The organism is Brevibacterium luteolum (assembly GCF_013004595.1).
GTDB lineage: Bacteria > Actinomycetota > Actinomycetes > Actinomycetales > Brevibacteriaceae > Brevibacterium > Brevibacterium luteolum.
The window spans coordinates 687029-744699 of sequence record NZ_JABEMC010000001.1; the positions used below are offsets into that span (position 1 = coordinate 687029).

Annotated in this window: 52 protein-coding genes and 1 pseudogene (2 of these 53 running past the window's edge); 46 read left to right on the plus strand and 7 right to left on the minus strand. The window is 67.6% G+C overall.

Annotation, left to right across the window (positions count from 1 at the left end):
- The 7 genes from HLA91_RS03190 to HLA91_RS03220 all read left to right on the plus strand — a co-directional run.
- A protein-coding gene (locus HLA91_RS03190; protein ID WP_338076722.1) for an Ldh family oxidoreductase crosses the window boundary here: on the plus strand, positions 1 to 847 show its 3' portion. The gene continues 266 nt to the left of window position 1, outside the view; the window shows 847 of its 1113 coding nt (coding positions 267-1113); its start codon lies off the left edge, out of view; its stop codon occupies positions 845 to 847.
- A gap of 34 nt (positions 848 to 881) precedes the next feature.
- Positions 882 to 1490: a CDP-diacylglycerol--glycerol-3-phosphate 3-phosphatidyltransferase gene (gene pgsA, locus HLA91_RS03195; protein WP_170273455.1), complete on the plus strand. Its 609-nt coding sequence runs from the start codon at positions 882 to 884 to the stop codon at positions 1488 to 1490.
- Complete coding sequence (locus HLA91_RS03200) at positions 1487 to 1972, plus strand: nicotinamide-nucleotide amidohydrolase family protein (RefSeq protein ID WP_170273456.1); 486 nt, start codon at positions 1487 to 1489, stop codon at positions 1970 to 1972. Before pgsA ends, HLA91_RS03200 begins: the two co-directional genes overlap by 4 nt.
- Before the next feature lie 114 nt (positions 1973 to 2086).
- Positions 2087 to 2401 (plus strand): helix-turn-helix domain-containing protein, encoded by a 315-nt coding sequence (locus HLA91_RS03205; protein WP_102162627.1) that lies wholly within the window; start codon positions 2087 to 2089, stop codon positions 2399 to 2401.
- Positions 2401 to 2631 (plus strand): DUF3046 domain-containing protein, encoded by a 231-nt coding sequence (locus HLA91_RS03210; protein ID WP_170273457.1) that lies wholly within the window; start codon positions 2401 to 2403, stop codon positions 2629 to 2631. The genes HLA91_RS03205 and HLA91_RS03210 overlap by 1 nt, the downstream gene beginning before the upstream one ends.
- A gap of 287 nt (positions 2632 to 2918) precedes the next feature.
- The gene (gene recA, locus HLA91_RS03215) at positions 2919 to 4025 is read left to right on the plus strand and encodes a recombinase RecA (protein WP_170273458.1); all 1107 of its coding nucleotides are present in this window, start codon (positions 2919 to 2921) and stop codon (positions 4023 to 4025) included.
- The gene (locus tag HLA91_RS03220) at positions 4012 to 4647 is read left to right on the plus strand and encodes a regulatory protein RecX (RefSeq protein WP_170273459.1); all 636 of its coding nucleotides are present in this window, start codon (positions 4012 to 4014) and stop codon (positions 4645 to 4647) included. Before recA ends, HLA91_RS03220 begins: the two co-directional genes overlap by 14 nt.
- Before the next feature lie 21 nt (positions 4648 to 4668).
- On the opposite strand, the gene HLA91_RS03225 is transcribed toward HLA91_RS03220, so the two are convergent.
- Positions 4669 to 5016, minus strand: a complete 348-nt coding sequence (locus HLA91_RS03225) for an SdpI family protein (protein WP_170273460.1) — start codon at positions 5014 to 5016, stop codon at positions 4669 to 4671.
- A 161-nt stretch (positions 5017 to 5177) separates the two neighbouring features.
- On the opposite strand from HLA91_RS03225, the gene miaB reads away from it, so the two are divergent.
- The 3 genes from miaB to dapF are packed head-to-tail and all read left to right on the plus strand — an operon-like array spanning position 5178 to position 8615.
- Positions 5178 to 6680, plus strand: coding sequence for a tRNA (N6-isopentenyl adenosine(37)-C2)-methylthiotransferase MiaB (miaB, locus tag HLA91_RS03230; protein ID WP_170273461.1), 1503 nt, complete (start codon positions 5178 to 5180; stop codon positions 6678 to 6680).
- Position 6681: 1 nt separating this feature from the next.
- Positions 6682 to 7662 carry a tRNA (adenosine(37)-N6)-dimethylallyltransferase MiaA gene (gene miaA / locus HLA91_RS03235; protein ID WP_170273462.1) on the plus strand — a complete coding sequence of 327 codons (981 nt, stop codon included), beginning with the start codon at positions 6682 to 6684 and terminating at the stop codon, positions 7660 to 7662.
- Positions 7659 to 8615: a diaminopimelate epimerase gene (gene dapF, locus HLA91_RS03240; protein ID WP_170273463.1), complete on the plus strand. Its 957-nt coding sequence runs from the start codon at positions 7659 to 7661 to the stop codon at positions 8613 to 8615. Before miaA ends, dapF begins: the two co-directional genes overlap by 4 nt.
- A gap of 36 nt (positions 8616 to 8651) precedes the next feature.
- On the opposite strand, the gene HLA91_RS03245 is transcribed toward dapF, so the two are convergent.
- The gene (locus HLA91_RS03245) at positions 8652 to 9272 is read right to left on the minus strand and encodes a class I SAM-dependent methyltransferase (RefSeq protein ID WP_170273464.1); all 621 of its coding nucleotides are present in this window, start codon (positions 9270 to 9272) and stop codon (positions 8652 to 8654) included.
- 84 nt (positions 9273 to 9356) lie between these two features.
- Here HLA91_RS03245 and hflX point away from each other — a divergent pair, with 84 nt between their 5' ends.
- The gene (gene hflX / locus HLA91_RS03250; protein WP_420867884.1) at positions 9357 to 10997 is read left to right on the plus strand and encodes a GTPase HflX; all 1641 of its coding nucleotides are present in this window, start codon (positions 9357 to 9359) and stop codon (positions 10995 to 10997) included.
- Positions 10994 to 12967, plus strand: a complete 1974-nt coding sequence (locus HLA91_RS03255) for an ATP-dependent DNA helicase (RefSeq protein WP_170273465.1) — start codon at positions 10994 to 10996, stop codon at positions 12965 to 12967. The genes hflX and HLA91_RS03255 overlap by 4 nt, the downstream gene beginning before the upstream one ends.
- 122 nt (positions 12968 to 13089) lie before the next feature.
- Here the strand turns inward: HLA91_RS03255 and lexA are convergent, their stop codons facing one another.
- A complete protein-coding gene (lexA, locus tag HLA91_RS03260) occupies positions 13090 to 13740 on the minus strand; it encodes a transcriptional repressor LexA (protein ID WP_225210908.1) in 651 nt (216 codons plus the stop codon).
- A 366-nt stretch (positions 13741 to 14106) separates the two neighbouring features.
- Here lexA and HLA91_RS03265 point away from each other — a divergent pair, with 366 nt between their 5' ends.
- The 8 genes from HLA91_RS03265 (at position 14107) to udk (ending at position 19713) form a co-directional block, all read left to right on the plus strand.
- Positions 14107 to 14469 carry a LysM peptidoglycan-binding domain-containing protein gene (locus HLA91_RS03265; protein WP_170273467.1) on the plus strand — a complete coding sequence of 121 codons (363 nt, stop codon included), beginning with the start codon at positions 14107 to 14109 and terminating at the stop codon, positions 14467 to 14469.
- A gap of 9 nt (positions 14470 to 14478) precedes the next feature.
- Positions 14479 to 15624: a histidinol-phosphate transaminase gene (locus HLA91_RS03270; RefSeq protein ID WP_170273468.1), complete on the plus strand. Its 1146-nt coding sequence runs from the start codon at positions 14479 to 14481 to the stop codon at positions 15622 to 15624.
- Positions 15621 to 16223 (plus strand): imidazoleglycerol-phosphate dehydratase HisB, encoded by a 603-nt coding sequence (gene hisB / locus HLA91_RS03275; protein WP_170273469.1) that lies wholly within the window; start codon positions 15621 to 15623, stop codon positions 16221 to 16223. The genes HLA91_RS03270 and hisB overlap by 4 nt, the downstream gene beginning before the upstream one ends.
- Positions 16220 to 16819: a hypothetical protein gene (locus HLA91_RS03280; protein WP_170273470.1), complete on the plus strand. Its 600-nt coding sequence runs from the start codon at positions 16220 to 16222 to the stop codon at positions 16817 to 16819. Before hisB ends, HLA91_RS03280 begins: the two co-directional genes overlap by 4 nt.
- Positions 16816 to 17439, plus strand: coding sequence for an imidazole glycerol phosphate synthase subunit HisH (hisH, locus tag HLA91_RS03285; protein WP_170273471.1), 624 nt, complete (start codon positions 16816 to 16818; stop codon positions 17437 to 17439). Before HLA91_RS03280 ends, hisH begins: the two co-directional genes overlap by 4 nt.
- A gap of 11 nt (positions 17440 to 17450) precedes the next feature.
- Positions 17451 to 18194, plus strand: a complete 744-nt coding sequence (priA, locus tag HLA91_RS03290) for a bifunctional 1-(5-phosphoribosyl)-5-((5-phosphoribosylamino)methylideneamino)imidazole-4-carboxamide isomerase/phosphoribosylanthranilate isomerase PriA (RefSeq protein WP_170273472.1) — start codon at positions 17451 to 17453, stop codon at positions 18192 to 18194.
- Positions 18194 to 19006, plus strand: coding sequence for an SseB family protein (locus HLA91_RS03295; RefSeq protein ID WP_170273473.1), 813 nt, complete (start codon positions 18194 to 18196; stop codon positions 19004 to 19006). The genes priA and HLA91_RS03295 overlap by 1 nt, the downstream gene beginning before the upstream one ends.
- Before the next feature lie 74 nt (positions 19007 to 19080).
- Positions 19081 to 19713, plus strand: coding sequence for a uridine kinase (gene udk, locus HLA91_RS03300; RefSeq protein WP_170273474.1), 633 nt, complete (start codon positions 19081 to 19083; stop codon positions 19711 to 19713).
- 106 nt (positions 19714 to 19819) lie between these two features.
- Here the strand turns inward: udk and HLA91_RS03305 are convergent, their stop codons facing one another.
- Positions 19820 to 21343, minus strand: a complete 1524-nt coding sequence (locus tag HLA91_RS03305) for a catalase (RefSeq protein ID WP_170273475.1) — start codon at positions 21341 to 21343, stop codon at positions 19820 to 19822.
- A 76-nt stretch (positions 21344 to 21419) separates the two neighbouring features.
- Complete coding sequence (locus tag HLA91_RS03310) at positions 21420 to 21899, minus strand: Fur family transcriptional regulator (protein WP_170273476.1); 480 nt, start codon at positions 21897 to 21899, stop codon at positions 21420 to 21422.
- Between the two features lie 234 nt (positions 21900 to 22133).
- Here HLA91_RS03310 and HLA91_RS03315 point away from each other — a divergent pair, with 234 nt between their 5' ends.
- The gene (locus tag HLA91_RS03315) at positions 22134 to 23714 is read left to right on the plus strand and encodes an AbgT family transporter (RefSeq protein ID WP_170273477.1); all 1581 of its coding nucleotides are present in this window, start codon (positions 22134 to 22136) and stop codon (positions 23712 to 23714) included.
- A 132-nt stretch (positions 23715 to 23846) separates the two neighbouring features.
- Positions 23847 to 25199, plus strand: a complete 1353-nt coding sequence (locus HLA91_RS03320) for a M20 family metallopeptidase (RefSeq protein ID WP_170273478.1) — start codon at positions 23847 to 23849, stop codon at positions 25197 to 25199.
- A gap of 39 nt (positions 25200 to 25238) precedes the next feature.
- Here HLA91_RS03320 and HLA91_RS03325 read toward each other — a convergent pair whose 3' ends face one another.
- Positions 25239 to 25622, minus strand: a complete 384-nt coding sequence (locus HLA91_RS03325) for a DUF1844 domain-containing protein (RefSeq protein WP_170273479.1) — start codon at positions 25620 to 25622, stop codon at positions 25239 to 25241.
- 452 nt (positions 25623 to 26074) lie between these two features.
- On the opposite strand from HLA91_RS03325, the gene infC reads away from it, so the two are divergent.
- From infC to HLA91_RS03440, 23 genes and pseudogenes are all read left to right on the plus strand, one after another.
- The gene (infC, locus tag HLA91_RS03330) at positions 26075 to 26686 is read left to right on the plus strand and encodes a translation initiation factor IF-3 (RefSeq protein ID WP_259845812.1); all 612 of its coding nucleotides are present in this window, start codon (positions 26075 to 26077) and stop codon (positions 26684 to 26686) included.
- 99 nt (positions 26687 to 26785) lie between these two features.
- Complete coding sequence (gene rpmI, locus HLA91_RS03335) at positions 26786 to 26983, plus strand: 50S ribosomal protein L35 (protein WP_102162652.1); 198 nt, start codon at positions 26786 to 26788, stop codon at positions 26981 to 26983.
- A gap of 62 nt (positions 26984 to 27045) precedes the next feature.
- Positions 27046 to 27435 (plus strand): 50S ribosomal protein L20, encoded by a 390-nt coding sequence (gene rplT / locus HLA91_RS03340; RefSeq protein ID WP_102162653.1) that lies wholly within the window; start codon positions 27046 to 27048, stop codon positions 27433 to 27435.
- A gap of 108 nt (positions 27436 to 27543) precedes the next feature.
- Complete coding sequence (locus HLA91_RS03345) at positions 27544 to 28419, plus strand: TrmH family RNA methyltransferase (protein WP_170273480.1); 876 nt, start codon at positions 27544 to 27546, stop codon at positions 28417 to 28419.
- A 6-nt stretch (positions 28420 to 28425) separates the two neighbouring features.
- Complete coding sequence (locus HLA91_RS03350; RefSeq protein ID WP_170273481.1) at positions 28426 to 29031, plus strand: class I SAM-dependent methyltransferase; 606 nt, start codon at positions 28426 to 28428, stop codon at positions 29029 to 29031.
- A 16-nt stretch (positions 29032 to 29047) separates the two neighbouring features.
- Positions 29048 to 29948 (plus strand): annotated as a pseudogene (gene panB, locus HLA91_RS03355) (3-methyl-2-oxobutanoate hydroxymethyltransferase); the annotation flags it as partial.
- Between the two features lie 330 nt (positions 29949 to 30278).
- A complete protein-coding gene (gene pheS, locus HLA91_RS03360; protein ID WP_170273482.1) occupies positions 30279 to 31322 on the plus strand; it encodes a phenylalanine--tRNA ligase subunit alpha in 1044 nt (347 codons plus the stop codon).
- Entirely contained in the window at positions 31322 to 33841 is a 2520-nt protein-coding gene (pheT, locus tag HLA91_RS03365; RefSeq protein WP_170273483.1) for a phenylalanine--tRNA ligase subunit beta, read from the plus strand. Before pheS ends, pheT begins: the two co-directional genes overlap by 1 nt.
- Position 33842: 1 nt before the next feature.
- Entirely contained in the window at positions 33843 to 34676 is an 834-nt protein-coding gene (locus HLA91_RS03370) for an SDR family NAD(P)-dependent oxidoreductase (RefSeq protein ID WP_170273484.1), read from the plus strand.
- A 31-nt stretch (positions 34677 to 34707) separates the two neighbouring features.
- Positions 34708 to 36717: an ABC1 kinase family protein gene (locus tag HLA91_RS03375; protein ID WP_170273485.1), complete on the plus strand. Its 2010-nt coding sequence runs from the start codon at positions 34708 to 34710 to the stop codon at positions 36715 to 36717.
- 260 nt (positions 36718 to 36977) lie between these two features.
- On the plus strand, positions 36978 to 39542 hold the full coding sequence (locus tag HLA91_RS03380; RefSeq protein WP_170273486.1) for an AAA family ATPase: 2565 nt from the start codon (positions 36978 to 36980) through the stop codon (positions 39540 to 39542).
- Between the two features lie 196 nt (positions 39543 to 39738).
- Complete coding sequence (locus HLA91_RS03385; protein WP_170273487.1) at positions 39739 to 42093, plus strand: helix-turn-helix transcriptional regulator; 2355 nt, start codon at positions 39739 to 39741, stop codon at positions 42091 to 42093.
- 373 nt (positions 42094 to 42466) lie between these two features.
- A complete protein-coding gene (locus HLA91_RS03390) occupies positions 42467 to 43831 on the plus strand; it encodes an exopolysaccharide biosynthesis polyprenyl glycosylphosphotransferase (RefSeq protein ID WP_170273488.1) in 1365 nt (454 codons plus the stop codon).
- Positions 43831 to 44883: a glycosyltransferase family 4 protein gene (locus HLA91_RS03395; protein WP_170273489.1), complete on the plus strand. Its 1053-nt coding sequence runs from the start codon at positions 43831 to 43833 to the stop codon at positions 44881 to 44883. The genes HLA91_RS03390 and HLA91_RS03395 overlap by 1 nt, the downstream gene beginning before the upstream one ends.
- Positions 44880 to 46025, plus strand: a complete 1146-nt coding sequence (locus tag HLA91_RS03400; protein WP_170273490.1) for a hypothetical protein — start codon at positions 44880 to 44882, stop codon at positions 46023 to 46025. Before HLA91_RS03395 ends, HLA91_RS03400 begins: the two co-directional genes overlap by 4 nt.
- A complete protein-coding gene (locus tag HLA91_RS03405) occupies positions 46022 to 47158 on the plus strand; it encodes a glycosyltransferase (RefSeq protein ID WP_170273491.1) in 1137 nt (378 codons plus the stop codon). The genes HLA91_RS03400 and HLA91_RS03405 overlap by 4 nt, the downstream gene beginning before the upstream one ends.
- Positions 47155 to 48570, plus strand: coding sequence for a YveK family protein (locus tag HLA91_RS03410; protein ID WP_170273492.1), 1416 nt, complete (start codon positions 47155 to 47157; stop codon positions 48568 to 48570). The genes HLA91_RS03405 and HLA91_RS03410 overlap by 4 nt, the downstream gene beginning before the upstream one ends.
- A complete protein-coding gene (locus HLA91_RS03415) occupies positions 48567 to 50534 on the plus strand; it encodes a polysaccharide biosynthesis protein (protein WP_338076723.1) in 1968 nt (655 codons plus the stop codon). Before HLA91_RS03410 ends, HLA91_RS03415 begins: the two co-directional genes overlap by 4 nt.
- The gene (locus HLA91_RS03420; protein WP_170273493.1) at positions 50531 to 51718 is read left to right on the plus strand and encodes a DegT/DnrJ/EryC1/StrS family aminotransferase; all 1188 of its coding nucleotides are present in this window, start codon (positions 50531 to 50533) and stop codon (positions 51716 to 51718) included. The genes HLA91_RS03415 and HLA91_RS03420 overlap by 4 nt, the downstream gene beginning before the upstream one ends.
- Positions 51715 to 52410 carry a PIG-L family deacetylase gene (locus HLA91_RS03425; RefSeq protein ID WP_170273494.1) on the plus strand — a complete coding sequence of 232 codons (696 nt, stop codon included), beginning with the start codon at positions 51715 to 51717 and terminating at the stop codon, positions 52408 to 52410. The genes HLA91_RS03420 and HLA91_RS03425 overlap by 4 nt, the downstream gene beginning before the upstream one ends.
- On the plus strand, positions 52407 to 53753 hold the full coding sequence (locus tag HLA91_RS03430) for a lipopolysaccharide biosynthesis protein (RefSeq protein ID WP_170273495.1): 1347 nt from the start codon (positions 52407 to 52409) through the stop codon (positions 53751 to 53753). Before HLA91_RS03425 ends, HLA91_RS03430 begins: the two co-directional genes overlap by 4 nt.
- Positions 53711 to 54688, plus strand: a complete 978-nt coding sequence (locus HLA91_RS03435; RefSeq protein ID WP_170273496.1) for a glycosyltransferase — start codon at positions 53711 to 53713, stop codon at positions 54686 to 54688. The genes HLA91_RS03430 and HLA91_RS03435 overlap by 43 nt, the downstream gene beginning before the upstream one ends.
- Positions 54685 to 55728, plus strand: a complete 1044-nt coding sequence (locus HLA91_RS03440) for a glycosyl hydrolase (protein ID WP_170273497.1) — start codon at positions 54685 to 54687, stop codon at positions 55726 to 55728. The genes HLA91_RS03435 and HLA91_RS03440 overlap by 4 nt, the downstream gene beginning before the upstream one ends.
- Positions 55729 to 55759: 31 nt before the next feature.
- Here HLA91_RS03440 and HLA91_RS03445 read toward each other — a convergent pair whose 3' ends face one another.
- A complete protein-coding gene (locus HLA91_RS03445) occupies positions 55760 to 56734 on the minus strand; it encodes a quinone oxidoreductase family protein (RefSeq protein WP_165882641.1) in 975 nt (324 codons plus the stop codon).
- 44 nt (positions 56735 to 56778) lie between these two features.
- Here HLA91_RS03445 and argC point away from each other — a divergent pair, with 44 nt between their 5' ends.
- On the plus strand, positions 56779 to 57671 hold the 5' portion of the coding sequence (gene argC / locus HLA91_RS03450) for an N-acetyl-gamma-glutamyl-phosphate reductase (protein WP_239557028.1). The gene runs 187 nt beyond the window's last position; the window shows 893 of its 1080 coding nt (coding positions 1-893); the start codon lies at positions 56779 to 56781; the stop codon falls past the right edge of the window.

A 57671-nucleotide genomic window follows, 5' to 3' on the forward strand; every position in this document is an offset into this window, starting at 1 on the left:
CGCCCGCGCTGGATTCGGGCACCTGGCCGGGCACGCGGGGATGCGCCAGGCGATGGCGAAGGCCCGGGAATACGGCATCGGGCTGGCCACCGTGCACCGCGCCAACCACTACGGCGCCGCCGGCTACTACGCGATCATGGCCGCCCGCGAGGGCCTCATCGGCCTGTCGATGTGCTCGACCCGCGGCGCGCTGCAGACCCCGACGGGCGCAAAACACCCGTTCATGGGCACCAACCCGATCGGCTTCGCCGCCCCGGCCGGTGACGACGAACCCGTCGTCCTCGACATGGCCACCACGACCGTGCCGCTGAACAAGGTGAAGGTCCACGAGCTCACCGGCCGCCAGCTCGGCCCCGACTGGGTCACAGACACCACCGGCACACCGGTCCGGAACGCTGCAACCGCCTATGCCGGGCTGACCGACGAATCCGGCCGCTACGGCCTCAGCCCGCTCGGCGGACCCGGCCCGCAGGCCGCCGGGCACAAAGGCTACGGCCTGGCGACCATGGTGCAGATCCTGTCTGCAGCACTCGGCGGAGCTGACCAGCCGGGCAATAAGGACGGCTTCCACGACGTCGGTTACACCTTCATCGCCATCGACCCCGGTCTCGTCAACCCCGCCAACCCGGCAGCCGGCTACACCGCGCAGCTGCGGGAGGACCTGAGGGCAGCCGCATCGCTGGACCCGGCCGTGCCCGTCCAGGTCGCAGGAGACCCGCAGATCGCCCACCGCGCCGACCGCTCAGCCCACGGCATCCCACTGGCCGCACGGCTGACCGAGCAGCTCGCAGCACTGTGCGCCGACCTCGGCTGCCGATACCTGCTGGAGACCCAGCCACCGGCCTGAACAGGGGGTGAGTGAGCGGCTAGACTGGCCGGTGATGACTTCACACGATGCGGCTGCCCAGAAGCCGAGCAACTTCAACGTCCCGAACGTTCTCACAACGGTGCGGATCCTGCTCGTCCCCGTCTTCCTCTTCGTGCTGCTCGCCCACGACGGCCTCGACCCGGTGTGGCGGCTGTGGGCGCTCATCATCTTCCTGCTCGCGATGATCACCGACAAGATCGACGGCGACATCGCCCGCCGCTACAACCTCATCACCGACTTCGGCAAGATCGCCGACCCGATCGCCGACAAGGCTCTCATGTCCGCAGCCCTGCTGGGCCTGTGGTGGATCGAGGTGCTGCCGATTTGGATCCCGGTCATCATCCTCATCCGCGAGTTCGGCATCACCATCCTCAGGCTCCTCATCGTCAAGCGCATCGTGCTGCCGGCCTCGAAGGGCGGCAAGCTCAAGACCGTGCTGCAGACCGTCGCGCTGGCGCTGTTCATCGCCATCGCCCCGCTGCACGCCGTGCTGCCGGCCATCGTGACGTTCTGGCTCGTCATCTTCGCCTGGGTCGTGCTCACCGCCGCGGTCATCGTCACGATCGTCACCGGCGTGGACTACCTCGTCCAGATCTACAAGCGGCTCAAGGTCACCCCGTGACCGTCGCCGAGATCATCCGCCGCCTCACCACCGCCGGGCTGACCGTGGCCACCTGCGAATCGCTGACCGCCGGGAAGCTCGCGGCCACGATCGCCGACGTGCCCGGTGCCTCGGCCGTGCTGCGCGGGGGACTGGTCACCTATGCCACCGACCTCAAAACCGAACTGGCCGGCGTCGACGCCGACCTGCTTACCGCCTCGGGAGCGGTCCACCCGCAGGTCGCCGCCCAGATGGCCACGGGCGCGGCCCGCGCCTGCCAGGCCGATATCGCATTGGCCTGCACCGGGGTCGCCGGACCGGACCCGCAGGACGGCCAGCCGGTCGGCCGGGTCTTCACCGCCCTGCTCGCCCCGCAGATGGCCGAACCCGAGGTGGTGGGCCACGACTTCTCCGGTGACCGCGCCCAGATCCGGCAGGCGACCGTCGAGGCCTGCCTGTCCCAGCTGGCCGCCTGGGTGCAGGATCGCTGGGCATTGTCTTAAACAGCGGCCCTGAGGCGGCGCCGGATTGACGGAAACGGTAGATTGGATGGAACAAACCACAGCACCGCGGTGTTGAAGGTTTCACATGAACCCTGTCGCTGAGAAAGGACGCACATGACTCTTCTGCGGACCGAGATCGGTGACACGCTGAGGACCGCACGTCGCCGGCAGAACCGAACCCTGCGCGACGTCTCCACCGGGGCCAGCGTGTCCCTGGGCTACCTGAGTGAGATCGAACGCGGCCAGAAGGAGGCCTCCTCCGAGCTGCTCGCCGCCATCTGCGAAGCCCTCGATATGCCGGTCTCCCTGCTGCTGCGCGAGGTCAGCGACCGCTTCGCGATCAGCGAAGGCGTCGACATTCCCGACACCGTTCCCGCCGAGCTGTCCGAGCGCGTGCTCGCAGACGAAGCGCTGGCCGGACAGGCCTGATGCGCCACACCGCCTACTGGGAGCTCATGAACGACGAGTTCGGCTCCATCCGCGCAGCCTCCCTGCACACCGACCTGGCGCTCTCAGCGTTGGGCTCACGCACCCCGGCCGAGGCATTCGAAGCCGGATTCGAGGCGCGTGAGATCTGGTTGGCTGTCTGCGCTGCCGCAGGAGTTCCCGAAGAGCGCTGGCTCGGTCAGGACAGGAAGCCGCGGGCCAACCCGTTCTGAGCAGGTGCGGGGACGCGGGCGTCGAGCGAAGGCGCTGCGTCACGCATGCGGAGGCGAACTTCGACCAGAGGCGAACATCGAGCAGAGGGCAACATCGACGACACGCCGCACATTTCGAACTGATGTTCGCATGAGCCGCTATAGTGGTGCCCAGATACGCCGCCCGGCTGTGACCACAGGTGCGCAGCGCGCGGGTTGTCCACAGCTTCACATCGTGAATCGAGTCGATGTCAGTGCCGGAGCCTAAAGTTGCTGGCAGATCGATGAACCACCTCAAGGAGGAACCCATGGCAGCGAAGAACACGCGCGGCGCCGCACCGGCCGCCGGCAACCGGGAGAAGGCGCTCGAAGCGACCGTCTCGCAGATCGACCGCCAGTTCGGCAAGGGTGCTGTCATGCGCCTGGGCGAAGAGACCCGCCAGCCCATCGCGGCGATCCCGACCGGATCGATCGCCCTCGACATCGCCCTCGGCGTCGGCGGCATCCCACGCGGCCGCATCGTCGAGGTCTACGGCCCGGAATCCTCGGGTAAGACGACCGTGGCCCTGCACGCGGTGGCCAATGCGCAGAAGAACGGGGGCATCGCCGCCTTCATCGATGCTGAGCACGCGCTCGACCCTGAATACGCCAAGGCCCTCGGCGTCGACACCGACCAGCTGCTCGTCTCGCAGCCGGACACCGGTGAGCAGGCGCTTGAGATCGCCGACATGCTCATCCGCTCCGGGGCACTCGATGTCATCGTCATCGACTCGGTCGCCGCGCTCGTGCCCAAGGCCGAGATCGAAGGCGAGATGGGCGACTCGCACGTCGGCCTGCAGGCCCGCCTCATGTCCCAGGCGCTGCGCAAGCTCACCGGCGCCCTGGCCAACTCCGGCACAACCGCGATCTTCATCAACCAGCTGCGTGAGAAGGTCGGCGTGTTCTTCGGCTCCCCGGAGACCACCTCGGGCGGCAAGGCACTGAAGTTCTACTCCTCGGTGCGCATGGACGTCCGCCGCATCGAAACGCTCAAGGAAGCCGGCAACGCCGTGGGCAACCGCACCCGCGTCAAGGTCGTGAAGAACAAGGTCGCCCCGCCGTTCAAGCAGGCCGAGTTCGACATCATCTACGGCCAGGGCATCTCGCGAGAGGGCAGCCTCATCGACATGGGTGTCGACAACGGCATCATCCGCAAGTCCGGCTCCTGGTTCACCTACGACGGCGACCAGCTCGGGCAGGGCAAGGAGAATGTGCGGAGCTTCCTGCGCGACAACCCCGGTCTGGCCGAGGAGATCGAACTGAAGATCAAGCACAAGATGGGCCTCATCAAGGTCGAGGAAGACGCAGCAGAGGCCGAAGGCGGCACGGTTGCTCCAGCTGAGGCGCCTGACTCACTGGACAATGTCCCCGGCTGATCAGCCGGCAGGCGGCCAGGACGCGCGCAGCAATGCGGATGTCCTGGCCGCTTTGCAGCAGGCAATCGACTCCGTCGGTACCGACGGGCAGATCCAGGGTGCAGACGCGACTGCCAGGCTGCATGACACCGCCGCGGACGAACAGCCGGACCCGATCGCTGAGGATCCTGAGTACAAGCGGGCGAAGAAGCGGGCACTGAATATGCTCGCCGCGCGCGACCACTCTTCAGCCGAGCTGCGGGATAAGCTGCTTGGCCGCGAGCACCCTGAGGACATCGTCGACACCCTCATCGAACGGCTGCAGGGATCGAAGCTGCTCGATGATGCGAACTTCGCCCACAGCTTCGTGCGAGCCAAGCGCGAACAGCGCAAACTTTCACAATCAGCGCTGCGCCGCGAGCTGAAGAAGAAGGGCATCGACGGGCCCATTGCCGATGACGCCCTCGGCGAGATCGATGACGAATGGGACCTCGCCTACGCCGTCGCCGAGAAGAAGGCAGCCTCGACCCGGACACTTCCGTATGAGACACGCCAGCGCCGCATCCTCAGCATGCTCGCCCGCCGCGGCTTCCCCTCCGGCCTGTCGTTCGCTGTGACCCGGCAGGTGCTCGAAACCGACTGACAGCTGCAGGCCCAGCTGAATCTAACTGCGTTCTGCTGCCCTGACGGCAACGCGCGCGGCGATGAAGACCCACGCTAAGACCCACGCGCACCCGGCGAGTGCGACGACCGCGACAGCCGCCTCAGTGAGGAACACGATCGCCACAGCACTGACGATCAGCCCGGCTCCGGCAATGCACAGATGACGTGCGGCAGCCCGATGACCGGCGACCCATGCGTCGTCCGATTCCATCAGGGCCGCTGGCCGCAGCCCCACCCACAGATTGCGCGGCAGCGTGCCCCGATGCCCGCGGTATGCCACAGCTGCGAGCATCACCCCAGCGATGCCCAGAGACACAGCCGTGGTGAGCGAGACGATGAGATCAGTCATCGCCGCTCCTGGTCCGGTGCGCCGGAGACACTGATGGAATCGAGAACGGCGGGGCGTGACATGAAGGTCACTCCTTTAAGATCGGGGATGAATCGGCAGATTGTCTGCCACCGCCAGCGTGTGGGGTCGTGGCGGGGGAGCACACGCTAGAATGTCTGCCGATGACTGACGCAATCGCACTGACTGAACCGGAAGCGGGCAACCGCACGCGCACCTATGAGGTCAAGACCTATGGGTGCCAGATGAACGTGCACGATTCCGAACGGCTCTCCGGGCTCCTCGACGACGCCGGCTACGTCCGCGCAGACGCCGGCGACCAGGCCGACATCGTCGTGTTCAACACCTGCGCGGTGCGTGAGAACGCCGACAACCGCCTCTACGGAAACCTCGGCCGGCTCGCCCAGGTCAAGGAACAGCGCCCGGATCTGCAGATCGCCGTCGGCGGCTGCATGGCCCAGAAGGACCGCGACACGATCGTCAAGCGCGCCCCCTGGGTCGACGTCGTCTTCGGCACCCACAACATGGGTTCCCTGCCGGCCCTGCTCGACCGGGCCCGCCATAACAGGGAAGCACAGGTCGAGATCCTGGAAAGCCTCGACGTCTTCCCCTCGACCCTGCCGACAACCCGCGAATCGACGCATTCGGGCTGGGTGTCGATCTCGGTCGGCTGCAACAACACCTGCACCTTCTGCATCGTCCCGGCCCTGCGCGGCAAGGAGAAGGACCGCCGGCCCGGCGACATCCTCGCCGAAGTCGAAGCGCTCGCAGCAGACGGCATCACTGAGGTGACGCTGCTGGGCCAGAACGTCAACTCCTACGGCGTCGAGTTCCGCGACCGTGGAGCGTTTGCCAAGCTGCTGCGCGCCGTCGGCGCCGTCGACGGCATCGAACGGGTCCGCTTCACCAGCCCCCATCCGGCAGCGTTCTCCGATGACGTCATCGCCGCGATGGCCGAGACCCCGGCCGTCATGCCGCAGCTGCACATGCCGCTGCAGTCCGGCTCTGACCGCATCCTCAAGGCGATGCGCCGGTCGTATCGCACCAGCCGGTTCCTCAACATCCTCGACAAGGTCCGCGACGCGATTCCGCATGCAGCCATCACCACCGACATCATCGTCGGCTTCCCCGGAGAGACCGAAGAGGACTTCCAGGCCACGATGGACGTCGTGCGCCGGGCCCGCTTCAGCCAGGCCTTCACCTTCCAGTACTCGATCCGGCCGGGCACCCCGGCCGCGACGATGGACGACCAGGTTCCCAAGGAGGTCGTGCAGGAGCGCTTCGAACGCCTCGTCGCCCTCCAGGACGAAATCGCCTGGGAGGAGAACCGCAAGCTCATCGGCACCGACGTCAACGTGCTGGTCACCAAGACCGGAGATGCCGAACACGGCCGGATGACCGGCCGGGCCGAAGACAACCGGCTCGTCCACGTACGCATCGACTCCGCCGCCGAGGCGGTCCGCCCCGGCGACGTCGTCTCGACGACCGTGACCGAGGCCAAGCCGTACTTCCTCATCGCCGATGCCGCATACACCGTCCGCCGCACCCGCTCCGGAGACGCCTGGGACCGCAGTCAGGCTGACAGCTGCGGCGCCCCTGCGAGCCCGGCAGCAGGGCCGGCCGGACCGACATCGCTGGGCATGCCGACGATCCGCACCCGCAGCTGAGATGAATCCAGAGGACCGCACGACCCAGCGCGTCACGCCGGTCATCAACATCGTCGGCGCCACCGCCACCGGCAAATCCGACCTCGCCGTCGCACTGGCACAGCGCCTGCACGGCGAGATCATCAACGCCGATGCGATGCAGTTCTACCGCGGCATGGACATCGGCACAGCCAAGCTGCCCGTTGACGAACGCGGCGGCATCGAACACCACCTCATCGACATCCTCGACGTCGCCGAAGACGCCTCGGTCGCAGACTTTCAGACGCGTGCCCGGGCGATCATCAGCGATCTGCAGACCCGCCGCCTGGTGCCGATCCTCGTCGGCGGCTCCGGACTGTACGTGCGTGCGGCCACCGATGTCATGACCTTCCCCGGCACCGACCCATCCATTCGCACCCGGCTCGAAGACGAAGTCGCCGAGCACGGCCCCGGCAGTCTGCACGACAGGCTCGTCGCATTCGACCCGGCCGCCGCAGCGAAGATCACCACCGGTGACACCCGGCGGATCGTCCGCGCCCTAGAGGTCATCGAACTGACTGGCCAGCCCTTCACCGCCCACCTGCCCCGCTACGCGTACGCCATGCCGACCGTGCAGATCGGCCTGGCCGATGACCGGTCAGTGCTCAACGAGCGCATCGCCGCCCGCGTGGAGAGGATGTGGGAAGCCGGATGGGTCGACGAGGTCACCCGCCTGCTCGGTGAGGGGTTGCGGGAGGGCCGCACCGCCTCTCAGGCGATCGGCTACGCCCAGATCATCGACTATCTCGACGGCAAGACCACCGCCGAGGCGGCGATCGAGTCGACGATCATACGCACCCGTCAGTTCGCCAAACGGCAGCTGACCTGGTTCCGCCGCGACGAGCGCATCGAGTGGCTCGACGCCACCGACCCCGAGCTGGTGGAGAAGGCCGAAGTGCTGTACCGGCAGTGCTATGCTCACGGTGCCGAGACGCCGACGGCTGAAAGGGAGCCACGCCGATGACCGACGCCCACGCCGCAGACCACACCGCCGCACCGCCGGCGCTGTCGACCGGGCACGGCACCGCCAACGACTTCGTGTTCCTCTACGACCCCGCCGGCGAACAGGACCTCAACGCCGACCAGGTGGCACTCCTGTGCAACCGGCACAGCGGCATCGGCGCAGACGGCCTCATCCGCGTCATCCGCTGTGCTGCAGCCGGCATTCCCGAAGCGGTCACGGCCGCTGAAGCCGGAGCCGAATGGTTCATGGACTACCGCAATGCCGACGGCTCGATTGCTGAGATGTGCGGCAACGGCGTGCGCGCCTTCGCCCACTACCTGCGCAGCTACGACCTCGCCGCCGACCCCCAGACACTGCCGGTCGGCACCCGCGCCGGCGTCAAGACCGTGACGATCGAACCGGATCCGACAGGCGAATCCGAGGTCTGGTACCGCGTCGACATGGGCCGGTGGCAGCTGCCTGGCTCCGGCGACGGCGGCGCGGACACGCTCGTGCTCACCCGCGGCATCGACGTCGCCCGGCCGGGCCTCGACGTCGATATGGGCAACCCGCACACCGTCGTCGCGCTCGCCTCAGCCGACGAGCTCGCCGCAGCTGAACTCACCTCTGCCCCGCAGCTCAACCCCGACCCGCCGGCCGGGGCCAACATCGAATACATCGTCATCGAACCCGACGGCGACGGCGACCCGACGACCGGCAGCCTGCGCATGCGCGTGTTCGAACGCGGCGTCGGCGAAACCCAGGCCTGCGGCACCGGAGCTTGCGCAGCCGCCCTGGCAGCCCACCACTGGGCCGGAGCCCACGGCCCGATCCAATGGCTGGTCGACCAGCCCGGTGGCACGGTGCGCATCGACATCAACGGCCACCAGGTCAGCCTGAGTGGCCCAGCCGAACTCACCGCCGCGATCGAACTGTCCGAACAGCTCAAGGCGCGCCTGCGCCGGCTGCTCTGAACCGCCTCGGGAACGGCCAGGCGGCCAGCCAGCCGCTCAGTCGGCCAGACGCTCGATGCGCAGGATCCGGAAGCCCTTCGATGTCATCGTTCGCTCCACGGCGTATGTCTCGCCGAGCTCGCTGCGCAGCCAGGTGAGCAGCGAATCAGCACCGAGCTTCTTGGCCACCACCAGCCACGCCGTACCGCCGGGCGCAAGGCGGGGCAGCCATGTGAGCAGCAGCTCGTGCAGTACGGCCTTGCCCACTCGGATCGGCGGGTTCGAATAGATCGCAGCGAACCGCACCTGAGGCGGGATGTCTGCTGCGGTCACCGCATGAATCGAGCCCAGCCCCAGGTCGGCGGCATTGCGGCGGACCAGATCGAGGGCGCGCTCATTGACATCAAGGGCCCAGATACGCGGGTGCGTGCCGGCATCAGCGCCGGTGAGGGCGGTGTGCATGGCGACCGGCCCCCAGCCGCAGCCCAGGTCGAGCACATCACCGGCAGGCGGGTGGGGGATCTCGTCGAGCAGCACACGCGTGCCGGTGTCGAGATGACCGGGGGAGAAGACCCCGGCAGCCGTCGAGACGCTGAGCTCGCGGCCTGCCAGGCGCACATCGATGGTGCGCAGCTGCGCGTCGCTGGCCGGCTGGGCGGAGAAGTAGTGCTCGTTCATCGCCACCATCCTACGGTGCGCGCAGGGCGCAGACGCCGGTGCCGTGTGGGACAATAGAAGACCGCCAGAGAAGAAATGAGGACGATGCCAAGCGATTCCCATCGCCGTCACCGTGCAGACGAGACCACCCCAGCCGCCGAAGCCGGCCGGCCAGCAGAGGAAGCCGGCCAGCCAGCAGAGACCGAGCGCAGCCGCGACGACGCGATGATCGACCGGATCCTCTCCCGCGGCGGCTCCGCACTCACCGACGAGGATCGCGTCCACCAGGACGACAGCCAGTTCGATGCGCTCGAGCGCGAGGCGCTGCGCCGGGTCTCTGGACTCTCAACCGAACTCGAAGACGTCACCGAGGTCGAATACCGGCAGCTGCGCCTGGAGAAGGTCGTGCTCGCCGGCATCTGGACGCGCGGGACCGCTGCCGAGGCCGAGGAATCGCTGCGTGAGCTCGCCTCCCTTGCCGAGACAGCCGGCTCGACCGTGCTCGACGGTGTGCTGCAGCGCCGCGACCACCCGGACCCCGGCACGTATCTGGGACGCGGCAAGGCACAGGAGCTGGCCGAGATCGTCGCCGCCGTCGGCGCTGACACCGTCATCGTCGACACAGAGCTGGCACCCAGCCAGCGCCGCGGCCTGGAGGACGTCATCAAGGTCAAGGTCATCGACCGGGTCGCACTCATCCTCGACATCTTCGCCCAGCACGCCAAGAGCCGCGAGGGCAAAGCCCAGGTCGAACTCGCCCAGCTCGAATACCTGCTGCCGCGCCTGCGCGGCTGGGGTGAGTCGATGTCCCGGCAGGCCGGCGGCCGAGTCGCCGGTGGTGAGGGAATCGGCTCGCGCGGCCCCGGTGAGACGAAGATCGAACTCGACCGCCGCCGCATCCGCACCCGGATGGCCAAGCTGCGCCGCCAGATCGCTGATATGACACCGGCACGGGAGACCAAGCGCGCCAACCGGCAGCGCCACCAGGTGCCCGCTGTGGCGATCGTCGGTTACACCAATGCCGGGAAGTCCTCCCTGCTCAACCGGCTCACCGACGCCGATGTCATGGTCCGCAACGAGCTCTTCGCCACCCTGGATCCCACTGTGCGGCAGGCGACGACCGAGGACGGCCGCGCCTTCACGTTCACCGACACCGTCGGGTTCGTGCGCAACTTGCCGCATCAGCTCGTCGAGGCCTTCCGCTCCACACTGGAGGAGGCAACGTTCGCTGATGTGCTCTTGCACGTCGTCGACGCCGCTCACCCCGACCCGCACGGGCAGCTGGCAGCCGTGCGCGAGGTGCTCGCCGAGGCCGACACCGATGACATCGCCGAGCTCATCGTGTTCAACAAGTCCGATCTGGCCGACCCGGATGTGCTCACCGGCCTGCTCGCCCGCTATCCGGAGGCCGTCGCCGTCTCCGCAGCGACCGGCGACGGCATCGATGAGCTGCGTGAGAGGCTGGCCGGCCTGCTGCCGACACCCGATCACGAGGTGACGGTGCTGCTGCCCTATGACCGCGGCGACCTCGTCTCCCGCATCCATGACGAGGGCACCGTGCTTGTTGAGAAGCACCTGCCGGAAGGCACAGCCGTGCAGGCGAAGGTCGACGCCGACCTGCTCGCAGCCCTGGAGGAGTTCCGCAAGCCGGACATGTTCGCAGGCCAGGAGCACCTCCCGGCAGACGCGAACACCGGAGCTGAGTCCGAAGCCGGGGCGCAAGCTGCCGCCGGCCACCGCACATGAGCCGGATTCCGCCGCTGCTGGAGACTGCGGTCTCGGCACTGGGCGGATCACCGCGCCGGGGACAGCAGGACATGGCCGAGGCGGTCGGGGCGGCACTCGACAACGGCTCCCACCTCCTCGTCCAGGCCGGAACCGGCACCGGAAAGTCCCTGGCCTACCTCGTCCCGGCCGTCGAATACGCCGTGCGCACCGGTGAGCGCGTCATCGTCTCCACCGCCACCCTGGCGCTGCAGGCCCAGATCATCGACCGCGACCTGCCGCGCATGGTCAAGGCGATCAAGGGCGAACTCGACGCACGGCCGCGCGCAGCCGTGCTCAAGGGGCGGCGCAACTATCTGTGCAAACACAAGCTCGACGGCGGCTACCCCGACGACGGCGACACCACCCTCTTCGACCTCGGCGCCGACGGCGCTGCCCACCGCGGCGGCTCGGTAATCACCGCGCTGGGGGAGGAGATCCAGCGCATCCGCTCCTGGGAGCGCACCACCGACACCGGCGACCGCGACGACCTCACCCCCGGTGTCTCCGACCGTGCCTGGGCGCAGGTCTCGGTCAATTCCTTCGACTGCCTGGGCAGCAGATGCCCGATGTTCGAGGAGTGCTTCGCCGAACGCGCCAAGATCCGGGCAGCCGAAGCCGACGTCGTGGTGACCAACCATGCGCTGCTGGCCATCGACTCCTTCGGCGAGGCCAACGTCCTGCCCGAACACGGCGCCGTCATCGTCGACGAAGCCCACGAGCTGCGCGACCGGGTGACGAACGCACTGACCGGATCGCTCACCGTCACGATGCTCAACGCGGCGGCCTCCTCGGCACGCAAGCACACCTCGGCGCAGGAATCGAGCATCGAGAATCTCACGACCGCCGCCAGCGCACTCGAACGCGCACTCGAACACGCCAGCGAGGGGCTCATCGTGCGCTGGCCCGAGGACCTCGCCGCGGCGGTGCGCCAGATCCGGGATGCCGCCAGCCGGCTGCTGTCGGATACCAACGGAAACGAAGCCAAGGACGCTGACGCCGGCCGGCAGATGGCCCGCGCCCGCGTCCAGGAGGTCTTCGACCTCGCCGAACGGATGGCCGAACCGGACAGCAACGACGTCTCCTGGGTCAGCCGCAGCACCTTCCGCGAGAACACCACCACCTCGCTCGTCGTCGCCCCGCTCAGCGTCGCCGGCACCATGCGCAACGGTCTCTTCGCCGAAGCCACCGTCATCGCCACCTCGGCGACGCTGGCTCTGGGCGGGAAGTTCGAACCGGTCGCCGCCTCGCTCGGTCTCGCCGGGCCCGAAGCGCCGGCCTACGATGCGATCGACGTCGGCTCCCCGTTCTCCTACGACAAGCAGGGGATCCTCTACGTCGCTGGACACCTGCCCAAGCCGGGCAGGGGAGGGCTGAGCGAGGAGACCCTGGAGGAGCTGCGCGAACTCGTGACAGCCTCCGGCGGCGGCACCCTCGGGCTGTTCTCGTCGAAGAGCGCTGCCGAACAGGCGGCCACTGTGCTGCGCGAGCACCTGCCGATGCCGATTCTGCTGCAGGGCGAGGACACCCTCTCAGCACTCGTCAGCCGGTTCGCCGCCGAACCCGACACCTGCCTGTTCGGCACCATGTCGCTGTGGCAGGGCGTCGACGTGCCCGGGCGGACCTGCCGGCTCGTCGTCATCGACCGGATTCCTTTCCCACGCCCCGACGACCCGCTCGCACTCGCCCGCACCCATGCTGCAGCCCAGCGCGGTGCCAACGGGTTCATGACCGTCAGCGCCACCCATGCCGCACTGCGCCTGGCGCAGGGGGCCGGGCGGCTCATCCGCTCCGTGCAGGATCAGGGCGTCGTCGCCGTGCTCGACTCCCGGCTGCGCACCGCCGGCTATGCGGGGTTCCTGCTCGCCTCGCTGCCGCCGATGTGGCGGACTGACAATCCGGCCCTCGTGCGCGATGCGCTCACCCGGCTGGCACCCAGCGGCGAAGACTGACCCACACAGGGAACGGACGCGGCATAGACGAAGACTGATCCGCACAGCGAACTGACTCTGCACAGACAGCTGCGGCGCCCGGTCCCAAGACCAGGCGCCGCAGTGCTGTGTTCCAGGCGTGCTCAGACGCGGCGGATGACCGCGACGACGATGCCCATGATCGTGGCATAGGTGCCGTCGATGGGATCGTAGTCCTTGTTCTCCGGCAGCAGCCACTGCACACCGTCACGGCGCTGCAGCCGCTTGACGGTCGCCTCATCGTCGAGGAGGGCCGCGACGATCTCACCGTTCTCAGCCGTCGGCTGCTTGCGCACCACGACCCAGTCGCCGTCGCAGATCGCAGCTTCGATCATCGAGTCGCCGACCACGTTGAGCAGGAACAGCTCACCGCTGCCGACCACCTGACGCGGCAGCGAGAAGACGTCCTCGACGGATTCCTCGGCCAGCACCGGTCCGCCGGCTGCGATCCGGCCGAGCACCGGCACCTGGGCCAGATTCGACGATTCGATGAACGCCTCCTCGACTGCCTTGGCAGCCTCATCGGCGGGATTGACGATCTCGATGGCGCGCGGCCGGCGCGGATCCCGGCGCAGATAGCCGAGGCGCTCGAGCTGGGCGAGCTGGTGCGCCACGCTGGACAGCGAGGCCAGCCCGGCGGCCTTGCCGATCTCGCGCATGCTCGGCGGGTAGCCGTTGTCGATGACCGCCTGCTCGATGGTCTGCAGGACGATCTTCTGACGGGGAGTCAGACGCCGGTCGTCGGCACCGACCATGTTGAGCGAGTCCTCGGTGTCGATTCCCCGACGAGCGCGGAACTCCTCGATCTCGGAGATGATGTCCTCGTTGCGGGGACGTCCCCGCCCTCTCTTCTTCTGTTCGGCCATTGCTTCCCCCGTGTGCAGTCGAGCGTCGTTCCTGGTCAGCGAGCGATGTCAGTGCCTGGTGACAGTCTTTCCATCAGACCCGCGAACTTCCGTTCGAATCCATTTTCGCACAGATGTTCGCAGGGACTGGACATTTCTTCGAATATGTCCTTAAATAGTACATGTGTTCGAGTCTCCGGTCTGACGGAGGGAAGCCGGCAGGCCGGGACTCAGCGCAACAGCCTGCTAGGGAAGACAGGATCTGAGGAGGACACCATGAGCACAGCAGCGATGAACGCGTGGAGCCGCGCCGGTGCGCCGCACCGCACGTGGCGGCTGACCCCGCGGGGCAAGCAGGGTCTGCGTCTGCTGCGCACCATCGCGATGGCAGCCGTCATCGCCGGTGCAGCAGCACTGCTGGTGCTCATGGTGCGTCCTCAGCAGGCCATCGGCAGCGCCGAGCCGGTCGTCCCGGCCGAGACCGTCATCGTCGAGCAGGGCCAGTCGCTGTGGACCATCGCCGCTGAGGCAACCGGCAGCGGTGACCCGCGCGATACGATGCAGGCGATCATCGAGATGAATGGTCTGGAATCCTCAGTCGTCCACCCCGGGCAGGAACTCGAAGTCCCCGCTCGATAGACTGGTGCGGTGCTAACGCTCAGTGATCTTCCGCTAAGAGACGACCTGCGCGGCAGAGAGCCCTACGGGGCGCCGCAACTGGCCGTCGACGTCGCTCTCAACGTCAACGAGAACTCCCATCCGGTGCCGCCGACCGTCGTCGATGCAGTGCGCCGTGCCGTTGATGCGCAGCTGCGCGGGCTCAACCGCTACCCCGACCGGGAATTCACCCGCCTGCGTGAGCTGCTCCTGACCTACGTGCAGGATTTCTCCTCTCGTCAGTCGGGTGACGGATCGACGCCAGCTGGCTTCCTCACCGCCGAATGGCTGTGGGCAGCCAACGGCTCGAACGAGGTCCTGTCCCACATCCTGCAGGCGTTCGGCGGTCCCGGACGCACCGCACTCGGCTTCGTGCCCAGCTACTCGATGCACCCGCTCATCACGCAGTCGACCGGGGCCCGCTGGATCGCCGTCGACCGGGGTGAGGACTTCAGCCTCAGCGCCGAGACCGCGGCTGCGGCCGTACGCGAGCATCAGCCCGATGTCGTGTTCCTGTGCACGCCGAACAACCCCACCGGCGGGGGACTGCCCGCCGAGGTCATCGAAGCGGTGCTGCACGCCAGCACCGGCATCGTCATCGTCGACGAGGCCTACGCGGAATTCGCCCGGCCCGGATACACCACCGCCGTGCACCTGCTGCGCGAGAACCCGCGCCTGGTCGTCTCACGCACGATGAGCAAGGCCTTCGCCTTCGCCGGCGTGCGCCTCGGATACGCCATCGCCCACCCGGCCGTGACCGACGCGCTGCGCCTTGTGCGTCTGCCGTACCACCTCTCGGCCCTGACCCAGGCCGCAGCCTGCGCCGCACTGGAGCACACCCCGGTGCTGCTCGACAACGTCGAAGCGCTCATCGCCGAGCGCGACCGCATGGTCGCCGCGCTGACAGAGCTCGGCTTCGACGTCGCGGAGACCGATGCGAACTTCGTGCTCTTCGGCGGCGTGTCCGACACAAGACTGCTGTGGCAGCGCCTGCTCGACGCCGGCGTGCTCATCCGCGATATCGGCATTCCCGGACACCTGCGCGTCAACGCGGGCACCACCGAGGAGACCACCGCTTTCATCGAGGCCATCAGCGCCATCGTCGCCGCCCACCCTGAGACCCTGGAGAACCTATGACAGGCCGCACCGCCACCTCCACCCGCCGCACAAGCGAATCGAATGTCGAGGTCACCATCAACCTCGACGGCTCCGGTCAGGCTGACATCTCGACGACCGTGCCGTTCTTCGACCACATGCTCACCGCACTGGCCAAGCACTCGCTGTGCGACCTGACCGTCAAAGCCTCCGGTGACACCCACATCGACGTTCACCACACCGTCGAGGACACCGCCATCGTCATCGGCGACGCCATGCGCGAGGCGCTGGGGGACAAGGCCGGCATCCGCCGCTACGGCGATGCCGCTGTGCCGCTGGACGAAGCCCTGGCGCACTGCGTCATCGACATCTCCGGCCGCCCCTACTTCGTCCACACCGGCGAACCCGAAGGTCAGCAGTACCACCTCATCGGCGGGCACTTCACCGGCTCGATGGTCGGACATGCCCTCGAATCGCTGTCGGTCCACGCCGGTATCACCGCCCACCTGCGGCTGCTGGCGGGCCGGGACCCGCACCACATCGCCGAGGCCCAGTTCAAGGCCTTCGCACGCGCGCTGCGAACCGCGCTTGAAGACGACCCCCGCACCACCGCTGTGCCGAGCACGAAGGGAGCCCTGTGAGCCGCACCGTCATCGTCACCCCGTTCGGCCGTGCCGAACAGCTTGCCGCCGCATGCACCCTGTCCGACATCCGCTGTGATGTCGTGCCGGTCGGCAGCTTCTCAGCCATCGTGCTCGACGACACGAGCATCGCTGAGGGCAATGACGTGGCTGCGACGATCTCGAAGCTCTCCGGCAAGCACGAAGTCCTCATGCTCGCCCGCAACGACGAGCAGATCGATGCCGGGCACTTCCGCAGCGGCAGCCGCGAAGCCGACGTGCCGGCAGGACTGGCGCTGACGAACCTTCCAGCCGAGGTCGAGAAGCTGCTGTTGGAGACCATCGCACCGCGCGACATCGACGGCCATCTCGACACCTCGAAGATGTCCAAGCTCGAAGCCAGCAAAGCCACGATGACCCCGGCCCGTGAGGCGCTCGCCCGCACCGCGCTGCTGTGGATGGTGGTCGCCTTCCTCGCCCTCGTCGGCATCGTCGCCAGCTTCATCGGCGTCTTCAACGGCAGCATGGTCGCCTGGGCCGGCGTCGTCATCGCCGCCATCGCCCTGGGAGTCTCCATCCAGCGCATCAGCAGAGTGCTCGGAGCCGCACGCGCATGAGCGCCGACATCGTCGTCCTCGACTACGGCGCAGGCAACGTCCATTCCGCCCTGCGCGCCGTCGAACGCGCTGGAGCCACCGCGCAGCTCACCGACGACCTCGACCGTGCCGCGACCGCGGACGGGTTGCTCGTCCCCGGCGTCGGCGCCTTCGCCGCCGTCATGGACGCACTCGAATCCGCCGGTGCCGTCGAGGTCATCCGCACCCGGCACCGCGAACAGCGCCCGATGCTCGGGATCTGCGTCGGCATGCAGGTGCTCTACACCTCGGGTACCGAACACGGTCTCACCACTGCAGGCATCGGGCTGTGGGAGGGCAACGTCACCCGCCTCGATGCCCCCGTGCTGCCGCACATGGGCTGGAACACGGTCGCTGCGGCCCCAGGCAGCCAGATGTTCGCCGGCATCGCCGGCGAACGGTTCTACTTCGTCCACACCTACGCAGCCACCGAAGCCTCGGCCGAAGCCGCCGTCGCCACGTGCACGCTTGACAGCCCGTTCATCGCCGCCGTCGAAGACGGCACCACCTGGGCCACACAGTTCCACCCCGAGAAGTCCGGTCACGCAGGCACGACCCTGTTGGCCAACTGGATTCAGGCGCTGAGCGCAGCGCAGAAATGAAAGAAGAGGACATGTCACAGCTCGCAAGTGAACCCGCCCTGACACTGCTGCCGGCAGTCGACGTCTCCAACGGCACCGCCGTGCGCCTGGTCAAGGGAGAAGCCGGCACCGAAACCGACTACGGCAACCCCGTCGAAGTCGCCCAGCAGTTCGAGGACGGCGGAGCCGAATGGATCCACCTCGTCGATCTCGATGCCGCGTTCGGCCGCGGCACCAACTACCCGCTGCTCAAGCAGGTGACGAAGGCCGTCTCGATCAAGGTTGAGCTCTCCGGCGGCATCCGCGACACCGAAACGCTCGAGCGTGCCCTCGACACCGGCGCCGAACGCGTCAACATCGGCACCGCAGCGCTGGAGAACCCCAGCTGGACGGCCGAGGTCATCGCCGCCTACGGCGACCGGATCGCCATCGGCCTCGACGTGCGCGGCACGACCCTGGCCGCCCGCGGCTGGACCAAGGAGGGCGGCGACCTCTACGAGATCCTCGCCCAGCTCGAGGAAGCCGGCTGCAGCCGCTACGTCGTCACCGACGTCAACAAGGACGGAACACTGCAGGGACCGAACACCGAACTGCTGCGCGACATCGCCTCGCGCACCGACAAGCCGATCGTCGCCTCCGGAGGCGTCTCCAGCCTCGATGACCTGCGCGCCATCCGCGAACTCGTGCCCCTCGGCGTGGACTCAGCCATCGTCGGCAAGGCCCTCTACGCCGGCAAGTTCACCCTCCAGGAAGCTCTCGAAGTCGCAGGACGCTGATGACCGATCCGCAGCCGGGCAGCCGTCCGCTGCCACCGCACATCGCAGCAGGCGGCGCCGACTCAGCAGGCATCCCATGGGAGGGCCGCGACCTCAAGCCCAATCCCTTCTCCGGTGACACAGGAGAAGCCGATGAGGGCCTGCTGAGCGCGCTCCAGGCGGTGGCAGCCGCGCCCTTGGACCCGCAGCGCCACCGCGATGTCCTCGCGGCGCTTGCACAGGTGCGCATCTACGCACCCGTCGTGCCGGCAGCTGTCGAGCACACTGTCGACGAGCGCGGGCTCGTCCACGACAACAAGTCGGAGATGGCGATGGTGCGCCTGGCTGCCGAAGACGGCCGGGAGTGCACCCCGGCATTCACCGACATCCCCACCCTGACCCGGTGGGCCGATGAGGCCCGCCCAGTGCCGATCGAAAGCGAACGGCTGTGTGTCGCCGCGATCGAAGAGGACTCCCAGCTCGTGGTCATCGACCCCGGCAGCCCGCACGCCTTCCTGCTGCGCCGCACCGCCCTGTGGTCCTTCGTCCAAGGACACAACTGGCATCCGGCGTGGGCCGATCAGCGAGTGGCCAAAGCCGCAGGAGCGGCAGCCGCCGGCAGCGACTTCATCTCGGCTATCGGCGTGCAGCCCGGCAGCGGCAGCGTCCATGTCTCCGGCCCGGAGATCCGGCTCGTCCTCAAAGTCAGCCGACGACCCGAGCAGGCGGAGCTGGCGGCCTTCCAGCAGAAGCTGAGCGCACACGAGGAGTTCGTCAGCCTCGTCGACTCGCTGGCGATCACACTCACCGAAGCCGAACCCAGCCGGAACTGAGCCGACCGGCACACAAGCGCACACACCCAGCAGCCTATAGGCTGGGACGGATCATCAGACGGGGGAGAAGAATCGTGAGCCGATCATTCACCATCGGTATTGCCGGCGGCACCGGCAGCGGAAAGACGACGCTGACACGCGCGCTCATCGAGCGCTTCGCCGGACAGACCTCCGTGATCTATCACGACAACTACTACAAGCAGCATGACGGGCTCAGCTATGACGAGCGGGCCGCGCTGAACTTCGACTCTCCCGACGCGTTCGACACCGCCCTCATGATCGAGCAGCTGCGCACTCTCATCAGCGGGCAGGCCGTCGACTGCCCTGTCTACGACTTCGCCGACCACAACCGCTCGTCAGAGACCATCCGCATCGAACCGGCACCGGTCCTCATCGTCGAAGGCATCCTCATCTTCTCCGAACCGGAGCTGGCTGACCTGCTCGACATCAAGCTGTTCGTCGACACCGATGCCGATGTGCGGATCCTGCGCCGGATCAAACGCGATGTCATCGAACGCGGACGCACCCTCGAATCGGTCGAACAGCAGTACCTCAAGACGGTCAAGCCGATGCACGAGCTCTATGTCGAGCCAGCCAAGCGCCGTGCCGACCTCATCGTGCCCGAAGGCGGGCACAACCTCGTGGCCCTCGACATGCTCATCCGGCACATCGACAGCAGCATCGGATCGTCAGCGGCAACCGGCTGAGGCGGTTGCCGGGAGACACGAAGCGGGGCCGGTGCCAGGATCTCTCCTGGACACCGGCCCCGCCGTCATTCACCGCAGGCAGCCAGCCGCCTGCACCGTGAGCCGATCAGCTCGGCTTGTTGATGGTGCCGTCGGTGCCGGCGTTCTCCTTCTGCGCGGCACGCACGACGTTCTCGACACGAGCACCGAGATCAGCGTCGACGTTCTTCCAGTACTGGAAGGCACGCACGAGGATCTCTTCGCTCACTCCGTTGAGCAGGTGACCGGAGATGTTGCCGACCATACGGTCGCGCGCGGCATCGTCCATCACCTCGCGCACGAGGGCGCCTGCCTGCGAGAAGTCGTCGTCATCCTCGCGCAGCGTCGGGGCCGAGCGCATCACGTCGCCATCGACATCGAGAAGGTTGTTCTCGGTGGTGCGGGAGGCGTCGGCGTGCGGGCCGCCGTAGGAGTTCGGCGCGTAGACCGGCTGGTCCTTCGGGTAGTTCTCGTAGGACATGCTGCCGTCCTTCGAGTAGCTGTGCTTGACAGCGGCCTTCGGACGGTTGACCGGCAGCTGTGCGTAGTTCGCACCGATGCGGTAGCGGTGGATATCGGCGTAGGCGAAGATGCGTCCCATGAGCATCTTGTCCGGGCTCAGGCCGGTACCGGGAACCAGGTTCGACGGTGCGAAGGCAGCCTGCTCGATCTCGGAGAAGAAGTCCTCCGGGTTGCGGTTGAGCTCCATCACGCCGACCTCGGTCAGCGGGTAGTCCTCATGCGGCCAGATCTTCGTGACGTCGAACGGGTTGAAGCGGTAGGTCTTCGCATCCTCGTACGGCATGATCTGGACCATCAGACGCCACGACGGGAAGTTGCCGGCCTTGATGGCCTCGAACAGGTCGCGACGGTGGAAGTCGGCGTCGATGCCGGCCATCTCATCAGCCTCTTCGGCCGAGAAGCCCTCGTGACCGTACTTCTCGATGAACTCGTCCTTCTGGTTGGACTTGAAGTGGTACTTCACCCAGTAGCGCTCGCCTTCGGCGTTGACCCACTGGAAGGTGTGGGAGCCGTAGCCGTTCTGCTCACGCCACGACCGCGGGATGCCGCGATCGCCCATGAGGTAGGTGACCTGGTGGGCCGAGGCCGGAACCTGGGTCCAGAAGTCCCACTGCATGTTGTGATCGCGCAGACCCGAATCGCTCATCCGCTTCTGCGAATGGATGAAGTCCGGGAACTGGATGGCATCGCGGATGAAGAAGATCGGGGTGTTGTTGCCCACGATGTCGAGGTTGCCCTCGGTGGTGTAGAACTTCACGGCGAAACCACGCGGATCGCGCCAGGTGTCAGGCGAGCCCTGCTCACCGGCGACGGTCGAGAAGCGGGTGAGCACCTCGGTCTCGGTGCCCGGCTGGAACACAGCAGCGCGGGTGTACTTCGAGACGTCGTTGGTCACGGTGAACTTACCGAAGGCACCGCCGCCCTTAGCGTGCACCACGCGTTCCGGGACGCGCTCGCGGTTGAAATGGGCGAGCTTCTCGATGAGGTAGTGATCCTGCAGCAGGATCGGGCCGTTCGGACCGACGGTCAGCGAGTGCTCATCGCTGCCGACCGGGATGCCGAAGTCATTGGTCGTGAATTTCTCAGTCACACGTCCTCCTGAAGTGAAGTGCCTGGCGCGTGTGCACGCCGACGCACATGGGGTTGCGGTGGAGTGGTTGCTTGTTCTAGCCAGCCGACTGCTCGACGGACGCCGTCGCTGCGGGCTGATCAGCTCCTGCAGCAGCGGCCTGGCACCGATCGCACAGCCCCCAGTAGACAACTTCGGCCAGCTCCACAGAGAAGCCGAAGTGCTCAGCAGGGTGCATGCACGGCACACCTTCGGTCCGGCACGGCACATCCTGGATGTGATGGCACGACCGGCACACGAGGTGATGGTGATTGTCGTGACGCTGCAGCTCATAGCGGGCAGCGACCGACCCAGCAGGATCGATGCAGCGCACCAGATCGGCGCGCTCGAAAGCTGAGAGCACGTCGTAAACGGTCTGGTGGGAGACCTTTCCGATGCGCGCCCGGGTGTTCGTCGTGATCTGTTCGACGTCAGGATGATCAGTCCGTTCGGCGAGCACTTCGAAGACCGCCTGGCGCGGTGCGGTCACCCGCAGGCCAGCCGCCCGGATCGTCTCAGCAGGTGTCGGTGAAGACATGCCCTCAGTCTAACAGTAATTTGGAATGACTCAAGAAATGGTTCGCTGAACTCCGCATGTTGCAGTCATGAAATCCCCCTGGTCGCCCGGGTTCCTCTCACGGTGTGAGATACGCCGGGTGGTTTTGGCCGGCAGGCCCGGAATGTGCCGCCTCGGGCATGTCTTCGCAGATGATCTCGTTTAGTGTGTCTGGGGACACATCCGCGACGCACATGCTCACCCCCAGGAGTCCCCATGTCGACATCCGCCCAGGCGCCAGAGAAGCCGGGCATCGGCCAGCGCTTCCTCGACACCGTCGAGCGCATCGGCAACAAGCTGCCTGAACCCTTCACCCTGTTTCTCGGCCTCTTCGTCATCACCGGCATCATCTCGACCTTCATGGCGCTCTCCGGCGTCAAGGTCTCCCTGCCCGGCAGCGACGAGGAAGTCGTCATCAAGGGCCTGTTCACCGGTGAGGGCATGGCGTGGTTCACCGCCAACATCGGCGCCAACTACGTCGGCTTCCCGCCGCTGGCCACCGTGCTGCCCCTGCTGCTGGCCGTCGGCGTGGCCGAGAAGACCGGCATGCTCGCCGCGCTCGTGCGCATTACCTTCGGCTCCGCCCCGCGCTGGATGCTGCCCTACGCAGTCGCCTTCGTCGGCGTGAGCTTCTCCGTCATGGGCGACTCAGCCTTCATCATCATCCCCCCGCTGGCCGCCCTCGTCTTCAAAGCCGCCGGCCGTCACCCGGTCGCCGGCCTGCTCGGCGGCTTCGCCGCCACCGGCGCCGGCTACTCGACCTCCATCTTCCCGACCTCACTCGACGCGCTGTTCGCCGGCATCACCACCGCGGTGATGGAATCCCTGCCCGGCCAGGACTACGCGGCAGTCAACCCGGTCTCGAACTACTTCTTCAACGTCTGCTCGGCCATCGTGCTCTCGCTCATCGCTGGCTTCATCATCGACAAGATCCTCGAACCCCAGCTCGAGCGCACCAAGACCCCGCGAGAGGAGACCGAGATCGACGAGGACGGCAGCGTCCACTCCCGCGACGACGAGCTCTCGCCCTACCTCGACGCCGGCGAGAAGAAGGCGCTCATCGCCTCCGGCATCGCCACCGTGCTGCTGGCAGCCCTGCTGCTCTTCGCCTTCCTCATTCCGAACTCGCCGTGGCGCAATGAGGAAGGCGGCTTCCTGCCGACCTCACCGCTGCTCGACTCGATCGTGTTCATCGTGTTCATCGTCTTCTTCACCAACGGCGTCGTCTACGGCATCGTGTCGAAGGCGATCACGAAGATGAACGACATCGTCACGATGATGGGCCAGGCGCTTAAGGACATGATGTCCTTCCTCGTGCTGGCGTTCATCCTCGGGCAGTTCATCGCCCTGTTCAACTGGACCGGCATCGGCTCCTGGACCGCCGTCAAGGGCGCTGCGGCACTCGAGGCGATGGAGCTGACCGGCTTCGTGGCGATCATCGGCTTCGTCGCGCTCGCCTCCTGCCTCAACCTGCTCATCATCTCCGGGTCCTCGCTGTGGACGCTCATGGCCGCCGTCTTCGTCCCGATGTTCGCCCTCATCGGCTACGAACCGGCCTTCACCCAGGCGGCCTTCCGCGTCGGCGACTCCGCCACCCAGATCATCACCCCGCTCAACCCGTACATGATCGTGCTGCTGGGACTCATGCGCCGCTACCAGCCCGACGCCGGCATCGGCACCCTGATGTCGCGCATGCTGCCCTTCGTCATCCCGTTCTGGCTCGCCTGGCTCGGCATGCTCGCCCTGTGGTTCTTCCTCGACCTGCCGCTGGGGCCGGGCAACCCGATCCAGCTCTGATCCCCGCTGCCGAGGCGGAGGTGCCGGTGACGTCGCCGCCGCACCATGGCCTCGGTAGCCTGGGAAGACACGCGCCTGCCCGACCCGCTGCCGCCGGCGATCCCGGTGGCACGAAGAGGAGAAGCACAGCCCATGTCCGACCCGCACCCCGCACCCGGCAGTCAGCCGACGGTCCCCGACCCCACCTACCTCAACCTGCTCAAGGCCGAGATGGCCGCTCGCGCCGCTGCCGCCGACCCGCCGGGCAGCGCCTTCACCGGCGCCCCGGCCGAGGCGACGGCTGATGTGCGTGCGGCCGTCGACGCGCTCGCTCCGCAGCTGCTGAGCCTCGCAGGTGACATCTACGGCTATGCCGAGCTCGCCTTTGAGGAGCACCGCTCCGCTGGCCGCATCGCCGCCCAGATCAAGGCCGCCGGCATCGAGGTCGAGCGCGGCGCCTACGGCCTCGACACCGCCCTGTGCGCCCGCTTCGGGCCGAGCGGCCGGCGCACGATCGGCATCTGCGCCGAATACGATGCCCTGCCCGATATCGGCCACGCCTGCGGGCACAACGTCATCGCCGCCACCGGTGTCGGTGCGTTCCTCGCCATCGCGCGCGCCTATGCCGGGCGTGAGGACGAGCTTCCCGGCCAGGTCGTGCTGCTCGGCACCCCGGCCGAGGAGGGGCATACCGGCAAGGAGTACATGGCCCAGGCGGGGGCCTTCGAGGACCTCGATGCCGCGATCATGCTGCATCCGGCCGGATACGACGCCGCTGACGTGCTGTGGATCGGCCGGCGCCTCCTCGACGTCGAGTTCACCGGTGTCGCCGCCCACGCCTCCGCCCAGCCCTTCATGGGCCGCAATGCCCTTGACGCCGCCTCGCTGCTGTACCAGGGAATCGGGCTCCTGCGGCAGCAGATGCTGCCCATCGACCGGGTGCACGCCGCGGTCCCCGAGGGAGGGGATCGGCCGTCGATCATCACCGAATCGGCGCGTGTGAGCATCTATGTCCGCTCCGCAGAGCCTGAGACCCTGATGGATCTCTCCCAGCGGGTCGAGGACATCGCCCGCGGGGCGGCGCTCATGACCGGCTGCGGGGTCGAGGTGCGGTGGGACAAGCACCCGCCGAGCATGCCGGTGCGTGCCAATCAGGCGCTCACCGGCCGCTGGTCGATCCGCCAGCAGGAGCGCGGCCGGGCACCCCTGCCGCGCGGGGTCGTGAGCGACAGCCTGGCGGCGTCGACGGACTTCGGCAATGTCAGCTACCTCGTTCCCGGCATCCACCCGATGCTGCGGATCGCAGACGCGGAGACCGCTCTGCACACCCGCGGCTTCGCCGAGGCGGCCGCGTCCGAGTCCGCCGAGACCGGGGTCCTCGACGGCGCCTACGGGCTCGCCGGAGTTGCGCTCGACTTCCTATTCGACGATGCGCTCGCCGAGGCAGTCAGGCAGGAGTTCGAGGACGCCGGGGGAGTGCTGCGGGTCTCAGAGATGTTCGGCTGAGGCCTCTGGGGGCAACTGGGAACCTCGGGGCCCGCGGTCTCAGGAGACCGGGCCGGTGAACTTCTCGCCGGGCCCCTGGCCGGGAGCATCGGGGATCGCCGAGGCCTCACGGAAGGCCAGCTGCAGGCTGCGCAGCCCGTCGCGCAGCGGGCGGGCGTGGTGGTTGCCGATCTCCGGGGCGGCAGCGGTGACGAGCCCGGCCAGCGAGGTGATGAGCTTGCGCGCCTCGTCGAGGTCGATGAGGTCGGCGGCCTTCTGCGTCTCGGTGTCCTCGCTCAGCCCGCACTTGATCGCTGCAGCGCTCATGAGGTGCAGTGCGGCAGAGGATATGATCTCCAGCGCCGGCACCTCGGCGATGTCGCGGGCAGCCTGCTCATGGGCAGAATCGGGCTGGAACTCAGAATGCGAAGATGCGTCGGTCATGCCCACCAGCTTCCCACACGGGTGCGGGCCGGCCAATATGAACCCTCCCACAGGCCAGGTGCGTCCGCTGAGCCCTCCCTCAGGCCAGGTGCGTCCGCTCAGACCACGTCCGCGCGTGGTCAGGCACACCCGCGCGCGTGCGCTTCGCACGTTTGCGCGAGTGAATCGGCCGTCTGACATGCTGTATCCACAACCCGATGTGCACTTCGCTGCATCGGGTAGTACACTGAACTTCGTGCAAAGTGGAGCTCAGCTCCCACCTGGATCATCACTGGTGATCGGGTTCGAATGACGGCCGGCACTGCGCTGGCCGATGCGGCGTTGTATCCGCAGTTCGTTCGTCTGGGCTCCCTTCGCATGCGCTGAAGGGGGCCTTTTCCCGTTCAGCGGTCGTGATCATCATCTGCTGAAGAAGGAGCGAGCACATCAGCGAGCCGCGTATCAATGATCGGATTCGGGTCCCCGAGGTCCGTCTCGTCGGACCCAACGGGGAACAGGTCGGAATCGTCGCCATCCGCAAGGCGCTCGACCTCGCCCGCGAAGCCGATCTCGACCTTGTAGAGGTTGCACCCCAGGCCAAGCCGCCTGTGGTCAAGCTCATGGACTACGGCAAGTTCAAGTACGAATCGGCGCAGAAGGCACGCGAGGCCCGGAAGAACCAGGCCAACACGGCTCTCAAGGAGATCCGGTTCCGACTGAAGATCGATGAGCACGACTACGAGACCAAGAAGGGCCATGTCTCCCGCTTCCTCAACGGCGGCGACAAGGTCAAGGTCATGATCATGTTCCGCGGACGTGAGCAGTCCCGCCCCGAGATGGGCATCAAGCTGCTCAACCGGCTGGCTGAGGATGTTTCCGATCTCGGCACAGTCGAATCCGCCCCCCGGGTGGACGGCCGCAACATGGTGATGGTCATCGCGCCCGTGCGCTCCAAGGCAGATGCCAAGGCGGAATCCCGCAAGGCATCCCGCGGAGCCAAGGGCGCCAGCGCCGAGGTGAAGTCCCGCCGCGAGCGCGAAGCACAGGCCAAGGCAGAGAAGCGCGACGCCGAGGCCGACGCGTAAGTTTGGTGCCTGCCGGCCCCACGGCCGGGAAGCACACCGTGCAGCGCCAGCCCCCACCTCGGGCCCGGCTGCGCTGGAGAACGATAAGGAGACGGCACTATGCCGAAGCAGAAGACCCACAGCGGTGCCAAGAAGCGCATGCGCATCACCGGCAGCGGCAAGGTCATGCGTGAGCGCGTGAACAAGCGCCACCTGGCCGAGCACAAGTCCTCGCGGCGCAAGCGCCGCCTGTCCGTCGACCAGGTCATGACCGGCGGCGACGCAGCCAAGGCTCGCAAGCTTCTGGGCAAGGCCTGACGACACCGGGCTCGCTGCCCGAGCGCACCGCTGTGCGCGCACCGATTTCATAAGGAGTACACGTGGCACGTGTGAAAAGGGCGATCAACGCCAAGAAGAAGCGCAAGGTCATTCTCGACCGTGCGTCCGGCTACCGCGGTCAGCGCTCGCGCCTGTACCGCAAGGCCAAAGAACAGGTCATCCACTCGCTGGTCTACAGCTACCGTGACCGCCGAGCCCGCAAGGGCGACTTCCGTCGCCTGTGGATCCAGCGCATCAACGCTGGTGCCCGCGCCAACGGCATGACCTACAACCGCTTCATCCAGGGCCTCAAGGCCGCTGGAGTCGAGGTCGACCGCCGCATGCTCGCCGAGCTCGCGGTCAACGACGCAGCGACCTTCGCCTCGCTCGTCAAGGTCGCCAAGGAGGCCCTGCCCTCCGACGTCAACGCCGCCAAGACCTCGGCAGCCTGACGCAGCTGAACTCCGCGGCCGGGCGACGGCCGCAGCGGTGACAGACCGCACCCACTCAGCCCCGGGAATCCCCCGGGGCTGAGTGCTGTCTGCAGGTAGGGTGGTGCCATGGCCCCCACACGCCCTGGCTCCCCGCAGCCTGCCGATCTGCCCGTCCATCCCGGCCTCACCGGCCCCGTGCTCACCTCCCCGCAGTCCAAGCGGATCAAAGAGGCCGGCAAGCTGCTCAAACGCCCATGGCGGAACAAGACCGGCCACTTCCTCGTCGAAGGACCCCAGGCAGTCCGCGAGGCACTGGCCCAGGACGCGCCGATCGTCGACGCCTTCATGACCGCTGAGTCCGCCGAGCGCCACCCCGACCTGCTCGAACTCGCGGCCCAGCGGCGGGTGCGCCTGCGCCAGATCGCCGACGAGCTGCTGCCGCTCATCTCCGACACCGTCGCCAGCCAGGGCGTCGTGCTCAGCTGCGAACAGCGCACCCCCGAACTGACATCGGTGGTGACCGCGAAGGCCCGGCTGCTCGTCGTGCTCTCCCAGGTCCGCGACCCCGGCAACGCCGGCACCGTCATCCGCGTCGCCGATGCCGCCGGCGCTGACGGGATCATCATCACCTCCAACAGCGTCGATGCCTTCAATCCGAAGGTCGTCCGCTCGACTGCCGGATCGATCTTCCACCTGCCGATCGTCACCGGTGTCGGATTGTCCGAGGTGACCGAGCTCGCCCGCGCCCGCGGCCAGCAGGTGCTCGCCGCTGACGCCCATCCGCCGGCACATGACCTGCACGTGCCCTGGGACACCGGCCTCGACCTCAGCCGCCCGACCCTGTGGGTGTTCGGCAGCGAAGCCCACGGCCTGCCCGAATCCGACCGGGCGCTGTGCGATTCGGCTGTGCAGATCCCGCTCTACGGCCGGGCTGAGAGCCTCAACCTCGCCACTGCCGCAAGCATCTGCATCTACGAATCCGCCCGCAGCCAGCTGCTGTGAGCCGGCATGAGCGCAGGCAGCTGGAACCACAACGTCCACTACCACCGGCGGATCCTCGCATCCCTGCCGTCAGAGGCGCAGACGGTGCTCGACGCCGGTGCCGGAGCCGGACAGCTCGCACGGACGCTGGTCGCCGCCGGATATGACGTCACCGCCATCGACCGTGCCGCTGACCTGGCTGCGAACCCGCGCGTGCCGGGATTGACATGGATCACCGGTGACGTGCTCACCTACGACTTCGGCACCGCTTTCGATGCTGTCATCAGCGCGGCCGTCCTGCACCATCTGCCCGATCTCACCGCTGCGCTCAGACGGCTGGCCCGCCTCACCGCTGACGGCGGGACGCTCATCGTCATCGGCCTGGCCCGGCCGACCCGGCCGAGCGATCACCTCATCCACGCCGCCGGTGCTGTCGTGCACCGCTTCCAGGTGGTCCGCCACGGCTGGCAGACGGACCCGGCACCCACCTGCTGGCCGCCACCGCACACGTATGCCCAGGTGCGCCGTACGGCAGCCCGGCTGCTGCCGGGTGCAGAGTTCCGCCGGCTGCCGCTGTGGCGCTACGAGCTCAGATGGAGGGAGCCGCCTGCCGGTGCTCGTCTGAGTCCGTAGACGGAACCGGACGCCCATCGAGCCGAGGAGCACCGTGACCGAGCAGCCATCACCCTACGGATCCGGCAGCGGAACCGGCACACGCCAGGGCTCCGCCCAGCCGCAGACGCCTGCCAGCCCGCAACCGGCCGGGCGCGTGCGCATCCGTCACCTGCAGGAGTACAAGCAGCAGGGCTCCAAGTGGGCGATGCTGACCTCCTATGATCAGCTGAGCGCCGGGCTCTTCGACGAAGCCGGCATCCCGGTCCTGCTCGTCGGATGCGGCGGCCAACAACGTCTACGGCTACGAGATCACGCTGCCGGTCACCGTCGACGAGCTCATCCCGCTCGTGCGGGCCGTGACCGGCAGCACCCGGCGCGCGCTTGTCGTCGCCGACCTGCCCTTCGGCTCCTACCAGGAATCACCTGAGCAGTGCTTCGCCACGTCCGCCCGCTTCATGAAGGAGGCCGGCGCCCACGCCGTCAAGCTCGAAGGCGGCACTGAGATGGTGCCGCAGATCGAGAAGCTCGCCGTCGGCGGCATCCCCGTCATGGCACACATCGGCTTCACTCCGCAGGCCGAGCATCAGCTCGGCGGCTACCGCGTGCAGGGCCGCGGAGACGCCGCCCAGGAGCTCCTCGCCACTGTTCGCGCTGTTGAGGCCGCCGGTGCTTTCGCCGTCGTCCTCGAGATGGTCCCCGGTCAGGCGGCGGCAGCGATCACCGAGACGCTGTCGATTCCCACGATCGGGATCGGCGCCGGAGCCGACTGCGATGCGCAGGTGCTCGTGTGGCAGGACATGGCCGGACTGCGCGGCGGGCGGATGCCGCGCTTCGTCAAACAGCACGCCGACCTGCGCTCCACGCTGCTCGATGCCGCCCGCGCCTACGCCTCCGACGTCGAATCCGGGGCATTTCCCGCAGCCGAGCACACCTTCTCAGCCGCTCCCGGCACCGTCACGAGCCAGCGTGTCGGGGATCGCCTGCGGATCGTCGATGAGCGCCTGGATGCCATAGCCGGACGCCGCGTGCAGCACGGCCCGGTCGTCCCAGTTGCGGCGGTTGTCGTCGAACCATGCGGGGGAGGCGGCAGCAGGCTGCGCGGAGCTGGAGTCCATGCTCCGACACTAGGCAGGCGAACGCGGTGAGGCAACACCGTTGGGACGCGGCTACGCACCGGTGCCCGGTTCGTTAGACTGGCTCGTGGTCTGCTCCTGCGCCAGGATGCGCGGGATGCGATGGAGAGTCCGCTAACAGAAAGAAGGCAGATGTCTGCGCCAGTCGATCCGCGCGATGAGTCCGCCGTCGCCGCCGCCGTTGAGGCCGCGCTGACGGCGTTCGATGCCGCCTCGAACCTCGATGAGCTCAAGACCGCCCGCCTGGCCCACATGGGCGACAAGGCGCCGCTGGCGTTGGCGAATCGGGAGATCGGCAGGCTCGACAAGTCCGAGAAGGCCGCTGCCGGCAAGCTCGTCGGTCAGTCCCGCGGACAGGTGAAGAAGGCCCATGACGCGCGCCTGGCAGCGCTCGAAGAGCAGCGCGACGCCGAGGTGCTCGTCGCCGAGGCGATCGACGTCACCCTGCCCTCGGCCCGCCGCCGAGGTGGTGCCCGCCATCCGCTGCAGCTCATCCAGGAGCGCATCGCCGACCACTTCATCGGCCACGGCTGGGAGGTCGCCGAAGGCCCCGAGGTCGAATCCGAGTGGCTGAACTTCGACTCCCTGAATTTCGGTCCCGACCACCCGGCCCGCCAGATGCAGGACACCTTCTTCGTCGAGCCCGCCGAAGCCGGCCTCGTGCTGCGCACCCACACCTCGCCGGTGCAGTCGCGCTCGCTGCTCGAACGCGGCGCCCCGCTGTACGTGGTGTGCCCGGGCAAGACCTTCCGCACCGATGAGCTCGATGCCACCCACACCCCGGTGTTCCACCAGGTTGAGGGCATCGCGATCGACAAGAACCTCACCATGGCCCACCTCAAGGGCACCCTCGACGAGTTCGCCCGCGCGATGTTCGGACCCGAATCGCGCACCCGGCTGCGCCCGAGCTTCTTCCCCTTCACCGAGCCGAGCGCCGAGATGGACTTCTGGTTCCCCAACAAGGTCGGCGGTCCCGGCTGGATCGAATGGGGCGGCTGCGGCATGGTTCACCCGAACGTGCTGCGCTCGGCCGGCATCGACCCGGACGTCTACCAGGGCTTCGCCTTCGGCATGGGCATCGAGCGCACGCTCATGCTCCAGGAGGGCATCAACGATATGCACGACATGGTCGAAGGCGACCTGCGGTTCTCAGCACGGTTTGGAGTGAATGCCTGATGCTCGTCCCACTCGAATGGCTCGCCGACTACGTCGACCTCTCCGTCGTCGACGACCCGCGCGTCCTCGCTGCCGAACTGGCCAGCATCGGCCTGGAGGAAGAGGACTTCATCGCCCCTGAGGTCACCGGCCCGCTCGTCGTCGGCCGGGTGATCGAACTGGAGAAGGAGACCCACTCCAACGGCAAGACCGTCAACTGGTGCCAGGTCGACGTCGGCGAGGACGAACCGCGCGGCATCATCTGCGGTGCCCACAACTTCGAAGCCGGCGACCTCATCGTCGCAGCCCTGCCCGGCGCGGTGCTGCCCGGCGGTTTCGCCATCAGCGCCCGCAAGACCTACGGACACATCTCCGACGGCATGATCTGCTCATCGAAGGAGCTCGGCCTCGGCGAGGACCACGAGGGCATCATCGTCCTCACCCGGCTCGGGCTGACCGGCGAACCCGGTGACGACGCACGGGAACTGCTCGGCCTCGACCGAGTCACCCTCGACGTCAACGTCACCCCCGACCGCGGATACCAACTGTCGATGCGCGGCATCGCCCGCGAATTCGCGATGCTCAAAGGCCAGGACTTCACTGATCCAGCCGACCAGCCGGCACCGGAGCCCACCGACGACGGATACCCGGTCGAACTGGCTGATGACGCACCGATCCACGGCGTGCCCGGCTGCGACCGGTTCACCGCCCTGCAGGTCACCGGCATCGACCCGAGCGCCCAGACCCCGTATTGGATGCAGCGCCGGCTCACCGAAGCCGGCATGCGCCCGATCAGCCTGAGCGTCGACGTCACCAACTACGTCATGCTCGAACTCGGCCAGCCGCTGCACGCCTACGACCGCGACGCCCTCGGTGAGAAGATCGTCGTGCGCCGCGCGCAGGCAGGGGAGAAGCTCACCACCCTCGACGATGTCACCCGCACCCTCGATCCCGAGGACCTCCTCATCACCGACGAAGGCGGTGCTGCAGGTGAGAGCCGGATCATCGGCCTGGCCGGCGTCATGGGCGGAGCCGACCTCGAAGTCGGCCCCGAGACCCGCAACATCCTCATCGAGGCCGCCCACTTCGACCCGATCTCGATCGCCCGCACCGCCCGGAGACACCGGCTGCCGAGCGAGGCCGCCCGCCGCTTCGAACGCGGCGTCGACCCCGCCCTCGGCCCAGTCGCAGCCAAGCGCTGCGCAGACCTGCTCGTCGAACTCGGCGGCGGCACCCTCGAAACCGCTGTCACCATCGCCGGTGACGAGCCGCAGGCCCGGACCGTCAGGCTTGCAGCCGACCTGCCCAACCGGCGGCTGGGCACCGACGACAGCCGCGCGGACATCGTCCGGCTGCTCTGCGCCGTCGGCTGCCAGGTCACCAACCCCGAAGCCGACATCCTGGAGGTCACCGTCCCGACGTGGCGGGCCGACCTGACCGACGACGTCGACCTCGTCGAGGAGATCGCCCGGGCCGGCGGTTACGACCGGATCCCGTCGGTGCTGCCGGTGGCCCCCGGCGGCAAGGGCCTCAACGCCGCCCAGGCCGCCCGGCGGCGGATCTCGAACCTGCTGACCGCGCTCGGCTACACCGAGGTGCTGACCTACCCGTTCACCTCGGACGCCCGCAGTGACGCCCTGCGGATCCCGGAAGGCGACGCGCGCCGCATGAACATCCGGCTGGCCAACCCGATGGCCGAGGACCAGCCGCTCATGCGCACCCACCTGCTCGCCACCCTCGTCGACGCAGCCGCCCGCAACCTCGGCCGCGGCTTCAAGGACATCGCGATCTTCGAAGCCGGGCTCGTCACCCAGCCGGAGACGACCGAACTGGCACCAGTCGAGTCCTACGCCCCGGGCTACCACCCGAGCGAGGACGAACTGGCGGCGATCTTCGCCTCGGTGCCGGCCCAGCCGTACCATTTCGCCGGCATCATGGCAGGCTACGTCGAACCCCCCGGAGTGCTCGGCGCCGGCCGGAAGGCCGATGTTTCCGATGTCATCGACACGGTGCACCGGATCGCCGCCTCCTGCGGACTCGAACTCACCGTGTCAGCCGACCAGATCGCCCCCTACCACCCGGGACGCTGCGCACGCTTCGACTTCGCCGATGGTACCCACTTCGGCCACGCCGGCGAGCTGCACCCGAAGGTCTGCGAGACCCTCGACCTGCCCGCCCGCACGGTCGCCTTCGAGGTCAGCCTCGATGCGCTGCTGACCCAGTCCGACACCCGCGCCTGGGCCGGGGTGCTCTCGACCTATCCGGTCTCCCGGCAGGACGTCGCCCTGCTCGTCGACGAGTCGACCCCTGCTTCGGCGGTGGCCGACGCGCTGCGCGAAGGTGCGGGAACCGAACTGGAGAACGTCGAGCTCTTCGACCTCTACGCAGGCGACCAGGTGCCCGAGGGCAAGAAGTCGCTGGCCTTCCGGCTGACCTTCCGCGCCCCGGACCGCACGATGACCGCCGACGAGGCCTCCGCGCTGCGCGAGGCCGCCACCGCCGTGGCCGCCGAGCGCTTCGGCGCCGAGGTGAGGAGCTGAGATGACTGTTGAGACCACCCGCCCGCTGACCCTCATCACCGGGGGATCACGCGGCATCGGCCGGATCCTGGCAACCGGGTTCGCTGAAGCCGGCTACCCGGTGGCGATCACCGCCACCGACGCCGACCGTGCCCAGGCGGCTGCCGCTGAGATCGCCGCCGAGACCTCGGGCACGGTCACCGGATTTGGCGTCGACGTCTCCCAGCCGGACTCCGTTGCCGCGCTGCGCGGTGACATCGAGGCACATGCCCAGGCCACTGGAGCGCGTCTCGGGGTGCTCATCAACAACGCCGGACGGGTCGAATCGAGCGAAGGACCGCTGTGGGAAGCCGACCCGGCCTCCCTCGTCGGGGTCATCGGCACCAATGTCATCGGGCCACTGCTCATGATCAACGCCTTCGCCCCGGTCCTCATCGCCACGGCCGAGGCGACCGGGCAGCCGGGCCGCATCATCGACCTCAACTCCGGATCCGGCGCGCAGGGCACCCCGGCCTACGGCGCCTACTCAGCATCGAAGGCTGCGCTGTTCCGGATCGCCGACTCCGTCGTCCACTTCGGCGACGAGAAGGGGTTGAAGATCTTCGAACTGGCACCCGGCGTCATCCGCTCGGACATGACCGCCTCGATGCCGATGCACGACTGGCGCACCGACGATGATTGGACCTCGCCTGCCGAGCTCGCCGCGCTGGCGCTCGCAGCAGCCTCCGGTGAGCTTGACGGGTGGACCGGCCGCTACATCCGCGTAGGTCACGACACTGCAGAAACGCTCAGCCAGCAGATCCCCGCAGCCGGATCACAAGCCCGTAAGCTGATCACGGAGATGGACATCCGCTGAAGCTGGACAGACACGGGGAAGGCAGACGAACATGAACGTGCTCTACTCGATCCTCCTCGGTCTGCTCAATGCCGTCATCGTCGGCGTGCTCGTGCGCCGGACGATCACCGTCGGCACCGGGACGCTGCGCAACACGATCGTCTCGCTCGTCATGGGCATGTCCCTGTGGCCGATCACCCTGCAGGGCTACGAGCTGCTCGGCATCTCCCAGGGCGGGCAGATCCCGTGGATCGAGATGAGCTTCCCGGCCGTCATGGTCTTCCTGCTCATCTTCGCCTGGCTCATCGTCATCCAAATGTTCCTGCTGCTGGCCATCGAACTCGTGCTGCCGACCGGCACCTTCTCCTCGGTCATGCGCCAGATCGTGCGCCTGCCGGTGCTCTACCGGCGGGTCAGCCGCGTGTCCCAGATCCAGCGCATCCTGCTGCGCTACGGATTCGCCCGCTACCTGCGCCCGCGAATCCCGACCCTGAAGGTCTCCATGCGCGAGATCGCGCGCACCACCGCCGAGGCGTTCGCCGCCGCAGGTGTCACCTTCGTCAAGCTCGGCCAGTTCATCGCCACCCGCTCCGATGTCGTGCCCCAGGAGTTCGTCGAGGAGTTCTCTAAGCTGCAGTCCGATGTGCCGCCGGTCGACTTCGACCAGATCCGCCCAGTGCTCGAGCGCTCCTTCGGCAGGCCCGTCGACGAGGTGTTCTCCTCCTTCGATGAAACCCCGCTGGCTGCCGCCTCGGTCGCCCAGGTCCACGCGGCCAAGCTGCCCGACGGCACCCCGGTCGTCGTCAAGGTCCAGCGCCCGCACCTGCGCAAACAGGTCCGCGCTGATTCCGACATCATCCGCGCGTTGGCCGACCAGGCCCACAACCGGACAGGGTGGGCGAAGAAGATCGGCGTGCGCTCGATCGCGCGCGGCTTCATCGAATCGCTGGGCGAAGAGCTCGACTACGGCACCGAGGTGCGCAACACCGAGCTGCTGCGTGAGGCCGCCCAGCACCACGGCAACGGCTGGCCGCACGGCCCCGACGGACAGCCGCTCGTCGACGTCCCGCGCGTGTACCCCGAACTCAGCAGCGAACGCGTCATCGTCCTCGAACGCGTCGACGGCATCCCGCTGTCCAAGGCAGGCGACCTGGTGGAGAAGCTGTCGATGATCGCCCGCCGTGAGGCAGCCGACCAGCTCTTCATGACCGTCGCCCGCCAGGTGCTGCATAAGGGCGTCTTCCACGCCGACCTGCACGCCGGCAACATCCTCATCGACCCGGCCGGACGCCTCGGGCTCATCGACTTCGGCAACGTCGGCCGCCTCGACATGCGCGACCGCCGCGACATCGCCCTGCTGCTCATGGCCTTCGAACGGCAGAACTCGCAGGCCGCCACCACCGCGATCCTCGACCTGTTCGGGGCCCCCGTCGGTGTTGACATCCGGCTGCTGCAGCGCGAGATCGGCCAGATCATGCTGCAGTTCGACGGTGGTTCCGGAAGCTCATCGGCGATGTTCTCCGAACTGCTGTCCTTCGTCGTCGACAACGGCTTCGAACTGCCAGCCGCCGTTGCTGATGCATTCCGGGCGATCTCCACGCTGGAGGGCAGCCTCAAGAAGCTCGACCCGACGATCGACCTGCTCGATCTGGTGCGCGCTCACAGCGACACGCTCATGCGCGGGGCAGTGAGCTTCCGCGACAGCCTCGGCCATGCCGACCTGTATTTCACCGCGAACGCCCCGATGCTCGCCTCGCTGCCGGCCCAGATCAGCCGGATCGCCCAGCACCTGGAGGACGGCACCCTCGACATCGGCACCAGCGGCCTCAACATCGACCTCATTAAGAACCTCGTGCGCACGACGGTCGATCAGCTGGTTCAGGTCATCATCGCCACCGCCCTCATCCTCGGCGGCGTCGTCATGATGTCTGCTGACTTCGGCCCGCCGCTGGCACCGGATCTCAAGCTGTTCACCTACTTCGGCGCGTGGGTGCTGCTCGGCGGCTTCGTGCTCGCCGCAGTGGTGTTGGCGCCGGCGCTGGCGACGAGAAGATTCAAGTAGCCTGCGCATCCTCTCAAACTCTGTGCACGGTACCGCATAACCTCTCAGCTCGTTCGCTTCGCCCGGTCGTGGCGTAGCACATGATGACGATGTGGATGAACTCATAGTTGCGTCTTTTATTGACATTAAAGTACTTTTGTTTTATATAAAATAACCGCAGAAGTTTGTGTCGCACTTCCCACTCTCAATCTTGCGGCACGTCCTGCAGTTGATGAATACGGCTAAACGCGGAGGTGCGCATGGCGTTATCGGCAGATTCCGTGCCACCACTGTCGGGCACCGGCGCCGCTCTCGCGGGACGCGAAGAGGAGATCGAACGCGTTCTCCGCTCTCTCAGCGAACCGGGCCTGCTCGGATCGCTCGTCGTCGGCCCACCGGGCATCGGCAAATCCGCCCTCATCTCCGCCGTGCTCCAGCGTCTCGGCCCCGACATCACTGCCGTGCGATTGGCCTGCAGCGAGCTTCAGGCAGAGCGACCTTACGGTGTCCTGCGGCCGTTGCTGACCGATGCCGACGTTGACGTGCCGCTGAATCCGGTGACGATCCATGCTGTTGCCGGGCGAGCCATCCGTGCGCTGGCCGGACAGTCGCGGCTCATCATCGTCGTCGAGAACGCCGATTTCCTCGACGATCACACCGCTTCGTTCCTCAATCAGTTCGCACGCGCACACCAGGCGCATCTGCTCGTCGCCCTTGCTGTGGTCTCGCCGTTCAACGACATCCTGGCCAGTCTGTGGACCGCCGGGCTCGTCACGCGGGTCGATCTGGGCGGCCTGGACGACGATGCGGCTGCGCGGCTGCTCAACCACATGCTCGGCGTGCCGGTCAGCCCGCACGCCGTCGGCATGCTGACAGCGCTCTCGGCAGGAAACCCGCGGATGCTCAAGCTGCTGGCCAGCGACCAGAAGCAGTCGGGGAACCTGGTCGTGCACGACGGCGTGGCCATCCTGCGCGAAGCTCCGGAGGCCACCGGCCTCAAACCTGCTGACCTGGACAGCCGGCTCGACCAGCTCGACCCATCCAGCCGGGACATCGTCGACTTCGTCGCTCTTGCCGGAGCCATCGCCTACTCCGCCCTGCGCGTCCTCGGACAGGAAGAGCAGATCACCGAGCTGCTTGAACGCGGGCTGCTGCGCATCATCCCAGGCCCCGGCACGCTCGTCGCTCTCGATCAGGACAGCACCTCTGCGGTTGTCGCCGCGACTGTGCCGCCAGCGCGCCGCCGCAGCCTGTGGCAGAGGTTCACCTCGGTTGTCAGTCTGCACGAGCTTCCTGCGCAGTCGCTCGTACCCTGTGCCCACTGGGCATTGAGTGTGGGGGAGAAACCCGCTCCCGACGTCGCCGCCGCTGCCTCGCGGCGAGCCCGCACGGTCGGTGATTCCCGGCTCTTGGCGCTCCTGGACAAGCTCTACGGAAGCACAATGCCGCGCATCCGGGCTGACCGGCTCATGACCTGCATGGCGTTCGACTGGCACATCGAGGCACAGTCCCTCGCCAGAGAGCTGCGCGGCTGCGGCGACCGGCGAGCAGCCGATGTGGCACTTGCCCAGCAGCTGCTCTTGGCGTCGATGGGCGGGCCGCTGCCAGCCGACCTCGACCAGCTGCGCCGATCCGAGAACAGTCCGGTTGTCGATATCGCCTTAGCCGACTACGACCTGCGGGCCCGCCGCTTTGCGGCAGCGGCTGAGCGGGCCCACGCCGTCTACGCAGAGACCGGCAACACGCTGACGGAACGTGCACGGGCTGTGGCGCTGCGCAGTGAACCGCTGGTCATCAGCGGTGAGATCGCTGCGGGCCTCAACTGCGTCTCCCGTGCCAGATCGATGCTTGAGCAGATGGGCGAGGAACCGGTCTGCATCCGCTTGGAGATCCTCAGCCGACTGTTCCGCTCCACGTATCTGGCCGGCGATTTCCGTGCAGCACGCGAACTTGCGGAGGTGGTGCGCACCATTCCCAAGTCCACGGGTGCTGCCAAGGTCACCACTGGATTGGCGCAGGTGCGCAGCGGGCAGATCGACAAAGCGCTGCAGGAGCTCACCCCGACGGTGGTCGAACTCAGGATGGACGATCCGTACGGACACTGCGGACTCGCGGAGGCGGCCCAGCTGTTCGCCCAGCGCATGGCCGGCATCGGCACGGAGGAGTCCGCAAGCGATGCCGGGTGCGTGACACCGGCGAGCGAGTGGACTGTCGAGGCCGAGGCTGCGCTCTTCGCCTCGATGGCTCTCGGCCTGCGTGATGCCGCGACTGCTGCCGAGCAGCTGCTGCATGCCGGTGAGGAGCTGGAGGAAGCCGGGGCGCGGACCCTGGCCGCGCAGCGCTATGTGCAGGCCACACGCTTAGGCTGCCGTTCTGCAGCCCAGCACCTGCTCACCGTCCTCGACTCTGAGCTGGGTCAGCTGGCGCAGCTGTGCCGGGCGCTCGGCAAGGGCATCGTGGACGATTCCCATACCGAACTCCTGACCGCTAGTGAACATGCTCTGGCGCTGGGAGATGTGGTGCTGTGCAAGTGGGCGGCCGATCAGGCCATCGACCGAGCCGTGGCCGCCAGGTCGCGAGCCACGGCCCGCAGAGCCCGGTCGCTGTCCGGCCGGGCCTACCGGATGCTTCGTCTTCCCGCCGGCGGAGCCACGGGGCCGATGAAGCTCAGCGACTTCGAGACAGCCCTCGCTGCAGCAGCCGCCGACGGCGCCAGCAGTGCTGAACTGGGGGCCCGTTTCCACCTTTCGCCGCGCACCGTCGAATGGCACCTGAGCAAGATCTACCGACGCCTGCGCGTGTCCAACAGAGCAGAACTACGGCAGGTCCGCGATGAGATTGCGTGACAGCCGGCCCGAGCGCATTTCCATCTTCGGACGAGACGAAGAACTCGCAGCAGGCAGGGAAGTGATCGACGGCAGTCAGACTCGTGGCCTGCTCCTCATTGGTGCGCCGGGCACCGGCACTTCGCTGCTCGGGCGTGCTCTCTTCACCGGTACGACAGGCCGTGCTGAATGGCTGGCTGCTGATCGTGTCCAGCGCATGCAGCCCTTTGCCGCGCTCGCCCCGCTTCTCGACGGCACTGCTGTCGCGAGCTCTGAGGATGTCGAACGCGCTGTCGTGCGAGCGCTGAGCGAACCCGGTCAGCCAGCACCGGTGATCTTCGTTGACAACGGCCACGACCTCGACTCGGACAGCATCTCCGTCCTGGCCCAGCTGGCGGCGGCGGGCGAGATCCGGCTTGTCACGATGGTCCGTCCGCAGGCCGATATCGTCGGAGCTCTGTCCCAGCCAGTCCTTGATGGGGTCATGGTCCGCATCGACCTCGACGTCCTCTCAGCAGAGGCCTGCAGCCAACTCGTCGACTCCGTTCTGGGCGGCACCGTGGCCACACGGGTCACCGAGTTCTTCACCCTTGCCTCCGGCCGCAACCCCAGCATTCTCAAAGCGCTGCTGGTCGCTGCGCAGGAGTCGGGCGTCATCGTCAACCGCTCCCGCACCTGGATCCTCAGCGGCAGGGAGCTCTGCTTCTCCGGACGCCCAGCAGATATGGTCCGCACCTGGAAGACCTCGTTGTCGTGCGAGGACCGTGACTGCCTCGACCTCGTCACTCTCGCCGGGCCTCTGCCTCTCGACATGCTCATCGATGTCGGCTACGGCGGTTCCACGGACCGGCTGCTTGACTACCGGATCCTTGAGGTCGCCTCAGACCCGCCGTTCGAAGTGCGCTTGCCCCTGCATCTGCCACGTGATCTCATGCGCCAGAGCATCTCTGCCCTCAAAGCCGAGGACCTCTACCGCCGCTACTTCCCGGTCACGGGCGAGTACGCGCGCCGAAGCGCGCTCGATCACGTCAGATGGGCGCAGCACGCACATGTTGCGGTCGATCCTGCGGAAACGCAGGCCGCAGCGCGGCAGGCTCTCAGCCAGCGCCAGCCGAACCTCGCTCTGAAGCTGCTGTCGCCGATCGTCGATGACGACAGGGACCTCGCCACGCGAGTCGATTTCGCAGCAGCTCGATTGGAATGCGGTGACACCATGCCGGCCGAAGACCTCGTGGAGCTGAGCCTGGAGTGCACCGGTGAACTCTATGAATGCCTGCGCATCCTCATGCTGGGACTCCGGGTCGCGCTCAAACGCGGCGATACCTGCAACCAGGCACGAGCACAGATGGCCGACTGGCGCACGTCAGCGCGCTATCTTCTCACCGAGCCCACAGAGGTAGCCGAGTTCGAGCGGCTGACCACCGTCATCACAGCAGGACTCGACCTGTGCAAGTTCACCCCGGATCACATTCCCGACGACGTCCGCGCTGCGGTGGACGATCCTGATGCCTCTCAGCTGCAGAGAGACCTGACTCTGGTCTATCTCAGCCGACGTGCCGTGATGCGCGGCAGGCAGGAGGAAGCACATGAGATCGAGCAGACCATCTCCGAGCTCGGACAGCCGGGTTCAGCCGCTCACTCCTTTGCCATGATCCTCGAAATGGCCCATCCGATTCGGCTGCGAGTCGGCGTCCTGCCGCGATATGCTCCTGCCCCTGACGTGGCACACATGTCCGCCACGAGCGGACGAATGGACTTCGAGATCGCGCTGGAGGCGTTTCGGAGATGCGATACACCGCGGGCACAGACCGCGGTGCGGCGTGCACTCGCCTGCCTGCGCTGGCACGACGACGAGCAGCTCCTGCCACTCGCATTGGCCCTCGCCGCGCTCATCGCCTCAACGCTCGGAGACTCATCCCGGGTGCAGCAGCTCATCGACGAGCTCGAGCTCGTCCTGCCCAATGCCGATCCCGCCGACTGGACGGCGGCTCGGGCGATGCGCTTCGCTGCCGAATACCTCGACACCGGAAGCCCCGAAACGAAGGCCGATCTGGCTGAGCTGGCCGACCACGCTGCGGAGCGATCCGTCGTCGCCGAGAGCTGGGTGCGCGGCTGCGCCCTGCTCATCGGCGATCTGCCGACCGTTGCTGCCATGTCACCTGTTGACGCAGGCGTTGACGACCCTTCGGTGACAGCTGTCGCGCAGATCACCCAGGCTTTCAAGAGCGATGACGCCACGACTCTCGTCGCCGTGCGGAATGGACTCATGTCGCTCTCCGCCTGTGCCGGACGCGCTGTTGAGCAGCGGATCCGCGATATCGCTGAGCGGACCGGGGACAGCCAGCCGGTCGCACAGCTGCGCAGAAACGGACCGATCCAGCCGAGCACGGACGACGTGCTCACCCCCAGAGAACGTGAGATCGGCGAACTCATTCTGCTCAAGACTCCGAACAAGACGATCGCCAAGCGCCTCGGCATCTCCGTGCGCACTGTTGAGGGTCACTGCTCCAGCCTGTTCCGCAAACTCGGCATCAGCCGTCGCAGCGAGCTGCGCCGCAGCCACCTGGGCTGAACCTCCCGGGCGCTTCCGAGCGCACAGCCGTTCCATCTTCGCGGCGATCAGGACACCACTGTGTTCGCATGCTCCGCGACGGCGGAGCTCCACCTGGTCATCCCGCTGATCCAGAGCCTCCCGGCGGGCCGTGAATGTGCGGCGTTGCACACCGAGCACGTGGTCGACCCGTAACTACGACGAGGTAACCACGTAGTCGCGCTGGCGTCCCCGTAGGATCCGGGGGCCTGCCCCCCAGTTCCTGTCTCCTGAACCGGTAGCAAACACAGCTGTGGCCAGGGAAAACGTGCGGAAGCATGAATGCTCAGACACCCGCTCGTTGCCGTCGCCGCTGGCTGCTCTGCCCGCGGTCGACGAGGAAGGCCCTGGACAGATGAGGAATCTCCAGCCGACAGGAGCTGCCGCAAAGACGTACCCGCACTCCCTGCTCGGCGCTGCCCGTCCCCGCATGCTCGCCGGGCACCGCCGGATCGGCCTGGCCGTGTTCGGCTTCGAGCTCATCCTCGTCGGATTCGGCGCCGGCGCACTCGCAGAGACACGCACTGCCGACACCTCGGTCTGGACGTGGGCCGCAGTATGGGTGGCGCTGCGCCTCATCGTCGGCGGGGCCCAGTATGCGCGGACCCTCCGGTCTGCCTGCATCGTGCCCGTCATCACCGGCGTCGGCGTCGTCGTCATCGGCTTCGCCGCAGAGCACTTCCTCAGCCCGGCACGTCTCATCGGAGAGGTCATGGCCGTCGCCTTCGTGCTCACCGGCATCTCGCTCATGACACGTGTGGCAGTGCTCGTCTTCTACCGGCCCCGCACGGTGCGCCTCGTCTGCGACGCCGCCGACGCACCCCCAGCCGATACCCACCGGGTCCACCACATCGCGCTCACCCCGCGCATCACGGACGACCCCGCGGCCCTCACCAGTGCAGTGCTGCAGGCGGTCGACGCCTTCGACGCCGTGGCCGTCGACCTGTGCGAGGGCCTCGACCGCGACACGACCGATCAGCTGATGTGGGCGCTGCGCCATCACCAGGTCAGCCTGCGGGTGCCGCTCAGCGTCACCACTGTGCGGGCACAGAACCTCAAACCGGAGCTGACGGCCGGAGACGCCAGCCTCGTGTGCATGACATCCGCGCCGCCGCTGCGGCTGCGCGTGACTAAGCGCCTCTTCGACATCCTCGGCTCGGCCGCGCTCATCATCGTTCTGTCGCCTGTGCTCATCACCGTCGCACTCCTCGTCAAGCGCGACAGCCCGGGGCCGGTGATCTTCCGGCAGACGCGCATCGGCGTCGAGGGCGAGGAGTTCCAGATCCTCAAGTTCCGCACTATGGTCGCCGACGCCGATGCACAGCTGGCTCGTCTGCTCAAGGAACAGAATCGGGGCGACACCCCGCTCTTCAAGATCGACTCCGATCCGCGCATCACCCGCACCGGGGGAGTGCTGCGCCGCTTCTCCCTCGATGAGCTGCCGCAGCTGTTCAATGTGCTCGGCGGTTCGATGAGCCTGGTCGGTCCGCGCCCGCAGCGTGCCGAGGAGGTCGCGCTCTACACCCCGACGGCGGTGCAGCGGCTCGGCGTCAAGCCGGGGATGACCGGGCTTTGGCAGGTATCGGGACGGTCCAATCTGCCGTGGGAGCGCGCCCAGCAGCTCGACGTCTACTACGCCAACAACTGGACCCTCGGTCTCGACCTGGCGATCCTGGTTCGCACCATCCGCGCCGTTCTCGCGCGGGAGGGGGCGGTGTGATGCGCGTCGTCCACCTCATCCACTCTGCGAAGGTCGGCGGGGTCGAAGCCGCTGCCGGTCTGCTTCGTCAGCGCTGCACCACCCTCCAGCTGCGCTTGGCCGCTTTCACGACCACCGGCGGCACGGACAGGACGATCCCCGTCGACTTTGCAGCCCGCGGTCTGAACAATCCGATATCGCTGATCCAGCTGGTGCGCTACATCCGGCGCCAGCGTCCGGACATCCTCGTGACCTCGTTATGGCGCTCGACGGCCGTCGGGTTCATCGCCAGCGCCCTGCTGCCCCGTACTGGCTGGGTCGTCTACCTGCACAACACGCGTTACACCAACGTCGTTGACCGCATTCTCCATACGGTGGCTCTCCGCTGCGCAGATGCGGTGTTCTGCGACTCCCACGCAACCCGCAGCGCACTGGTCAGTCCTGCCACCCGGACCCCGGTCTACGTCGTCACCCCTGCCTCCGCGGCGGTGACAGAACTCCAGCCACCGCAGCGCGACGAGCGCGACGCAGATACCAGCAATGGGAACGAGATCCGCTTGGTGTTCTGGGGGCGGCTGGCCAGGCAGAAGCGACTCGACCGGGCCATCGAACTGCTGGCCGAGCTGCAGTGCACGCACCCTGGCGGCGCGCGACTCGACATCATCGGCCCCGATGAGGGCGAAGCCGCCGGTCTGACGGCGCTCGCCGATCGCCTCGGCATCGCCGACCGGTTCCACCGACACGAACCGTGCAGACCTGAGGAGATCGCCGGACTGGCCGCAGAGGCCGATTTCTTCGTCCAGCTCAGCGACTACGAGGGCCTCGGCATGGCTGTCCGCGAGGCCATGCACCTGGGGCTCGTGCCCGTCGTGACTCCCGTTGGGGAGATCCCGGCCTACGCCACGGATGGTGTCAACGCGATCTGCAGCAGCGCAGATGCGCAGACGCTGGCGCAGCGGGTGCGCGAGGTCATGACAGATCCCGACCGGTACCGCGCAGCCGCACAAGCAGTCGCGTTGCCGGACTTCATCGGCGACTTCACCTCTGCGTGCCGGGAGGTGAGCCGGGCATGAACGGCGACATCCTCGTCCGCCAGCTGCTGGCCCTCTGCCTGCTCGGCAGCGCCCTCATCTCATCGACCACCTCGCGAGCAGTCCTGCCCGAACAGTTCCTGCGCGACGACGCACACATCCGTGCTGCCATCCTCGACCCAGGTGGTGCAACCTCAGCGGAGTCGTTCCGGCACATCGGCGCCTTCTACCGCGGTCTGGGGCTGGGAGAGCTGCCGCCCTTGGCGGCCCTGCTGGGTGTCGGCCTCTTCATAGCCGCTGTGATCATCGCGCTGCCGCTTGAGTCGCTTGGCCGGCTCGGACTTGCTGGATTCGGTCTGTTGGCCGTCAGCTGCGTCTTCGCCGTCGTCTACCTCGGACAGTACACGAAGGAGATCTTCACCGTTGTCATTGCTCTGCTCGTCCTCGTTCTGCCGCGCTCGCCCTATGGTGACGTCGCAGTCGTCGCATCCTGTCTGCTCTACGGCATCTACATGCGCCCGTACTGGCTGCTCATCGCCGTGCTCTACGTCTGCATCCGTGTCCTGCTGGCACGACGCACCGGGCCGCTGGGCATGCTCGTCTGCGTCGTCGCCGGGTACGCGGTGCTCGCTGTGGCCTTCCGCATTGTGCTGGGGGAGAACCTCGAGGGGCGCCGTACGTGGCTCAACGCCGAACGCGCTGACACGGTCGTCAACACCCTGATCAGCGGCCCATTTCCCGAAGCCACCGGAGTCCTCAGCGTCATCTCAGTGCTGTGCGTGCTCGCCATGCTCATCGTGCCGTGGCCGCTGCTGTTCTCCGGCAGCCCGGAGCTGGTGCTCGCCGGCATCGCTGTGATGGCGGTGTGGGGACTGGTGCTCTACACGGCATTCTCCCGCCGACGCAGCACCGTCCGCCTCAGCGGGCCACCGCGCATCGCTCGCGGGATCTCCCTGCTGTTGGCGCTCGTACTCGTGCAGGCACTGTTCGAACCGGACTACGGCTCCTACCTCAAACACCTCACCGGTCTGCTGCCGCTCGTGCTGTGCTGCCTGCCGCTGCGCGGAAACCGGGCGCCTGCGGCCACCGTGGTCCGTCCACAGCCCGGTCCGCAGCACCGCCTGCCGTTCTTCACACCCGCCGCTACCTACCCGGATCCCAACACCTCAGGAGCCTGGACATGAGGATCCTCCACATCACCGAAGCGACCTCCGCCGGCGTACTGACCTCCGTCACCGCACTCGCCCGCGCCCAATCCGCGCACCCCGACGTCAGGAGCGTGACGCTGGCGTGTGTCGCTCGTGGTGATTCCCCACCGCCAGCAGCGATTGCCGAGATGTGCGGTCACGACGTCGCTCTGCGCGTGTTGCCATGCAGGCAGCGCCGGCGGCTGATCGACCTCACCCGGCTCATCCGCACCGAAATCCGACGTGACACCGAGGCAGTCGTGCACTTGCACTCGTCCCGCGCCGGCTTCATCGGTCGCGTGCTCACCGCGCTGCAGGGGACTGCTCATCGCGTGGTCTACAGCCCGCACTGCTTCAGCTTCGACCGTGCCGATCTGCCCGCGGCTGCCCGGGTGGCATTCCGTGTCCTCGAGCGTGCCGCTCTGCGGGCTGGCCGGAACCTCGTCCTGGTCTCCCACAGCGAAGCAGCCCTCACCGCCCGCGTGCTGCCCGGTGCTGCGGTGGCCACGGTGCCCAACACCGTCGATGTCGCTGCCTGCCGGTCCGCGGCCACACGGGCAGGCAAGCCCGCTGGTCCTGTCCGCATCATCCACATCGGCCGGATCGCCGGGCAGAAACGGCCGGAGGTTTTCGCAGCTGTCGCCGATGCCGTGGCCGAGGCCCGACCTGGGCAGGCTGAGTTCCAGTGGATCGGCGAAGGCGAGCGTGGGCGGCTCTCGTCCAACGTCAGCGTCACCGGCTGGCTCACACCATCACACGTGCGCGAGCACATCGCGGCTGCCGACATGGTGCTCTTCACCTCTGCCGGTGAGGGGATGCCGATGTCACTGCTCGAAGCCCAAGCCTGCGGGCTGCCTGTCATCGCCCACGACGTCACCGGGGTCCGCGACATCGTCCGTGACGGCGAGACCGGCCTGCTGGCGAACTCGTCACAGGACCTCATCGCCGCGGTGCTCCAGCTGCTCGACGACCCACCTGCTGCCACCGAGCTGGGGCGCGCGGCAGCGGCGCACATTGCCGCCCACCACGACACGTCCCGGCAGGCGGAGACAAGCCTGGCCGCCTACCGCCAGCTGCTCCCAGCCGCAGTCACCGCCCACCACCGCGACGAGGAGATGACCCTGTCATGACCACCCACCAGTTCCTCACGATCCTCAAACGGCGCGCGTGGTGGATCGCCGCTGGGACCCTGACCGCCGGGATCATCGCTGCACTCCTTCTGCTGGTGTGGCCGAAGACCTACACCTCGACGTCCAACCTCGTCGTCGACTTCGACGCAGAAGAGGAGACAACCGCTGCTGCAGGTGAAGGCCTGCAGCAGCGGATGCCGACCGTGCTTGAGCTCGTGCGCAACAGCACAGAGATCCACGAAGACGTCGCGGCCGCCACCGGCAGTGACACCACACGCGCCCAGGAGCTGTCCCGGCGACTGAGCTACTCCGTGCCTGTCGACACCACTGTCGTCGCCGTCTCCGCCGAGGGGCGCAGCCCCCAGTCAGCACAGCAGCTCAACGAGGCCGCCACCACGGCCGTCGTCGACCGCATCAACTCAGATGCTCCGGGCATGGCAGACCTGCAGGCCGTCGTCGAGCAGGCCCCCACCATGCCGCGCTCGGCAAGCGCACCAGATCCACTCATCATCGTGCCTGTCGGACTGCTCATCGGGCTTCTCGGATCTGTGCTCGCCAGTATCCTCCTTCATGTCGCTGACCGCCGCCTGCGGCGCATCGACGACATCGAGGCCGCCACCGGCACCGAGGTGCTCGCTGCCGTCGGCCGGGCCCGCACCCGCACCATCGCCGACGATCAGCAGCGCCGCTTTCTGCCTGGGTCGTACCCGCAGCTCTTCTCCCGCCTCGGGCTCGGCAGCCAGCACAGAGCGTGCGAACTGATCGTCATCACCGGCCTGTCCGGTGCCCGGGACAACGGCCGGGTGGCCGCCGGGCTCGTCGGCACCGCTGCCGCCAGCGGTATTGACGCGGTGCTCATCCGCGATGAGCTCGCACCCACGACAGCCTCCGACTACGGCATCCGGATCCGGCACCTCGTCTCGCCAGGACCTGATGCCGTGCGCACCACGTCGCAGCTCGGCGCCGTACTGAGCCAATGCACTGGCGACTCCCGGCTTGCTGTCCTGCAGTGCGGGTCCACCGATTCCGATCCGCAGCTGCGAGCAGCATTCGAGGTCGCCGACAGGGTCGTGCTCGTCATCGACGCGCAACCTGACCGGGGGCGCCTGATGGCTGCCCTGCACGCCGCCGCCCGCGCCAGCACCACGGTCGCGGGTCTCGTCATCGTCAACGGCGCGAGCCCGGAGACAGCGGAGCCGAGCCCCGCGCGTCGCTTCCCGGGCACAGCTTTCATCGGCAGCCAGCCGACGGGCGCCACACTGCCCCGTCACGTCGCTGCCTCCACCGCCCCCGCAGTTGGCCGTGCCCCGGTGCACGTCCCCACAGAGGGCATTGCGTACCCGGCGTTCCCTGCGGGCGCCGTGAACGCCTACGAACATTCTCCGCAGTACACGGAAAGGATCCACCCGTGAAACCCCGAAGCTGGCCTTCATCGCTGCAGCGCATCGGCTTGCAGCGCAATTCACCGACCGTCCGATTCATCGTCCTCGGCGCCACCGACATTCTGTGCTGGATGCTGGCCTGGCAACTGGCCGTCCTCGTCATCGGCACACTCACCCCCGCCCATGTGACCGCCGAACTCATCATCGTCTGCGTCTTGACACAGCTGGCACTCGGAGCAGCGCTATCGCTGTACAACAACCGGTTCCTCATCGGCTCGGCTGCTGAGCTCGGCATGATGTCGGTGGCCACCGCCGGGGTGCTCACGGTGCTGCTCCTCGTCGCCATCGCTGTTTCCGGTCCGGTCGCCGTGCCCGAGGTGGTGCTTGCCTCGGTCTTCGCGATCGTCGCGATGACCGCCGCCCGGCAGCTGCTGCGCGCCTATCTCGATCACTCCCGACGCCCGCGCGGCGGCGCCCGCGTCCTCCTCGTCGGCGCCGGCGAAGTCGGGCAGGGGCTCGTGCGGCAGATGCTGCGCGATTCCAACAGCCGCTATCTGCCGGTCGGATTCCTCGACGACGACCGCGCCAAGCGCTTCCTCCGCGTCTCCGGTGTGCCGGTCCTCGGTCCCTCTAACGCGGCCCGGCGGGTGGCTGAGGAAGCCGGCGCCGACGGCATCGTCGTCGCCATCGGATATGCCGAAGCCGAGCTGTTCAGGTCGCTCACCGCACAGCTGGAGGACACCGACATCTGGATCCGGACCCTGCCGCCGCTGCAGGACCAGCTCGACATCGAAACCGACATCGCCCAGCTGCGCGACATCAACGTCGAAGACCTCATCGGCCGACCGGTCACCACCATCGACATGAGCGCAGCCGCCGAGCTCATCGGCGGCGCACGGGTGCTCGTCACCGGTGCCGGCGGGTCGATCGGCTCCGAACTGTGCCGGCAGCTCCACCGCCTGAACCCAGCTGAGCTCGTCATGGTCGATCGGGACGAATCGGCCCTGCACGCCCTGAGCATGTCGATCCACGGACGTGCGCTCATGGACTCCCCGGGCCTCGTGCTCGCCGATGTGCGCGATGAGCAGGCGCTGCATGCGGTGTTCTCCCGCCACCGGCCGGAGATCGTCTTCCACGCCGCAGCGCTCAAGCATCTGCCGATGCTCGAGCGCTTCCCGGCCGAAGGCTGGAAGACGAATGTGCACGGCACACTCAACGTCCTGCGCGCCGCAGATGCCGTCGGCACTGCCCGGTTCGTCAACGTCTCCACCGATAAGGCCGCCAATCCGACCAGCGAGCTCGGCCGGTCCAAGTTGCTGGCCGAAGGGCTGACAGCCGGCTTTGCGCGCACGACCGGTCGCCCCTACGTCTCGGTGCGCTTCGGCAATGTCTTCGGCTCCCGCGGCTCGGTTCTAGTCTCCTTCGCCGAGCAGATCCGGCGTGGGGGACCGGTGACGATCACGCACCCGGATGTCACCCGCTACTTCATGACGGTTCCCGAGGCCTCCCGTCTCGTCCTCCAAGCTGCGGCAATCGGCCAATCCGGTGAGACCCTCGTGCTCGACATGGGCGAACCCGTCTCGATCGTCGACATCGCCCGGCGCATGATGGCCCTCAGCGGCCGGCACTGCCCGATCGCCTACACCGGGCTGCGGCCGGGAGAGAAGCTCTCCGAAGAGCTGTTCACTCCCGAAGAGCTCAAGGCAGTGCAGATCCACGACCGGATCTGGCACGTGCCTGCCGGCACGTTCGCCGCCGACAGCCTGCCCGGCGCCGAGGCATCCGCTCAGGCGATCGCCGCCTGCTACCGCACGGTGGCCGCCGATCCTGCCGACGGCACAGACGACCGCAGCACAGCCGAGGCGGTCGCACAGCTGAACCAGATGGAATCGGCGGTCTATGACAGGTCGGCTACCGCACGAGCCCAGCCGGTCGGAGCTGCCTCCACACTGGCACCCGGCGCCGACGAGATCGAGGATGTGACGACATCATGAGCATGCGCATCCCGCTGTCCGTCCCCCAGGTCGGCACTCTGGAGGAGGAAGCTGTTCTCACCGCACTGCGCTCAGGCTGGATCACCTCCGGCGGTCCGCAGCTCGCCGGTTTCGAAGCCGAACTCGCCGAACTCACCGGCCGGTCACATGCCGTGGCCGTCAGCTCCGGTACCGCCGCCCTCCACCTGGCGCTGCTGGCCGCCGGCGTGGGGCCGGGGGACTACGTACCGTGCGCCACTCTGACATTCGCCGCTACGGCCAATGCGATCCGCTACACCGGTGCCACCCCCGTCTTCATCGACTGCGATGCGACCGGGAACATCGACCCGCGGCTGCTGGACGACTGCCTGGCAGACTTCAGCGCCATCGGCAAACCAGTCGGTGCCGTGGTGCCGGTCGATCTGTTCGGCCGGCTGGCCGACCACGATGCGATCGCAGCAGTCGCTGCACGCTATGGGGTGCCGGTCATCGTCGATGCAGCCGAGTCGCTCGGCGCCGTCGTCGACGGCCGACCGGCCGGCTCGTTCGGCACCGCAGCGACCCTGTCGTTCAACGGCAACAAGATCATCACGACCTCGGGCGGAGGAGCGGTCGTGTGCGACAGCGCCGAGACGGCCGCCTATATCGACCACCTCGCCCGGCAGGCACGGCAGCCCGTCGCTCACTACGAACACGAGGAGATCGGCTACAACTACCGGCTCTCCAACCTGCTCGCTGCCCTCGGCAGCGCACAGCTGACTCGCCTGCCGGAGTTCCTCGCCGCCCGGCGGGCCCACCGCAGCCGCTACCGGGCCGGACTCGAACCCGTCCCCGGCATCCGCGTGCTCGGCGAGGACGACGCGGCAGACAACTGCTGGCTCACCGCACTCCTCGTCGACGCCCGCGTCACCGGCTTCGACGCCGCTGCGGCGATGACGGCCCTGAGCGAGGTCGGCATCGAAACCCGCCCGGTCTTCAAGCCGATGCACCTGCAGCCGGTCTTCGCTGACCGGCGCACCTATCCGCGCTACCTCACCGGCCAGGCCGAAGCGTTGTACGCCACCGGACTGCTCGTACCCAGCTCGCCGGCGACCTCGGCAGCCGAATGCGATGAGGTCATCGAACATCTCAACCGCATGCGCCCAGCGCCGAACGGTGCATCAGTCACAGCCACTCACCACCACCTGTTAGGAAAACTCCTGTGAACGCATGCTCTGTTGTCGTCCTCGCCCCGCACCCTGACGATGAGGTCCTCGGCTGCGGAGGCACGATCGCCCGCCTGGCCGAAGCCGGCGCAGACGTCACCGTCATCGCCGTCGCCGCCGACGTCCCACCGCTCTATCCTGCAGGAATCGACGCCCAGGTCCGGGCAGAAGCACGTGCGGCCCACGAGATCCTCGGAGTGACGGCGACGGAGTTCCTCGGCTTCCCCTCCGTCGAACTCGCCCGGCTGTCGGTGGCCGAACTCAACGGAGCCGTCCAGGAGCGCATCCACCGGGCCAAACCCGATATCGTGCTCCTGCCCTTTCCTGACCGGCACATCGACCACCGCGCCGTCTTCGACGCCGGCATGGTCGCCACCCGTCCGATCGGCGACGCTGCCGAGATCTCGGTCGTGGCGATGTACGAGACGATCTCCGAGACCTTCTGGAACGCACCGGGAGCCGAGCCGACGTTCGCACCGAACTGGGTCGTCGACATCACGGACACGATCGAACGCAAGACCACGGCATTCGCCGAATACGCCTCCCAGATCCAGGAGTACCCGGACGCCCGCTCCACGCAGGCACTCGAAGCGCTCGCCCTGTTCCGCGGCAGCCAGGCCGCGATGGAGTACGGAGAGGCCTTCCAGATCGTCAGGATGCTCACCACTGCCTCGTCTGCGTGGCCCCTATGACAGGTGCCGACCGCTCGGCTGGGAAGAACGACAACCCAGGACGCATCAGCACCGACGCCGTCGTCGTGGCACTGGGCTACCTGACCTCCTTCGGCTACCCGCTCGTCGCCCTGCCGTTCCTGGCGCGCGCCATCGGTGCTGAAGCCCTCGGCCTCCTCATCGTCACGCAGGCGGTCCTGCAGATCGTCGTGCACATCTGCGACTACGGCTTCTCCGTCAGCGCGCTGCGCCGGGTCGCGGTGCGCAACCGCGACGACGAGCTCAGCGAGATCATCGCCTCAACCCTGACTGCGAAAGCCGTGCTGCTGGGCGGCAGCGCGGTGGTCGTGCTCGCGGTGGTCGCGGCGGTGCCGGGCCTGCGCCACCTGCTTGGGATCTTCGTCATCGGGCTGGTGCTCGTGGCCATCGGCACCGCGTTTCCCAGCTGGCTGCTGCAGGGCCTGGGCCGCTTCACCGAGTTCTCGCTTGTCCTGGCCGCCAGCCGGCTGCTGGCCCTCATCGGACTGCTGCTCACTGTGTCGGGGCCCGAGGATCTGCCGTGGGCGCTGGCCTGGCAGTTCCTGCCGCTCGCCCTGGCCGCCGTCATCGGCTGGGGACTGCTCGCCCGCACCGGGCACCTGCGCTGGCAGCGTCCAACCCGTGCCTCGGTGCGCTTCGCCTTCGCCGACGGCGGGCACCTGTTCGTCGGCCACATCGCACTCATGTCCATGGGCGCTGTCAACAGCGTCATCCTCGGCGCGCTCGCCGGTCCCGTCCAGACCGCCTATTTCGGCATCGCCGAACGTCTCTCCAATGCCGGGCGCGGCATCATGGGCGGAGTGCAGGACGCGATGCTGCCGCGCATGTCCCACGCCGTCGGCAACCCGAATGCCGCAAGCGTGCGCCGCACCATCACCGCCGGAATCATCGGCGGCTATCTGCTCGGCGGGCTGGGACTCATCATCTTCGCCCCCGTCCTGCTGCCCTGGTACCTGGGCCCGGGATACGAGGCGGCGGTTCCCCTTGCCCAGCTCGCCGGAGCCACGCTGTGTGTGGCCGGCGGCTCGGCACTGTTCAACCTGCGTGCCGCTGCTGCCCACCGGTTCCGGGCCATCGCCGCCGTCACCTCGGCGACGGCCGTCATCCACCTGCTCGCCCTCATTCCCGCCAGCGCACTCTTCGGAGCGTGGGGTGCTGCCTTCACCGTGCTCGGTTCCGAGGTGCTGCTGTGCCTGACGTTCAGCATCGACGCCAGCCGCCACCGGCGCAGGCAGGCCGCTGAGGAATCCGAGGTCCACTCGACAGATGCGAAAGGAGAATCGTGGAGCGCAACCCGACCTTCACAGTCGTCACGCCAACGCTGAACCCAGGGGAGGGGCTGGAAGCCTCCCTCACCTCGGTGCTGGCCCAGACCCGCGCCGATTTCGAACTCATCGTCATCGACGACGGCTCGGCTGAGCCCTTCGACCACCGCCTGCCCGCAGATCCCCGCATCCGGCTCATCCGCCACGAGACGAACCGCGGCTACGGCGCAGCGACGAACACGGCGCTGGCCCAGGCGCGTGGGGACTGGATCGTCTTCGTCGACGACGATGACACGATCGCGCCCGACTACCTCGCACAGATGGAAGCCGTCGCCCACCAGCACGGGGCGGACTTCGTGCTCGCCCCGATCCACACCCGCCTGCCGTCTGGCCGCCGCTCACGGCTGGCATGGTCACCCCCAGGATCCGTGTCCACCGGCGCCGAGGCGGTCGTCGCCGTGCTGGCCGGTAAGATCGTCGCCTCCCAGCACCTGCTCATGGCCCGCGAAGCACTCGTCCACCCGGCCCCGGAGGACAACGCCTACTCAGACTTCGCCTTCGTCGTCGCCAACCTGCTGAATGCTGCGACGGTCGCCTACACCGAAACCGGCGTCTACGACTACGTCATCCACGACCGCTCCGTCACCGGGACGCTGCGGACCAGCGTCTGGGACCTCGGCCGGCTGCCCGAACTCATCGAACCGCACCTGCGGGCCGCCTTCGACGAACCGGCAGCCACAGCCCAGCTGGAACTGGCCCGCGTCCTCGTGCTCACCGAGATGCTGCACAAGGCCGCCCGCGAACCCGAGGCGACACCGCTGCGAAGCGACGTCACCCAGTGGTGCCGCCGCCGCATCCGCCGGCAGGAGCTCGCCGCCTCCCTGCGCAGCCGCCAACCGGCCACCGCCGCCTCACTGGCGCTGGCCAAGGCCAGTCCCGCGCTGCACCGGCGGGCCTATCAGGCGCGGCAGAAGCGCAAGGTCGCCTCATCGTGAGTCATGTGGGCAGGCTGCTGGGACTGCTGTGCCTCCTGGCCCTGACCGCGTGTGCCGGGACTGGGCCGACAGAGCCGGACGCAGAGACTGCAGACCGGATCGCCGCTGTCCTGCCAGCCGAGGCAGTGCAATCCGGCTTCACCGTCGCTGCTCCCGGAGTCGATGAGGTCAGTCTCCAGGCGTTCACCGATGACGTCGAGGAGATCCGGTCCGCGGGCGGCACCTGGGTGCGCTTTGCGGTCCGCTCCTACGATGTGCTCGACTCCTGGGGTGAAGGAGACGCGATGCACTGGGACGAGGCCGCACTGGGCCGCATCGACGCCGCCGTCGACATCGCACGCCGCGCAGGACTTCACATCTACTTCATCACGGCGGACAGCTACCGCTCCGATGTCGTCGGCGACCGCTACCGGGCGATGATGGAACAGTACTGGGACGTGCTCGCCGCCCGCCTCGGCGACCGCGTCGACGTGTGGCAGGTGTTCAACGAAGCCGACGGCACCCACTTCGGCACCCACGCCGAACTGCCCCAGCCCCTGCCGCGCACCTACCTGGCAGACCTGCGCGACCTGCTGACTCTGGCTGGCAAGACGATCAAGCACCGCGCACCCGGGGTGATCGTGACGACGAATGCCGGCGGATTCCCCCTCGGCGACGTGACCGAGAAACGCTGGCACCGCTACTTCGACGCCCTCGCCCCGGCCCTCGACGTGCTCGCCGTCGGCGCCTACCCGCAGACCGACGGCACGCTCATCAGCGAAATGCCCGCGCGTGTTGACCGGCTGAGCGAATCCTTCGGAACACCCGTCATCGTCGCCGAGGTCGGACTCCAGACCTGCACCGGCTGCTTCAGCGAGGACGAACAGGGCAGTGCGCTCAGTGAGACACTGCACCGGCTGGCAGACTCCCAAGCCGTCCTCGTGCTCGTCTACACGCTGCGTGATGACGGCGAATCGCAGTTTGGGATCTTCACAGGCGACGGCGCACCCAAAACCGGGACCGAGGCGATCATCGACGCCCTTCCCGACGGCACCTCCTGACATCCCGCCGTCGGGAATCGCAGCGTTAGGATCAGGGCTTGAGGATGACCTTACCGGTCGTCTTGCGGCCCTCGAGCGCACGATGCGCCTCGGCAGCCTCGGCGAGTGGGAACTCGTGGCCGACGCGGAAGTCGAGCCAGCCGGTTGAGAGCCCGTCGAAGAGCATGCGCGAACGCTCGGCCAGCTCCTCGGGGCTGCGGACGAACCACTGCAGCGAGGGGCGGGAGAGGAACTGCCCGCCGGAGGAGTTGAGCCGCTGGATGTCGAAGGGCTCGACCGGCCCGGAGGCGGCGCCGAAGAGCACGAGCGAACCACGCACCTTGAGCGAGGCCAGTGAGGCATCGAAAGTGTCCCTGCCGACCCCGTCATAGGCGACGTCGACACCCTCACCGTCGGTGAGCTCGCGGACAGTGGCGGCGATGTCGACGCCCTCACCATAGAGGAACACCTCATCAGCGCCGGCACCGCGGGACAGCTCTGCCTTCTCCTCAGTCGAGACCGTCGTGATGACGCGGGCGCCGAGGTGCTTGGCCAGCTGGGTGAGCAGCAGGCCCACCCCGCCGGCACCGGCGTGGATGAGCGCGGTCTGACCCGGTTCGATGCGGTGCGAACCGGTCGCCAGATACTGGGCGGTCAGGCCCTGGAGCGGAATCGCGGCAGCGACCTCATCGGACACACCTTCGGGCACCCGCAGCACGCCGTCAGCCGGGACGGCGACACGGGTGGCATAGGAGCCGGGCGCGTTGTGCCAGGCGACCCGGTCGCCGACGGAGAAACCGGTGACATCATCGGCAACAGCGATGACGCGTCCGGCGCCTTCGCTGCCGACGATGTGCGGGAACTCCATCGGATACAGGCCGCTGCGCCGGTAGGTGTCGATGAAGTTGATGCCTGCAGCGGCGACCTCGACGAGGAGCTCGCCGGGACCTGCCTGCGGGTCGTCGATCTCGGTGCAGCGCAGCACCTCCGGTCCGCCGGCTTCGATCGCCTGTACAACGTGGGCCACAACCCCTCCTGAATAAAGTTTGATGATGCGGTATGATTATGCATATGTCGCGAATGTCAGTCGCAGTCTCAGGCGCCACCGGCTACGCCGGCGGTGAGGTCCTCAGGCTGCTGAGCAGTCACCCGGAACTTCACGTTACAACGGTCTGCGGCCATTCGAGCGCCGGTGACCGGCTGGCGGTCCACCAACCCCATCTGCTCGCCTACGGCGACATGATCGTCAAGCCCTCGACCGCCGAAGTGCTCGCCGGCCACGACGTCGTTGTCCTCGCCCTGCCGCACGGCGCCTCGGGCGAGATCGCAGCCGCACTCGCCGAGACCTCACGTGAGACCCTCATCATCGACCTCGCCGCCGACCACCGCCTCATCAGCCCAGCCGCCTGGGAGGCCTTCTACGGCAGCGATCATCCGGGCACCTGGACCTACGGGCTGCCCGAGATGCTGCTGGCCGACGGCACCAAACAGCGCGAGCGCCTGCGCGAGACCCGCCGCATCGCAGTGCCCGGCTGCAACGTCACCGCGGTGACGCTTGGCCTCGGCCCGCTGCTGCAGGCCGGGCTCATCGAGCCGACCGGGCTGAATGCCGTGCTGGCCAACGGCGTCTCCGGAGCCGGCAAGGCACTCAAACCCCACCTGACGGCAGCCGAGATCCTCGGCAACGCCTCACCCTACGGCGTTGCCGGCATTCATCGGCATGTGCCCGAGATCGAGCAGAACCTCAACCTCGCCCTCGGCGCCGATCCCGCAGAGGGGCCGGTGCGCATCTCCTTCACCCCCACCCTCATTCCCGTCAGCCGCGGCATCCTCGCCACCCTCTCAGCCGTTCCGGCCGGTGGTGCGCAGCTGACCCGCGAGGCCGTCGCCGAGGTGTATGCCGGCGCGTACGCCGATGAGCCCTTCGTGCACATGCTCGCCGAAGGCACCTGGCCGCAGCTGTC

What these genes read in the sequence shown, in the direction of transcription:
- pgsA (WP_170273455.1), top strand. Translation starts at nt 882, where the DNA reads ATGACTTCACACGATGCGGCTGCCCAGAAGCCGAGCAACTTCAACGTC.
- HLA91_RS03205 (WP_102162627.1), top strand. Translation starts at nt 2,087, where the DNA reads ATGACTCTTCTGCGGACCGAGATCGGTGACACGCTGAGGACCGCACGT.
- HLA91_RS03210 (WP_170273457.1), top strand. Translation starts at nt 2,401, where the DNA reads ATGCGCCACACCGCCTACTGGGAGCTCATGAACGACGAGTTCGGCTCC.
- recA (WP_170273458.1), top strand. Translation starts at nt 2,919, where the DNA reads ATGGCAGCGAAGAACACGCGCGGCGCCGCACCGGCCGCCGGCAACCGG.
- HLA91_RS03220 (WP_170273459.1), top strand. Translation starts at nt 4,012, where the DNA reads ATGTCCCCGGCTGATCAGCCGGCAGGCGGCCAGGACGCGCGCAGCAAT.
- HLA91_RS03225 (WP_170273460.1), bottom strand. Translation starts at nt 5,016, where the DNA reads ATGACTGATCTCATCGTCTCGCTCACCACGGCTGTGTCTCTGGGCATC.
- miaB (WP_170273461.1), top strand. Translation starts at nt 5,178, where the DNA reads ATGACTGACGCAATCGCACTGACTGAACCGGAAGCGGGCAACCGCACG.
- miaA (WP_170273462.1), top strand. Translation starts at nt 6,682, where the DNA reads ATGAATCCAGAGGACCGCACGACCCAGCGCGTCACGCCGGTCATCAAC.
- dapF (WP_170273463.1), top strand. Translation starts at nt 7,659, where the DNA reads ATGACCGACGCCCACGCCGCAGACCACACCGCCGCACCGCCGGCGCTG.
- HLA91_RS03245 (WP_170273464.1), bottom strand. Translation starts at nt 9,272, where the DNA reads ATGAACGAGCACTACTTCTCCGCCCAGCCGGCCAGCGACGCGCAGCTG.
- hflX (WP_420867884.1), top strand. Translation starts at nt 9,357, where the DNA reads ATGCCAAGCGATTCCCATCGCCGTCACCGTGCAGACGAGACCACCCCA.
- HLA91_RS03255 (WP_170273465.1), top strand. Translation starts at nt 10,994, where the DNA reads ATGAGCCGGATTCCGCCGCTGCTGGAGACTGCGGTCTCGGCACTGGGC.
- lexA (WP_225210908.1), bottom strand. Translation starts at nt 13,740, where the DNA reads ATGGTCGGTGCCGACGACCGGCGTCTGACTCCCCGTCAGAAGATCGTC.
- HLA91_RS03265 (WP_170273467.1), top strand. Translation starts at nt 14,107, where the DNA reads ATGAGCACAGCAGCGATGAACGCGTGGAGCCGCGCCGGTGCGCCGCAC.
- hisB (WP_170273469.1), top strand. Translation starts at nt 15,621, where the DNA reads ATGACAGGCCGCACCGCCACCTCCACCCGCCGCACAAGCGAATCGAAT.
- hisH (WP_170273471.1), top strand. Translation starts at nt 16,816, where the DNA reads ATGAGCGCCGACATCGTCGTCCTCGACTACGGCGCAGGCAACGTCCAT.
- priA (WP_170273472.1), top strand. Translation starts at nt 17,451, where the DNA reads ATGTCACAGCTCGCAAGTGAACCCGCCCTGACACTGCTGCCGGCAGTC.
- HLA91_RS03295 (WP_170273473.1), top strand. Translation starts at nt 18,194, where the DNA reads ATGACCGATCCGCAGCCGGGCAGCCGTCCGCTGCCACCGCACATCGCA.
- HLA91_RS03310 (WP_170273476.1), bottom strand. Translation starts at nt 21,899, where the DNA reads ATGTCTTCACCGACACCTGCTGAGACGATCCGGGCGGCTGGCCTGCGG.
- HLA91_RS03315 (WP_170273477.1), top strand. Translation starts at nt 22,134, where the DNA reads ATGTCGACATCCGCCCAGGCGCCAGAGAAGCCGGGCATCGGCCAGCGC.
- HLA91_RS03320 (WP_170273478.1), top strand. Translation starts at nt 23,847, where the DNA reads ATGTCCGACCCGCACCCCGCACCCGGCAGTCAGCCGACGGTCCCCGAC.
- HLA91_RS03325 (WP_170273479.1), bottom strand. Translation starts at nt 25,622, where the DNA reads ATGACCGACGCATCTTCGCATTCTGAGTTCCAGCCCGATTCTGCCCAT.
- rpmI (WP_102162652.1), top strand. Translation starts at nt 26,786, where the DNA reads ATGCCGAAGCAGAAGACCCACAGCGGTGCCAAGAAGCGCATGCGCATC.
- HLA91_RS03345 (WP_170273480.1), top strand. Translation starts at nt 27,544, where the DNA reads ATGGCCCCCACACGCCCTGGCTCCCCGCAGCCTGCCGATCTGCCCGTC.
- HLA91_RS03350 (WP_170273481.1), top strand. Translation starts at nt 28,426, where the DNA reads ATGAGCGCAGGCAGCTGGAACCACAACGTCCACTACCACCGGCGGATC.
- pheS (WP_170273482.1), top strand. Translation starts at nt 30,279, where the DNA reads ATGTCTGCGCCAGTCGATCCGCGCGATGAGTCCGCCGTCGCCGCCGCC.
- pheT (WP_170273483.1), top strand. Translation starts at nt 31,322, where the DNA reads ATGCTCGTCCCACTCGAATGGCTCGCCGACTACGTCGACCTCTCCGTC.
- HLA91_RS03370 (WP_170273484.1), top strand. Translation starts at nt 33,843, where the DNA reads ATGACTGTTGAGACCACCCGCCCGCTGACCCTCATCACCGGGGGATCA.
- HLA91_RS03375 (WP_170273485.1), top strand. Translation starts at nt 34,708, where the DNA reads ATGAACGTGCTCTACTCGATCCTCCTCGGTCTGCTCAATGCCGTCATC.
- HLA91_RS03385 (WP_170273487.1), top strand. Translation starts at nt 39,739, where the DNA reads ATGCAGCCCTTTGCCGCGCTCGCCCCGCTTCTCGACGGCACTGCTGTC.
- HLA91_RS03390 (WP_170273488.1), top strand. Translation starts at nt 42,467, where the DNA reads ATGAGGAATCTCCAGCCGACAGGAGCTGCCGCAAAGACGTACCCGCAC.
- HLA91_RS03395 (WP_170273489.1), top strand. Translation starts at nt 43,831, where the DNA reads ATGCGCGTCGTCCACCTCATCCACTCTGCGAAGGTCGGCGGGGTCGAA.
- HLA91_RS03400 (WP_170273490.1), top strand. Translation starts at nt 44,880, where the DNA reads ATGAACGGCGACATCCTCGTCCGCCAGCTGCTGGCCCTCTGCCTGCTC.
- HLA91_RS03405 (WP_170273491.1), top strand. Translation starts at nt 46,022, where the DNA reads ATGAGGATCCTCCACATCACCGAAGCGACCTCCGCCGGCGTACTGACC.
- HLA91_RS03410 (WP_170273492.1), top strand. Translation starts at nt 47,155, where the DNA reads ATGACCACCCACCAGTTCCTCACGATCCTCAAACGGCGCGCGTGGTGG.
- HLA91_RS03420 (WP_170273493.1), top strand. Translation starts at nt 50,531, where the DNA reads ATGAGCATGCGCATCCCGCTGTCCGTCCCCCAGGTCGGCACTCTGGAG.
- HLA91_RS03430 (WP_170273495.1), top strand. Translation starts at nt 52,407, where the DNA reads ATGACAGGTGCCGACCGCTCGGCTGGGAAGAACGACAACCCAGGACGC.